Genomic DNA, 57,671 nt, shown 5'->3' on the forward strand with positions numbered 1-57,671 from the left:
ATGGGAATTAAGGATACTCAAGCGGTTGATGTTCTTGTTAATGGAACGCCGGTTGATTTGGGAAAAACATATCACATTTTATCAATAGATTATTTGGTGAATGGTGGTGGCGGGCTGTCTGCATTTGAGACAAGGGAAACGTTCAGACATTTGCACCTTAAATTAAGATCGGAAATGATCAAATACATTAGGCGTGATTATGAAAATGGAAAACATATCTCAGCAGAACTAGACGGGAGGATTTACAATGTGGAATAGAAGGGATTTTTTGAAAAATATCGGTGTAGCGGGTTTGTTTTTGGGAACAGGAATTATTCCCAAAAGAGCTTCTGCTGCTAAAAAAGAATTACAGAAAATCACGGTTCTTCATACCAACGATTTGCACAGCCGTATTGAACCTTTTCCAAAGGGCGACCCTGAATTTGGTGGTTTGGGAGGTTTTGCAAGAATTCATGCACTGGTTCAAAAAATCAGAAAAGAAGAAGAATTGGTTTTGTTATTTGATGCAGGCGATGTGTTTCAAGGCACTCCTTATTTTAATTTTTTTAAAGGGGAAGCCGAATTTAAATTAATGTCGAAAATGCGATATGATGCCGGAACTATTGGGAACCATGAGTTTGATAATGGTATTGAGGGGATTGCAAGTCAATTGAAACACCTTAATTTCCCACTGCTGAATGCTAATTATGATTTTTCAGAAACAGAATTGGAAGGAAAGATACCTGAGTATAAAATATTTGATAAAGGAGATTTTAGGATTGGTGTTTTTGGTTTAGGTGTTGATTTAGATGGTTTTGTTGAACCGAAAAACAGAGGTTCTATTTCCTATGTTGATCCTGTTGATGTTACTGAGAAAATGGTGGGTATGTTAAAGGATGAAAATGCTTGTGATTTGGTTATTTGTCTTTCACATTTAGGATTTCAGAACGATTTTGGGTGTGATTGTGATGTGAATTTAGCCAGGAAAACCAGAGGTGTAGATTTAATTATTGGAGGACATACACATACCTTATTGGAAACTCCGGAACGGGTTCTGAATTTGGACGGTGAAGAAGTGTTAATTAATCAAGTTGGATGGGCAGGAATTGCTTTGGGAAGAATTGATTTTTACATCGATAAGAAAAATAAAACCAAATTAGCATCTTCAAAACTTCTTTCAGTTAATGAAGAATTAGTTTAATTGATACAATAATTGCAGCAAACTTAGGTTAATAACTTGTTGCTAAAGTTCGTTTACATTGAAAAATTCCAAGTTTAAATTAGATAAATCGAATTGGGCCTCGGTAGAAGGCTGGCTTTCAATAATTGGGAATATATTGCTTTTTGGATTAAAATACTGGGCTGGTTTGGCGACAGGTTCCATTGCAATTATTGCAGATGCTTGGCATACCTTGTCGGACAGCTTAAGTTCTGTAATTGTAATTGTTGGTGCTAAGATTTCGAAGAAGCCTGCCGATGAGGATCATCCTTTTGGGCACGGACGAGCCGATTTAATAAGTGCCTTTATTATTGGAATTTTACTTCTCTTGGTGGCGTTCGATTTTATCATTGAATCTTATCATACGCTGCAAAGCCGGGAGTCATCGCAATTTGGGAGCATTGCTATTGTTGTAATGATCGTGTCGGTTGTAACAAAGGAATTGTTGGCTCAATTTGCCTATTTCGGAGCAAAGAAAACCAATTCCAAAGTGTTAAAAGCTGATGCATGGCATCATAGAAGTGATGCAATATCTTCTTTGGTTATTTTGGTTGGAATATTTTTAGGTCCTTATTTTTGGTGGGTCGACGGAGCTTTAGGAATGATTGTTGCCATACTAATTGGTCATGCTGCGTATGAAATTATTAGTGATTCTATTCATTCCTTATTGGGAGAGAGTCCTTCCGATACAATCATTCAGGAACTAAAAATGACCATTGAGAAAGTGTCTTCGTACAAATTAGAACCTCATCATTTTCATCTTCATGTATATGGGGATCATACAGAACTAACTTTTCACATATTACTTCCGCAGGATATGCCAATAAAAAAGGCTCACGATATTGCAACAGAACTGGAAGAAGCCATTCTCGAAAAGTACGGTTATGTATCAACAATTCACATTGAGCCAAATATTGATTAGCACTTCAAGATCCATTTCTTTGTACAATGGTTTTATCTTCAGATTTTCATTACCATAGGTAGTGGATTTTTTTGTTCTTCCATAACTTAAATTGTGATGTCAGGCATATGGTAAATGCTTGCATTATTTGTTTTATTTCATCTGTTAGTTATTTTATCTCCGTTTTGTCCGACTGTGTGATTTTTGGCAAAATATAATTTTTTGTTTCTTCTCCTATGGATTGTTAGCTAATAAATTGACAATCTAATCCACTATTGTTTCAGTAAAGTTTCAAAAGAATTTTAGTTCATCTTAAATTAACCTTTAGTTGTTCTGTCAATTGATGGTTATGTATTGGAATTGGAAATATTTAATTCCTAATAATTAAATGGAACGCATGTAAATCTCACTTAATAAGTGTGTTGTGTTGGTTCTTCTGTAGGGGTTATCCACGAAATATACTATTTACTTCTCTCCGGTTTTTTACATAGATACATTTTAATATTTAAAATAAAGTTTACTCTAAGCTTATCATTAGGTGATATGTGTTCGTGTACTTTGAGCCAGATAAAAAGCTTGAATATTCACAAATACATATGACGATATGGAAATTAGAACCACCTTAATTTTAGCCTTAGTGTTAGTTGTGTCAGGATTACGTGCACAAGAAGTTGCCAGTTTAAATTCTGATGATGTGACGGTATGGCCGGCATCAAATAAACACGGGAATGATTTTATAGAAACAACACCCGACGAACAATTAACTTTTACTTACTACAGTCCGGATGAGGAAAAACTTTCCTTGCCGGTAAGGGCATCTGTGGAAAGTACCTGGGGGAAGGAAATTGCTCAGTATTATGCACTGTTCGAGAGTGTTTACATGTATGAAGAACAACCGGTAGCGGGAGACCCTAATGTGGTTTTGAGGATAAGAAAACCCCGCATTTATAAAAGTATAAAGGGAATTGAAAATTACCTGAGAAAAGAATTAAAAAAGGAGACTTGCTCTATGTCGGGTGCAAGTCAGCAAATAAAACAGATACTGAAAATCGGCATCGCGGTTATAAGCGAAGATAGTGAATGGTTTGAGAAACAACTAAAAAAACAGAAAAGCAAAAATGAAGAGATTGCTCTTTATAATAAAATTGTATTAATCAATATCTAATTTGACATTTAATCGAAATGAAAAAAATTACTTTACTACTTCTGATTTTTACGAATGTACTGATCGTAAATGCTCAGATAAAATTGTCGGGTCGGGTTAACGATCAGCAAGGCAATTCGTTGCCGGGCGTTAATGTTGTGCTGAAAGGGACATCAAAGGGAACGGTTACTTCTCTTGATGGTAATTACAGTATCGAAGCAAAATCTGATGATGTTCTGGTATTTTCGTTTATGGGATTTGCTTCGAAAGAAGAGCCTGTTAACGGACGTACGCTGATTAATGTAGTGCTTGGCGAAGATGTGCAGCAGCTTAATGAGGTTGTAGCTACAGCAATAGGTATTAAACAGCAAAAGAAAAAAATTGGATATGCAACAGAAAAAATTGTTGATGACGTAATTGTTCAGGCGAAAAGTTTGAATTTGGGAGGTGCTTTAACCGGGCAGGTTGCAGGATTAACGGTAACCAACCCAACAGGTATTTTTCAATCTCCTGATTTTCAGCTTCGGGGTAAAAAGCCTCTGATTGTATTGGATGGAATTCCGGTTGAGACCGATTTTTTTGACATCCCCACTGAAAATATTGAAAGCATAAACGTATTGAAAGGAACTTCAGCTTCTGCACTTTATGGGAGTAGAGGAAAAAATGGAGCAATACTTTTGACTTCTAAAAAAGGGACATCAAAAGAATTGCAAACAACAGTTTCAACAACTTTGATGGTGTCAGCCGGGTATGCTGCTTTCCCTGATCCGCAACATGAGTATGGTAGTGGCTCTAACGGACAATATGAATTTTGGGATGGAGCTGATGGTGGTATCTCTGATGGAGACATGACCTGGGGACCTAAATTTGAATCTGGAAAAATGATTGCGCAATGGAACAGTCCGATACGCGATAAAGTAACCGGTGAAACAATTGAATGGTATGGTGGTGTTAAAAACACCAAATACGATGATCGGTCACGTTATGAGAGAGTCCCAACTCCATGGATTCAGCACAACAATTTAAAGAACTTTTTGAGTACCGGAATTATTTCGAATACCGATATGTCAATCAGTATGAAAACAGACCGTGGACAATTTATGATGACCGGTAAGTATGCTTATCAGAAAGGTCAGGTGCCCAGTTCCCGTGTTAACAGCGGCGGTTTAAATTTTAATGGAAGTTATAAATTGACAGAAGATCTTACGCTGGAAGGTGGTTTGTCTTACTCGAAGGTATATTCTCCAAACTATCCGCGATACGGATACGGACCTAAAAATCACATGTACACAGTTTTAGTCTGGATGAGTGACGATGTGGATGGTGAGGCTTTAAAAAATCACTTTTGGATACCGGGACAAGAAGGATATCAGCAGGCAAATTACAATTATGCGTGGTACAATAATCCATATTTTGCTTCCAGCGAATTAAAGCAGGCTCACGATAGAAATGTGATATCGGGTCAGGTGAAACTGCGTTGGGATATTCTTCCAAATCTTTCAATACAAGGGCGGGGCGCTGTTCGAATGAAGGATTTGTTTGAGAACATGCAAAGTCCTAAATCGTATATGAATTACGGCGATTCCCGTGAGGGTGATTACAAGACCTGGAATAGCGAGCAGACTAATTTCGATACCGATGTATTGCTTACTTATACAGCCAATATTTCTGATGATCTTAATTTAACAGTGAATGGAGGAGCATCTTATTTTTACAGAAAATATCAGCAGGAATATGCGGCTACCGATGGATTAATTGTGCCGGGAATTTACAATATGGGAAATTCTCAGGGGCCCATTATGGCTACTAACTATTTAGAGGAAAAAGCGACATCGAGTGTGTATGCTACGGCAACTCTGGATGTTTTTAAATCGTGGTTTTTAACACTAACCGGTCGTAACGATAAGTCGTCAACCATGCCTACTCAAAACAACTCTTATTTTTATCCATCAGTTGCTTTGAGTACTATGGTTTCCGATTATATCACTATGCCAAAACAGGTCGATTATCTTAAAGTATATGGTTCATGGGCACAGGTATCCAGTGATTTGGATCCTTATCAGATAGAGTCAACTTATTCCAATAACGGGACATTTGGGATGAGTCCAAAAATTAGCTATCCGGCAGGAATTGTGAATTCGAATATTAAACCTGAAAAATCAACTTCAACAGAGTTTGGTTTGTCAACTTCTTTTTTTAAGAATCGTTTGGGACTTGAAGGAACTTATTATAAAGTTGTTGATGAAAATCAGATTATACAACTGCCTTTATCCAAAGCTTCCGGATTTTCCAGTCGTTATGTGAATGGCAATGAGTATGAAACAAAAGGTTTGGAGCTTGGGCTTTCTGCTAAATTAATTAACAAGGCTTTTAAATGGAATGTAAGAACCAATTGGAGCTTTAATAAAAAAACGCTTACAAAAATATACGGAGGAGAAGAAAAATATAACGATCTGCGGGTTGGTGACAGAGCCGATGATATGTGGGGAACGCAATGGCAAAAAACTGATGACGGACGATTAATTATTGATCCCAACACCGGATTGACTATAAAAGACAGTGAAAAAGGATATTTGGGGCATACAGATCCTAACGCCCGCTTCGGATTTCAGAATACGTTTAACTACAAAAAATTCACTCTTAATGTCGATTTTGATGGAGTAATTGGTGGTGTAATGTCATCCAAAACCATTCAGAAATTATGGTGGGGAGGACGTCATCCCGAATCTACAACCGGCAGAGATGCCGAGTATGCAGCAGGAAAAGCAGTGTATATTCCTAAAGGTGTTAATGTTTTAGCAAATGGGGATATCGTAGAAAACACCACTGCAGTCAGCTGGCAAACATGGAGTCAGAATTATCCATACCGTGCAAATGTAACCGAAGATGAAAACAAGAAATTTGCCAATGTTTTCGATCGTTCTTATGTGAAACTTCGCAAGGTTGCTCTTACCTATAATTTTGATAATAACAATAAGGTGAGGTTGTTGAATGGGGCTACTATTACTCTGTTTGCAAATAATGTGGCGGTTCTGAAAAATATTCCGCTTGTCGATCCTGATTTTACAACTGGGAATGATGATGATTTGCAGGATCCATCAGCACGTTACATTGGTGTAACAACAAAATTCACTTTTTAATAAACATCCAAAGTGTCCAAAAAGATAATAAAAATGAAAATGATTGTTAGAATATGTACTTGTATATTGTTAGCTGCAGCAGCTGTTTCATGTACTGATTTTGAGGAACTTAATAAGGATCCGAATAAGCCAACCCAAACCTCACCTCAGCTTTTGCTAACTACAGCATGTTGGGATGTTTTTAGCGAATTTGACAATTTTCAATACGAATCGCGAATGCTTGTAGCTACTGATGGAGAGAGCTCTGAACAGTTTTACAACTGGACAAGAGGAGACTTTGGTTCTTTTGATAATTTGAGAAATATACAGAAACTGGAAGAGGAATCCGTACGTGTAAGCTCCGATGCTAACTTGGCTCTTGCAAAATTTTTTAAGGCATGGTATTTCTATAACTTGACCATTAAGTATGGAGATATCCCTTTTTCTGAGGCTTTGCAAGGGGAGACCAACGAAATATATACCGCAAAATACGATACGCAGGAAGATGTTTTTGTTGGGATCTTAAATCTATTGAAAGAAGCTGATACTTTGTTGGAAGGAAATACTGAGATTATTACCGGTGATATTCTGAATGATGGTTCGTTGTCAAAATGGCAAAAACTAGTAAATGCCTTTCGTTTAAAGGTTTTGCTTACCTTATCTCACAAACCGACTATTGGAGGAGAAGCTGTTGCATCACGTTTTGCAGATATTTATTCCGGTAAAGCTTTAATGAATGATGTAAGTGAAAGTACACAGATAAACTTTTTGGATCAATCAGGAAGCAGATACCTGAATTTTAATTCAAGTAGCTTTGGATCTGGATTGTATATGGATTCAACTTTTGTTCAAAAATTAATTGACCGGGAAGATCCCCGTTTGTTTGTGTATTGTACCCAAACACCAAATGCTCTTAAAGCAGGTAAAGCTGTCACTGATTTTACATCTTACGAAGGAGGAAATCCAACAGTACAATATAGTCTTGTAAATGCAAAAGCAGTGGCTGGAAATATTTCCAAGCCCAATTCCCGATATTACGACGATCCGGTATGCGAATCAATGATGTTGTTAGGATATCCTGAGCAACAGTTTATTATTGCAGAAGCGATTTTAAGAGGTTGGATTAGCGGCGATGCTGTGGCTGAGTACAACAAAGGAATTAAAGCATCTTTTTCATTTTTTGCGGGTCAGGCATCAACAAAAGGCTATAGTTCGTATTTAAGTGCCGAAGCTTGTGATCAATATCTGTTAAATTCTTTTGTTGATTTGGATCAGGCTCCAACGGTAGATATGAAGATATCGTATGTTATCACACAAAAGTATCTTCAGACTTATTTTCAGGCTGGTAAAACGCCGTTTTTTGAGCAGCGCCGAACAGGTTATCCAATTTTTGAAACAGCACCGGGAGTAACAATACCTAACCGTTGGATGTATCCTCAAACGGAATATGATTACAACAAAACAAATGTAACCGAAGCGGTAACCCGCCAATTTTCCGGTAAGGATGATATCCGCGAAACTCCCTGGTATTTAAAATAGGGTAGTTTCGTTTGTAATTAATTTTTCCTCACTTCTCATCTGTAAGGATCAGGAGTGGGGAAATGCTTTTATTAAGTTTAAAAATATAGTAAGTAATGAAAAAAATAAGTCTGATATTATTCAGTTTTTTAATCGCTCAAATGTCTTTCTCTCAATCTGTTGATTTTAAGTTTAACCCGAATGGGGAATTTAAAATTTTACAACTGACTGATACGCATGTCGCTGTAGGTAAAAACAACCAGCAGCACGTTATGGATTTGCTCGCAACTTTGGTTCAGGAAGAAAACCCTGATTTGGTTGTGTTTACCGGCGATGTAGTAACAGATAGTGATAATCCTAAACCTTGTTATGAAATATTCGCGGAATTCTTTAAGAGGCACAAGCTGCATTGGGCTGTAACACTTGGAAATCATGATTCAGAGAATAAAATGCCTAGAAATAATGTTGTGTCTATTTTGGATGGTCTTGATTTTTGCATTAACCGATCTACAGATAACTTAAAGGGTACAAATTTTTTGTGTGAAGTAAAAAGCAGTACCAACTCTGATAGCAAGGCGATACTTTATTTTTTAGATTCTCAGGATTACAGCACAATAAAACCAAGAGTGGATGGTTATGGTTGGTTTTCAACCGGGCAGGTGGTTTGGTACAAAGAGCAAAGCCAGAAGTTTATTGATGAAAATAAGGATACGATTCCTGCTTTAGCATTTTTTCATATACCCTTGCCGGAGTATACTGATGCCTGGTGCAATGGTAAAGCATTTGGAACAAGAAAAGAAGTAGAGTGCTGTTCGAAAATTAATAGTGGAATGTTTGGTGCAATGGTAGAGCAAGGCGATGTTATGGGAACTTTTGTTGGGCACGATCACGTGAACGATTATGTGGCGTCATATTATAATATGGCTCTTGCATACGGCCGGGCTTCAGGTGCGAAAAATTCCTATGGTGACTTAAAGCAGGGGGGCCGGGTTATTGTGTTGAAAGAAGGTAAACGAACATTTGATACATGGATTCGTGAAAAAGACGGAGAAATAAAGCAGGTTTGTAATTTTCCTGATTCGTTCCAATAATATCCTGTTAAAATCTATATCGTGCTGATGCAGATATGGGTGAGTTTAATACCAATTTAATTTCAAAACAGACTTTAAATAAAATGAATTAATTTTTAGCTGTATCGAGGCAAAAAAGTAAAGCACAGCCATGTTACGATGCATCTTTTTTAACGAAGATATAGTTGAAAAGAAACATTTTATAAGGCTTGTTTTGATGTTAATTTGGTATAAATACCAAACGAGATATTATTTAAGACATGATTGAATACATCGTTTTTAGCAATTGGTATTTTGTTGAAAACGATGTATTTGCTTATCTGTTAAATTTTATTTTTCCTTGAGAAAAGAACTGCCGTAATTGCACCTCCAATTACAAATACAGCGCCAAGCATTGAGTAGATGCTTAAACTATCTGTTTTTATCCATTCTACATTCATAGAGGATAAAACAGCCATGCTTGTTAATGTGATAATTGGGTTAACGGTCACAATTATACTTACTTTGTAGGCTTCGGTATACTTGAAAGCCAATGCCAGACAACCATAGGCCACGAGAGTATTCATGCCCAGAAAAATCACGATTACCCACGAGGAAAAATCAAGATTTGAGAAGGCTGCAAAATCAACAAAAGGAGCGTAGAGAATAGCCGGTATTCCGTAAAGAACCATATTTAACAGTTGCGCCGGGTGTTTTTGCACCAGTTTTTTTTGCAGTGAAGCATACAAAACCCACATTACCGCTCCTAATTCGATCCAGAAAAAACCCGTGTTGAATGCTTCGGTATCTTGTATAAAGGCTTGCAGCTGATTTCTGTAAAAGAGAAATAAACCCAATCCTGCAATGCCAAATCCAAGTAATTGTTTGCTGTTTAATTTTTCTTTAAAAAAGAAAACTCCGACCAAGGCTAACAAAATAGGAGCTGTTTGCATCGTAATTTGCGCATTACTCGGACTGGTATAGTTAATTCCCTGCATAAAACCCAGATAATTTACACCCAAAGCAAGTGCAGCAATTACCAAGATGAAAGGAGGTCGTTTTATAATATTTAATTGCTTTTTGTCAGTTATTAAATAGTAGAGAAACAGAATAGAAAAGGCAAACGTAAAACGAAACCATACTATGGAAACAGAATCCAGATCTTTCAGGCTGACTTTTAAGAAAATTGGGAGAAAACCCCATAAAAGTGCTGTGATCATGGCGTACAAAACACCTTTGTAATTGTTTGAAATCCCCTTTAGACTCATGTTTTTGTTGGATTAAACTAATTTATTTAGAATGATTTTACAGAGCTAAAAGTAGGAAAAAAAAGGATGAAGCAATTCGCTGTCAGGATTTAAATTTGAAGATTTTTATAGTCTTTTATTTTTTATTATTTCCAGCCGGTTCAGGCAATGTAAAGCTTACAAATCCCAAGGATTTCCATACCTCCAATACTTGATTCAGGCTTACCTCAAAAGATAAATATTCCGGGTTGTCAGAATTGAGCAGCAATTGATTGTTTTGAAAATCTTTTTTTACTCTTTTATATACTATTCCATCGTCGTCAGTCAATACAATACAGCAGCTGTTATCTTTTATTAGTTCCCAATCCTGAACATATTCACAAATTATGTATGCGCCGGAAGGAATTGGCAGCATGCTGTCTCCTTCAATTTGAAAAGCCCGGTAGGTTTTGTTTTCCGATAGCTCGGCAAATGGCATTCTGAAATTGGGCAATTCGCTGATAAATTCAGCATCAGAATATCCGTTAAGGTAACCTGCAGCAGCTTTTACTGGCACCAGACTGATCATTTCTTCATTTTGTACATCCACTAAAATGGGCAAAACTCTTAGTTTGTCTCCTTTGGTGTCCTGTGTTTTTTCCTGATCCAATTTGCTGATATCCTCGTTAACCAATTCGTCTAAATTACGTTTGAAGAATTTCGAATATTTCATCAATGTGGTAATTTTTGGGACACTTCTTTTTTTCTCGTACGCACTGATTGATGAGGCTCCTATGCCAATTCGGTTCGATAATCTGCCTTGAGACAATCTTTTGCGCAGGCGTAAATGTTTAAGATTTTTATTTAAGTTTTCCATGATGAGGCTTTGTACAGGTGAAATTTTTTGAGTTGCAAATGTACATGTTTGGAGCTTCTTTCGGAGAATAGGAAAGAACAATTTACCGGATTTTCTGTCTGTTCCGATATAGTTTATTGAAGATTAAGGAATTATAATGTGCAGATATCAACTCTTTGAATTTAGTCCGTTCAATTATTGATGAAAATCAAAAGGGTTTGAATGAAGATCTTTACGTGAAAACCTGTATTTTGTAGTATCAAAATAAATAAGTTGATACAATGAACACAATAAAAGTAAATTCCCCGTTCGATGGCAGTTTAATTCAGGAAATTCCTTTGCTCGATGAGCATCAGGTGGAAGAAAAATTGGCCAAAGCCTACGCCTTGTTTCAGGATCAGTCCCGCTGGCTGAAACCCTACGAGCGCATTGCCATACTTGAAAAAACAAAAGCCATTATGCAGACGCGGGTCGAAGAACTCACAAAAATTGCAGCTTCTGAAGGAGGAAAACCTTATCAGGATAGTAAAGTGGAAGTGCTTCGTGCAATTAACGGCGTACAATTGGCCATTGAGCACATTGGTCAGTTAAAAGGAGAGCAAATTCCCATGGGAACCACAGTGGCTTCTATAAATCGATGGGCATTTACCCTGCGCGAACCAATTGGCGTGGTTCTCAGCATAAGTGCTTTTAATCATCCGCTAAATCTGGCAGTGCATCAAATAATTCCAGCTTTTGCCGTTGGCACACCCGTTATCATCAAGCCGGCAACATCAACGCCGCTGTCGGCAATCGAGTTGGTGAAAATTATGAAGGAAGCCGGATTGCCAGAGGATTGGGCACAGGTGGTTATTTGCAACCGCCAAAACGCCGAAAACATGGTGAAAGATTCACGGATCAACTACCTTTCATTCATAGGTTCGGCCGAGGTGGGATGGAATCTGCGGTCCAAGCTGTCGCCGGGAACCCGATGTGCATTGGAGCACGGAGGTTCTGCACCGGTAATTGTCGAGGCAGATGCTGATCTTTCGCAAACCGTTCCCGCATTGGCAAAAGGAGGATTCTATCATGCCGGTCAGGTCTGTGTATCCGTTCAGCGGGTATATGTTCACGAAAATATCATCGAAGAATTTACCGCTCAACTGGTCGAAAAAGCAAATTTATTGCATGTTGGAGATCCTATGGATCCTAAAACAGAAGTGGGACCGCTGATTCAGACTTACGAGGTCGATCGGGTAGAGCAATGGGTAAACGAAGCCGTTACCGAAGGCGCGAAAATAATGTGCGGGGGCAAACGGATTTCTGATACCTGCTATCAGCCAACAGTTCTTCTGAATCCTGATTCGGAATCGAAAGTTTCTCAGCACGAGGTGTTTGGTCCGGTGGTTTGTGTTTATGCTTATTCCAAATTGCAGGATGCCGTTAATCGCGCAAATTCATTGCCTTTGGCCTTTCAGTCAGCCATTTTCACTTCTAATTTAGATGTGGCTATGGATGCAGTCAATCAACTGAATGCATCGGCAGTAATGGTAAACGATCATACCGCTTTTCGTGTCGATTGGATGCCTTTTGGCGGACGCGATACATCAGGAATCGGCATGGGAGGCATTCCGTATTCCATGCACGAAATGACCCGCGAAAAACTCATGGTGATTAAATCGAAAGTATTGTAATAAAAATCAGGGCGGAATTCATTTTCCGCCTTTTTTCACGTTTTGGGCGTGTCCCTCCAGGTCAGGCTTTCCTTTACTACTCCTCGCTCATTCTTCGCTGTGGGGTAAACACTCCAATCCTTCACGCAGGCCGATATTAGCTTTCGCTTCAATAAATAGTACAAACCAAACGCAATTCTGTCCATTTACCAACAAGCACCTCTGTATTAACTTTGTAGTAAAGATTTATAACAGGAGGTAAATATGGATAAGGTATTTCACGAAGCAGGAACAAGAGGAAGTAGTCAATTGGATTGGTTGGATAGCAGGCATAGTTTTAGTTTTGCTGATTACTACTGTCCGGAGCGAATCCATTTTGGAGCATTAAGAGTGCTTAATGATGATGTTGTTAAAGCAGGAATGGGTTTTGGAACTCACTCGCATCAAAATATGGAAATCATTTCAATTCCATTAAAAGGGGCATTAAAGCATAAAGACAGTGCAGGACATTCCGAATTAATTAAAGTTAATGATGTTCAGGTAATGACAGCAGGAAAAGGTATTATGCATTCTGAATACAATGCCTCAGAAACGGAAGATGTACATTTTCTCCAGGTTTGGATCATTCCTGAAAAAGAAGGACTGGAACCAAGTTACGATCAACGATCATTTCCGGATGTAAATGAGAATGGTGAATTGCAACTGCTTGTTGCTCCAAAATCATCACAACATAATGCTTTAAAAATTAATCAGAATGCATATGTGTTCCGGGCAAAAGTGACTAGTGGAAATACACTCGAATATACAATAAACGGTAACGCAAACGGAGTTTATGTTTTTGTTCTTAACGGAGAGCTGACAGTTGATGGAGAAGTTCTTCGGCCGCGGGATGGTATAGGTGTGGATAGTGTTAATTCATTGTATATTATGGGTATTGTTAATTCAGAATTTTTGATTTTTGAAGTACCAATGCATTAATTAAATGTTAAGAATGGCTTAAGCTGGCATGTGATGTTGAAAATGGGTGTAATCAACCACTAAAAAGTAGATTTCACAGGATGGAAGCTGTCTAAATTATATTATCTTTGTTTTTTGTCAGGAAAAGTGATATAAATCAGTATTTTTATTACAATTTCAGACAATCGAATGTAAGATTCTAAAATTATTACTATGGCAAACAGACCTGTAACCATTAAAGACATAGCTGAAAAACTAAGTATTTCAGTTTCCACTGTCTCACGTGCTCTTAAAAACAATCCCGAAATTAGCTTAACAACCAGAGAAGCAGTTCAGAAATTGGCAAAGGAATTAAAGTATCAGCCAAATCCATTGGCTGTTGCTTTAAAAACACAAAAGTCGAATACTATTGGTGTTGTTGTTCCGCAAATTGTTAGTTCTTTTTATGCTACTGTTGTAAAAGGAATTGAGCAGATTGCTGATGAGCACAACTATCAGGTATTTGTTAGTTCTTCAAATGAAAGAATCGAAAAGGAAGAGAAAAATGTAAATGGGTTCCTGAACATGAGAATGGATGGAATTATTCTATCACTTACCCGTGCAACAACTACATACGATCATATTCATAAAATACAGGATATGGGAGTGCCAATGGTACTTTTTGATAGAACATCTAAAGAATTGGAGGTTTCCAAAGTTGTTGCTGATGATGCTGCGGCTGCTCATACGGCAGTAACTCATTTGATTAATGGTGGTGCCAAAAGAGTCGCGTTCATGACCGGACCTGAGTTTATGCTATTCGGAACAAACAGACTAAGAGGATATAAAAAAGCCCTGGAAGACAAAAATATCCCTCTGGATGAAACATTAATTTCCCGATGTGATTTTACTGTGGAAGATGCGAAAAGCCTGGCATTGGATTTATTGTCCAGAGCCAATCGTCCGGATGCTATTTTTGCAATAAATGATGATATGGCAATTGGAGCAATTGCAGCAGCAAAAGAGTTAGGCCTTAAAATTCCTAATGATCTCGCAGTAGTAGGATTCTCAAATAGTCGCAGATCACGTTATATGGAACCTTCAGTTTCTACAATGGATCAAAATCCAAAAGAGGTTGGTCGGGAAGCGGCAAGATTACTGTTCGAACAAATGGAAAAAACTCCTGATGCCAAAGCGATAAAAGAGGTTGTTGTTCATGCCGATTTGATTGTTAGAACATCAAGTGACAAATAAAAATATAGATAAAAAAAATCCTGCTTAATTTAAGCAGGATTTTTTTTAGAAATCTTCTTCTTGTCTTTTCACCAGTTCTTTTGTAGAAAGCAAACCGCAGGCAGCAAAAATATCAAGTCCTCTCGATCTTCTGATCGTTGTGGTAATTCCTTTTTTCGTTAGCTGCTCTTTAAAATCTTCCATCGTTGCCTCATCAGATCCGTCAAGTGGAGTATCTGGAATTGGGTGAAAACGAATCAAATTGATTCTGCATTTAATCCCATCCAAAATCCTGCAAAGCTCTTTTACATGACGGGGCGTATCGTTAATTCCTTTAAACATGATGTATTCGAAAGAAATTCTGCGCTGAAGACCAAAATCAAAATCACGAATTATTTTCAATACATCCTTTATTGGATATACATTTTGAACCGGCATCAATCTTTTTCTTTCATCTTCTAAAGGAGTATGCAGACTAACAGCCAAATGACATTCGCTATGGTTAAGAAATTCAATCATTCCAGGAATTATCCCAATTGTAGATACGGTGATCCTTCTTGGGCTCATAGCCATTCCATAATCCGAGGTTAGAATCTCCAGAGATTTCATGAGTTCAGGAACATTATCCAATGGTTCTCCCATTCCCATGTAAACAATATTGCTTAGATTTTCTCTTTCGGGCAAACTTCTTATTTGATTGATAATTTCGCCGCTTGATAATTGTCCCTGAAAACCTTGTTTACCGGTCATGCAAAACAAACAACCCATTTTACAGCCAACCTGAGAAGAAACACAAAGTGTATTTCGTTTCTGATCCGGAATGTAAGCGGTTTCTATGAATTTGTGAGGATGAGCAGTCGGGTAAAGGTATTTTTTTGTTCCATCAACCGAAACCTGTACTTTGGTTGATGCAGTAATACCAAGATCGTAATTTTCCAGCAAAGCAGTTCTTGCTTTCAACGAAAGGTTAGACATTTCTTCAATACTGGTAATGTCTTTTTTGTACAACCAGTCGGCAATTTGCTTAGCTGTAAATTTGGGAAGATTTAATTCAGTAACAATTTGAATCAGTTCTTCAAGTGTTTTTCCTAAAAGGGTATCTTTGGCCATTATTCTATTTTATAATTACAGATAAACAGCGATTTTTATCCAGTCTGTTTTCATGTAAATTAATTGCATTAAAAGTAAATTTCAGCTACAATTCTTTCGTATTCAACTCCACGTTTAATCAAAAGGTCGCGAACTTCAACTACCATTTCAGGACTGCCGCATAAAAAGAAGCGGCAATTTTCCGGTAGTTCCTTTACATCCTGCAAATATCGTGTTAATCTTCCATGATACAAACCCTCAGCTTCATCTTGTGAGCAGCAACGAATGTAATTCTCTTTTAAAACAGGAATAAATTCTTTTTCAAAATAGAAAGAATGATGATATCTGCCTCCATGAATAAGGGTTTTATTCTTAAGCAAACCTGAGCGAAACATGGCAGCATAAGGTGCAATTCCTGTTCCCGATGCAATCCACCACGCCGGCGATTCATCATCAATAAAATCTCCGTCAGGATTTGTCACATAAAGTTCTGATCCAGGTTTAATTTCACTAAGTCTTGGTGTTAACCAGCCATCATCCTTCAAATTGTATAACACCTGAACTTCAGCGTCGTTTTCACCACTGGCTATGGTGTACAATCGTGGTGTTACGCTTAAATCTGTGGTTAATCCAATGTACTGTCCGGCAGTAAAACTCTTTACTTTTTTATATTTTAAAACAAACACTCCTGGAGCTATTGCTTTATTCTCAATTACTATGGTGGTTGAAAGTTTGTTTTTTTGTTCTGTTATTGATTCCATATATTATTTCATTTTAATGGTGCAAAGATAATAAATTATTTATAAAGATTCTAAATTGCGATCAAATCAAATTTCTTTCCTTTTTGTAACTTCTATTGCAGGTTAAGCGTCTCATAATACATGAGGAATAGACTGAGAATCTGTTCTTGATTATTAATTTACTAATTCAATTTTTAAAACCTGTATAAAATGAAAACTCAAAATTTAATTAAAAGGAATCTATTGCTTCTAGTTTTGTTCCTGTTTTCTCTTAATTCCTTTTCTCAAACGGTATTTGCCGATGAAAAGGCAAATTATGATGGTGTGAAAAAAATAGTTGTAGAAGGAAGATTTTGTGATGTTACCTTGTTGGGTGAAAATCGTGAGGATGTAAAATTTGTGGGGATTATTAAAGGTGTATCCAGAAATGGGAGTTCTTATAAAATCAATCACCGGTTGGAAGGGAGCACTTTGAGAGTATGGATAGAATCGCCAAGAACGTCTTGGGGAAATATTGATGCATCATTACAATTTTTAGTCCCAACACAAATGGAGATTGACGTGAAAAATTCTTCAGGGGATGTTTATTGTGAGAATATTTCTTCGGATTACACCAAAATACACGCTTCTTCGGGCGATGTGAATGTGAAAAATATAATCTCTGATCTTGAGGTGATAACAAGTTCAGGAGAGATTAGTTTGTACGAAATCAAAGGGGATCTAAACTCACAATCAAGTTCGGGGAATCATGAATATAATAAAGTGGCAGGAAATGTAAAATGTAAAGCAACCTCAGGCGATATAGAAATGGTAAATGTGATTGGAAATATTTCTTCCCGAACTTCGTCCGGAAATCAGGAGTTTGATAAAGTGGAAGGGCAAATTAAAAGTATTTCTTCTTCGGGAAATGTTGGGATTCTTAATTCAAAAACAATTCTAAATTTAACCAGTAGTTCTGGTAATTTGAGAGGACAAGGATTGGTTTTGTTGGGAGAATCCTATTTTAAAGCCACCTCGGGAGATGTTAGCATGAACTTGTTAAATGATTTTGAGCAGTTGAGTTTTGATCTTTCAGCATCTTCAGGATCGCTTAGGGCGGGTAACCGTAAAGGAGATGATAACCTGTATCTCAAGCGTGGTGAAATATGGGTTCATGGAAAAACAAGCTCTGGAAATCAAACTTTTAAATAAGTAGTTGTTAGGCCTGTTCGAAAACGTACATCGTGTGTGATGTATACGTACACTTTTAAAGGTGTAAATATTTTCACATTGCATGTAATTATTTGAAAGACAGAATTGTATGTATTTTGGCCTGTGGATTGTAATTATATATTCGAAATCATTTGTTAAATGATTTCCCAAATATTGGGAGTGGTGTCCCGGGATTTTGGTTTTAATAGCATAATTAATTGGTTTTCTTTAATATGCCGTAACATTCAATTAGTTACGGCATATTATTTACTCTTAAGACTTCAATTAGGTTGCAAAACCATTATGTTGCGTATTTGTTGTTTCGTAACATTTTAGAAAATGGGAAAAAAATTAAATTTAACTTTTGATTAAATATAGCTTTTCCAGGTAATAAACAGTTAGCGTGTTTATATTCGGTTCAAGATTTTATTGTTAGACAATGATGCCAATAATTGTCTAACAGAGGTTTGGGAATATCTATAGGGGAAACTCCCGGACATTTTTAGTTGGTAATTGTTGGATGCAATGTGGTAATTCTAGACAACAATTCTAAAGGCTCCAAAATATAAGGGGTAACAAAGGATGTTCAAATTTGGGCATCCTTTCTTTACTTGGAAAAAGTTGCGTACTCATTATGGATCAATTCAAATATAAGGTGGAGTAAGTTTTTTTATGCATATATTTTAGCTACCCTAAAAAGGAAGAAGTTAATATCTCTCACCCCTCTAAGTGATGCCCTGAATGCTTTCAGTTTTGCATTGAAAGATTCCGCCGAAGCATTCGTACTGCGATTATCAAAGTAGTTTAAAATACCTTGATAATGATCTTGGATAGTGTTTTTAATACTTCTGAATGATTTAAATCCAGTCTCTTCAACCTTTCTAAACCAATGAGCTAATTTTGTATAAGCAATACCCTTTTCTTTGGTTTGTGTAAATATCAATCTCAGGTTATGAGTTAACATGTATGCTTCTTTCATATCAGGATATTGGGCAAATAAAATTTTTGCACGTTTTTTCTGACTTCTTGTCCAATTGTTTGCAGATTTAAAAAGTAAATACCTGCTTCTTGCCAAAAGTTGCTTTTTAGAATCCCCATTATCAAATACGGCCGGCTGATATTTCTCTTCCCTGTAATTAGCTTCTCTGATCGCTTTAGATTCTTCATTTAGAGCATCCCAACGATGAGCTATCCGCATTTGCTGTAAACCGTCATAAGCCAATTTCTGAACATGAAAACGATCAATTACCCTGCTTGCTTTGGGAAAACTGCTTTGTACGATTTTATTCATGCTTCCCGCCATATCCAGAGTTACTTCTTCGACTAAACCTCTAATACTCTTAGGAGTCTTCTTTAAGATGGAGATGATATTTTCAGATTGAGTCCCTTGAATCATGGCAACCAATGCTCCTTTTCGGCCTTTTGCTGCCTTATTGGTAATTATTGTATAAAGCTCTCCATTGGTTAAGGCTGTTTCATCAATACTTAGCTTAGTACCAATATTTTCAGGAAAAACCATCCACTTGTGAGCATGAGATTTCTGATCCCATTGATTAAAATCACTTAAGTGTTCTTTGTATTGCTGAGAAAATTGATTCCCATTGATATGATAATGTTTTTCAAGGCTTTTACTGCTGATCGGGTATTTGTCCAAATAATTCTTTTAAAAAAGAAGCGAACCCTTTTGTATATCGAGCTCCCTTTGCTATCAAATCCCAATCTCTGCTTACAATCTGACCCGTAGAACAAACGAGCCACTTCCTTTTGCGAACATGCAGGTAAACCATGCGTTCCCGAATAGGGTAATCTTGAATCACCACTGCTGACTGAAAACCTTTTGAAGTCAGCTTTTCTGATGAAAATTCTTCTGGGAATTGATGTAATTCATCCAGATGAACATCCAATCGATTTTCATCAATAATAACTTGAGTGATCTCAAAATAGGAAAATATCTCTTCTGGTAAAATTGCTTGAAGTAAGAGGGTGTAGTGATCTTTTGTTGAATCCATCGTCTAAATTTTAGACAACAAAATTAAATTATTCCTTTTGATCCACCTACTTTTTGAATTGATCCCTCATTATATATCACAAAATGGTAAAGGTGTATTGTCCCCTATAAAAACCAACGGGGGTTCAGGTTACAGTTCTGACAGAATCCTATTTTAAGTTTTCAAACCGCTAATACCCTTATTTGTCACTTGTGTAAACCGTACTGAAAATCACATTACAAAAAAAGTTGTTATCATGATTACTGGATTAGCCTGTCCCGATTAGATAGATCACCTAAGAGGATACTAAAAAAAACCGTCCAAAGGACGGCTTTTAATATGTAAGTGGTTTTATAAAATCACCAGTTTAGCTGGGTAATTCCAAACCATAGTTTTGTTTTCTGTCAGCCTTTTTAAGTAAGAATGATAAGAAAATGGAAATTACACCACAGCCTACCAATACCAAAATCGGGATTGTATAATCTTTAGGTTGTCCTTCAGGTATTCCTTGATTTACAAAATCAAGCAGTGCTCCGATTCCCCAAAAGAATAAGAATAATCCCCAGTTTTGAAGGGTAAACATGGTAGCGTAAGCAGTTCCTAATCTGTTTTCTGCAACAATTTTAGCAACCGAAGGCCACATGGCAGCAGGTACTAAAGAGAATGCAACTCCCAGACTTAATAGTCCCAAATAAGCTATATACACATTATCTAGTATCGATAGAGAGATATGAGCAAAAATCAGAAGTAACGATCCAAGAATCATTAAGGATGCTGCTTTTCCTTTTTTATCTACATAATTACCGAAAATAGGAGTGAATATAATTGTTCCAAGAGGAATTAAACTCGCTGTTTTTGCTCCATTTCCTAACCAAATTGCTAGAATATCTTTCATTACAAACAGATAGAAACAGAAAGCAATCAACGCGCCGGTTTTAAACAAAAATCTGGTTTGTTTATTTTCAAAGTTATTAGGCACAACAGCAAAAAGAATTGCAAATAGGAAGAAAACAAGATAAATACTTGAGGCTCCAATTGCTTTGCTTCCCCATAAAATAACTTCTCCTGCCTGAGGAAGGGACTGAGTGAATCCAAATTTATTAATCAATAAATCGGGAGCATATTGCATGAATGGAAAAATGGCAGCATAAAAAGTTACACAAAGAAGAGCAATGTATAAAAACGATTTGTTCTTGATTAATGCAATTAAATCAGAGAATTTAAAATCTTCTTCAGGATCACAGACTTCACCGCTATTATCACTTATCGTTTTTTCTTGTTTATCCAACTTGATATCAAATACGGTATAAATCAGGAACATGATAAGGGCTAAGCCAATAAGCGAGGCTGCAAAAGTAACAGCAGGAGAAACATGTCCTCCTCCAATATCTAATGAAAGTGCAGTACCCATCGCACTACCCAATCGGCCAAATCCCATATTGATAGCCATCGCCAAGGCAAGATCGTAACCTTTAAACCATTTTACGATGGTTCTGGTTGCTACAACACAAACAACTTCAAGTCCGGATCCAAATAGAACCCGACCTACGATGATCATGTTTAACATGGTGCCGTGTTCAGTTCCGAAAAATCCGGAAGCAGCTAAAGCGGAAATAGATCCTCCCAGAACTGCAAGACCACCGAATACAATACCTGCAACTCGAATTCCCCATTTGTCGAGCATGATACCTCCAATGATAATCATACCAAACATATTGGCAATGGTGGTTAGAGCAAGAATCCGACCAAATTCTTCACTGGAAAATCCCATTTCCGATTCCATCAGCCCTTTTAAGCCGGAAAAGAAATCCTGAAACCAGTAGGTACTAAAAGTTAGTCCCGAGAGAAGGATCAACATTGCCCAACGCATTGCAGATGAGTCGCGCAACGTTCTTTTTAATGTTTCTGTCATTTTCGTTGTATTTTTTAAATTAAACTCAGGTTTAAGAGGTTACTAAATTAAGATAAATGAATAAAAAAACAAATCAGAAACTATATTGGGACTTATATGAAAAAAGCCGTCCCGAAGGACAGCTTTTTTATATGATATTTACCATTTAGGCTATTTTTGAATATTCGGTAATTCTAAGCCGTAACCTTTTTTCTTATCTTCCATTTTTAATAACATACCAACTATGATTGCCAGTAAGCCTAGTCCTGCAAAAATAAGCATTGGGTTTGTGTAATCGTATAATGGTACTGCTGTGCCGTTAGCTTTTGCTAATGCAACTTCTGGATTCGATTGATCCAATACATATCCAATTAATAATGGAATTCCCATTAATCCCCAGTTTTGAATCCAAAAGATCAATGAAAAAGCGGTTCCCAATTGATTTTCAGGAATGATTTTTGGAACTGAAGGCCACATAGCAGAAGGTACTAAAGACAATGCGATTCCTAAAATAATTACCAAAACAACTGCAACAAACCAGTAATTTAATATTGGTAATGAGAATACAGAATGTACTAATAATATTAAGACGGCTCCAATGATCATCATGGTAGCTCCTTTGCCTTTTTTATCGTAAACCCCCCCAAACAGAGGTGTTAGGAATAGTGTTCCTAATGGCAGTAAACTTGGTATAATACCTGCAAGATTTTGGTCTAAACCATACTTGTTCACCATTAAATCGGATGCATATTTAATGAATGGAAAAACTGAAGAGTAGAACAATACACACAAAACAGCAATTAACCAAAAGCCTTTGTTGGTCACAATGCGACCTATGTCGCTGAATTTAAATGGCTCTTCGCTATCAGTTCCGTTCGACTCAGCAAGTGATGCATCCAGTTTTTTATCCATCGATACATAGATAAAGAAAGTGATGAATCCAATAACCAGCAATATAAATGCAAAAGCAATAGGTGCGGAAACGCTTGGTCCCATTTTTTCAACTAGTTCACCGTTTACAACTTGGGTGTGTACACTTGAAAAATACGTAGCCAATGGAACCGGAGCTGCAATTGCCAGCATAGTTCCCAATCGGGCAACAGCCATTTGCATTCCCATAGCCAGAGCCATTTCGTTTCCTTTGAACCATTTTACAATGATTTTAGAAACAGTAATTCCTGCAATTTCTACACCAACACCGAAAATGGCAAATCCTACAGCAGCCATAAACACATGAGTATGGATACCAAAAGTTGTGTCAGTAACTAAGGTTGGATTAGTGATAGCCCAATACTTAATGCCGGCTCCTAAAACCATAATTCCGGATGACATAATTCCGGTAAAGCGAACCCCCATTTTATCAAGGATAATACCCCCGAAAATAAGCATTCCAAAAAATACATTTAACCAGCCATATGCACTGGTGAATATTCCGTAGTTTGTACTTGACCATGCAAACTCGGATTCCAGCATTGGTTTTAAAGGAGACATTACATCGGTTAAAAAATAACCTGCAAACATCGTGATAGAAATTATCCCCAATGCTCCCCATCGTGCTGCTTTCGAATCTCGAAGAGTCAGTCTTAGTGCTTCAGTCATATTCTTTTATTTTATCTGTTAATGTTGAGTAATTGTTTAAGGGGTGCTAAAGTAAGATTAATCCTTAAAGAAACAAAAAGCAGATATCATGTTTTATCTAAACATATCGATTCCAGATTTCTGGGCATAGTAGCATATATTACTTATCTTTAGCAAGATTTTTATTTAAGTTAATCCAATGGACACATTAACAGAAAATACCGGGTTGTATACAGATTATTATGAGCTGACCATGGCTCAGGGATATTTTTTAAGTAGTAAAGAAAATGAACAAACCGTCTTTGATTACTATTACAGAACTAATCCGTACGAAGGTGGTTACCTTATTTTTGCAGGATTGCAGGACCTGCTTCAAATATTAAAAAACTTTAGTTACAGTAAAGAAAATATTGAATTTCTGAAGAAAACAGGATTGAAAGATGAGTTTCTGGAGTATTTAAAGGATTTTAAATTTACTGCCACTGTTTACAGTATGAAAGAAGGGGAAATTGTATTCCCAAATGAACCTTTGGTAAGGGTCGAAGGAAATATAATCGAAGCTCAGTTAATTGAGACCTTACTTCTGAATTATCTGAATTTCCAGTCGTTAATTGCGACAAAAGCTTGTCGGATAAGAAATGTAATTGGTGATAAGGATTTTGCTGATTTTGGATTGCGAAGGGCTCAGGGCTTGGGTGGAATACATGCCAGCCGTGCGGCTGTGATAGGAGGAGCAAATACAACATCGAATGTTTACAGTGCATTTAATTACGAAATTCCGCTTACGGGAACACAGGCTCATGCCTGGATTCAGAGTTTTGATTACGAGCTGGAAGCATTTCGTCGTTATGCTGAAATCAATCCGGATAGTACTGTTTTGCTGGTTGATACTTACAATACACTTAAATCGGGTGTTCCTAATGCAATAATTGTTGCAAAGGAATTAGAAGCAAAAGGATACAAAATGATTGGCATTCGTTTGGATAGCGGCGATTTAGCATATTTAAGTAAAAAGGCCCGAAAAATGTTGAATGAGTCTGGTTTAGAATATGTGAAAATCATCGCATCAAACCAGTTAAATGAGTATGTAATTAAAAGTTTGAACGATCAGGGAGCACAAATTGATGGATATGGAATTGGCACTGAATTGGTTACAGGAAAAGATGCCGGAGCTTTAGATGGGGTTTATAAATTGGTTCAGAACAACGGAATTCCAAGATTGAAAATATCTGAGAATATTGAAAAAATCACCATGCCTGGAAAGAAAAAGGTGATTCGTTATTTTGATGAGGATGGAATGTTTTTTCGGGATGGTATTTTATTAGAGAATGAAGAATCGACGAATCGTCTGTTTCATCCTTTTCATAGTCATAAGCATACTTACGTTACGGATTATAAGTGTGAAGAGCTGATGAGTAAGGTGATGGAAAATGGAGAGATATTAATTGAAAATCAATCTCCTGTTGAAATAAATGCCTATGTAAGGAAACGCTTTGCTCAGTTGCCGGATGGACATAAACGATTTATTAGTCCACACATTTATAAAGTCGGTTTTTCTGAAAATATACTAAGTGTGAGAGATCATATTTTAATGGATTTACGATCAAAAATAAGAGAGTAGCACTGTTTTTTGATTGAGTACCATTTAAAATTAATTTCGATGCAAAATTTAGATTCCAAAATAATTCGTCCTACTCTTTTGCTTGACAAAGCAAAATGCATTGCCAATATTGAAACAATGCAGGCCAAGGCAAAGCGTTCAAATACGCGTTTGCGGCCTCATTTTAAAACACATCAATCGGCAGAGATTGGTGAGAGGTTCAAAGAAAGAGGAGTGGAGGCCATTGCTGTTTCATCCATGCAAATGGCGGAATATTTTGCCAATAACGGATGGAAAGACATTACTGTTGCTATTGCGGTAAATGTGCGTGAAATTGATTTGATTAACGAATTGGCTTCGAAAATTCAACTGAATTTGGTTGTTGAATCGCAGGAAGCTATATTGTTTTTGCAATCAGAATTAAAACACAGGGTAGAGGTATTTATTAAGGTAGATACAGGTTATCAACGCTCTGGTATTCCTGCTGAAGCAACTGGGTCAATTCGTTTGTTGGTGGATTTGATGAAGGAATCTGATAAGCTAAATTGCAAGGGTTTTTTGGCTCATACAGGGCATAATTATCAGGCTTCAGATCAGAAGGAAATACACAAGAACCATAGTAAAACATTACTGGATTTAAATGAATTAAAGGATGTTTTTCGAAAAGAAATTCCTGGTCTTGAAGTATCCTTAGGGGATACACCAGCCTGCAGTATTAGTGATGAATTTTATGGGATTGATGAAATTCGTCCGGGGAATTTTGTCTTTTACGACATTATGCAATATGTGTTGGGATCGTGCGATGAGGATCAAATAGCTGTGGCGATGGCCTGTCCGGTAATTGCCAGAAATATTGATCGTAATGAATTGGTGATTCATGGTGGAGGTGTTCATTTTTCTAAAGAATATTTGGAAGCAGATGACGAGGGAACAAAGCTTTTTGGGAGTATTGTTCGCATTACCAAAAATGGATGGAGTGAAATTATAGGCGGAGGGTATTTAGCAAGCCTGTCTCAGGAACATGGAATTATCCGCTGCAGTGATGAGTTATTCGATGAATTCGTAATTGGTGATTTAATTGGAATTTTGCCGGTTCATTCGTGTATGACAGCTAACTTAATGGGCCGATTCATGACTACAGAGGGGGAATGGATTGAAACAATGAACAGTAAGCAGTAAAAAAGTAATTGGTGAACAATTACCAGTATGATTTGTTTGCTGCTGAAAGATGAAGAAGATGAATTATCAGAAGGTGTTGCGGCGATTCAATTTAGACAAAATAAAGAAATCCATTGTTACAGAGATTGCTTGTACCGATACTTCCAATGCGACAATAGCATTATCATTGACGTTGGGAATATTTCTTGCCTTTTCTCCGGCTTGGGGATTTCAAACGGTACTTGCAATAAGTTTAGCTTTGTTTCTGAAATTAAACAAAGTGCTGGCTTTAATAACCGTGAATATCAGTAGTATACCTCCATTAATTCCTTTAATTGTAATTGCTGGTTATCAGACCGGAGCGCTTGTTTTGCATGGTGAATTCCAGAAGGAAGTGCCCGATTTGATGGATTTAAGGAATCTGGGTGAAAATTACCTGCAATTTGCCTTGGGTTCGTTGGTGTTTGCAATAATGATTGGTGTAATTTTCTATTTGGTGATTTTTCTGATTTTAGGAAGATATCGGAAAGTTTAAAAGAAAACGATGGGGTTTTTTGTGATACACCCTTTCGCCTGTTGGTACTTTCTCTGCAAAATGAAAGATTCAACTCTTTTTTCTTTGTGTAGCTTAGTGGGTATCCTTCGAGTTTACTTTGTGGTTAAATTCTTATGCTATAAAAAAAAGGAACGCACAATTGTACGTTCCTTCCATATCGGTATTTGATAATATTATTTAACTGGAATGTTTTTCAAAGTTTCAACTAAGAAATCCCAGAATTTAGTAACTGTATCAATTTTAACTTTCTCATCCGGAGAGTGAGGGAAACGGATCGTTGGTCCGAAAGAAATCATATCCCAATGTGGGTAAACAGCTCCTAATAAACCACATTCCAAACCAGCGTGAATCGCTTTGATTTCAGGAACTTTCCCGTATTTTTTATTGTATACTTCCTGCATGGTTTTCAAGATTGGAGAATCCATGTTTGGTTTCCATCCCGGATATTCACCTTCTAATTTTACTTTACCGCCAGCCAATACAAAAGTTGAAACAATTGCTTGTCCTAAATCTTCTTTTGCAGAGTTTACAGATGAACGCAATAAAGCTTGAATGGTAACAACACCATCTTCACTTACCACACGTGCAAGGTTAGTTGATGTTTCAACCAATCCCGGCATAGCATCGCTCATGCGGATTACACCGTTTGGACATGCGTAAATGGCGTTGATTAAATTTTTCTGGCTCTTGTTTTTGAATACGTGCTTTGGGGCATCGGTTGGTTCAGCAAAAAATGCTAAATCTGGTTCTACAGCTGATAATTCCGATTTATAAATAGCTTCGTATTCTGCAACTCCGGCAAGGAATTTCTCAGTATATCTTTCAGGAACGGCAACAATTGCAAACGACTCACGTGGAATCGCATTACGCAAAGATCCTCCGTCAACAGAAGACATTCTTAATTTGTATTTTTTAGTTGCTGCTTTTAAAAATCGGAATAACAATTTGTTTGAGTTTCCACGGCCCAAAATGATCTCCATTCCTGAATGACCGCCTTTTAAGCCTTTCATGTATAGCTTGTAGCCAACATATCCTTTTTCAAGTTTGTCTTCTTTGTATTTGAAAGTAATATTGGCATCGATACCACCGGCACAACCAACATACAATTCGCCTTCATCTTCCGAATCCATATTTAGAAGGATATCACCATCTAAAACATCATTTTGTAGACCAAAAGCACCAGTCATACCAGTTTCTTCGTCGGCAGTGAATAAAGCCTCAACAGGACCATGCTCAATATCCGTAGCTTGAAGAACAGCCATTGCTGCAGCAACTCCCATTCCGTTATCAGCACCTAGAGTTGTTCCTTTTGCAGTTACCCAATCTCCATCAATAAGTGTTTCGATAGGATCTTTTTCAAAATCGTGAACGGTGTCAGCATTTTTTTGAGGCACCATATCCAGGTGACCCTGTAATACAACTCCTTTACGATTTTCAAAACCTAGTGTAGCTGGTTTTTTAATGATGATGTTTCCAACAGCATCTTTGATAGTTTCCAATCCCAAATCCTGTCCGAATTTCATCATGAAATCCTGAATTGCATTTTCGTGCTTCGATGGGCGTGGTATTTGAGTTAATGAATAAAAGTTTTCCCAAATAGCCTTAGGTTCAAGGCTTAAAATTTCTTTGCTCATTAGTATATTCCTCCGTTAAATTTTAGTGTTAATTATTCAAGAGCACTAAAGGTAGTATTTTTTAGTAAAGCCGAAAAGAGAATCGGGAAAAGTGATTGTGAATTAAGGATTTTTAAGAATACAGTAAAATTAATGCCGGGATATAATGGTTCTTTATAAAGCGATAATTATTTTTTTGTCCGCTTTGGGCCTTAATAAGGCCTAGTATTTACTAGGGACTTATTAATAATTCCATTTTAAAGAACCAACATCTTTTATAATATTTTTTAAAAGATGTTGGTTCTTTGTGAAAACTATATATATTTATCCTTTGAAAAAAATGATTAAAAGCGAGATTAAATTGGAATTAGAATTTCTATACGAAAAAACACTGGCAGGTACTGTTAATGCTAAAAAGAGGAAGCAGAACCAGTATCGTAAAATAATATCCCATTTGTATTACAATGGAGTTGCTTCAATTGCAGAAATCGTGAAAACGGCAAAAATGAGTCAGCCTTTGGTTGCTTCGCTTGTTGAAGATCTTTTGGGTTTTGGGGTGATTCTTGAAAATGGAATTGGAGAATCAATTGGAGGAAGACGTCCAAATTTATATTGTATGAATCCTGAATATCAATATGTAGTTGGTGTTGATATTAATCTGCATACACTCAATTTAGCTGTTTTCGACTTGAATAATCAGTTGATATACCGCGAAGAGTTTAAAGAATTTGAGTTGGAAAATAGCAGTGAGTATTGTCAGGCATTGATTGGAAAAATTAATGTTGCTCTTGAAACAATAAGTATTGAGCGGGAAAAGGTATTGGCTGTAGGAATTTCAATTCCTGGTTTGGTTGATGCTGAAAAAGGATTGACCCATACGCATTTGTCATTTGCAGAAGAAGGTTTAAGGACTTACCTGAACCGGAAACTGGAATTTCCAATTTTGCTCGACAATGATGCCCGTACCATGGCATTAGGCGAGAAAGCTTTTGGAAAGGCCAAAGATAAAAAGAATGTGTTGTGCTTGAATTTAAGTAATGGTATTGGTTTAGGAATGATTTTGAATGGTGAATTGCATAGTGGTAAAAATGGATTTGCCGGTGAGTTTGGTCATATTTTAATCGATCCGGAGGGGACACTTTGTAATTGCGGGAAAATTGGTTGTCTGGAAACGCTGACATCAGGGAAGATTTTGGTGCGGCAGATAAAAGAAGGAATTGAGAAAGGTCAGGAAAGTTTTTTAGCCAAATATAAGGATGAGGGGAAAAAGATTGATTTAAGAGCAGTTGTTGATGCAATTTTAGCTGGTGATCAGTTTGCTATTGACCAATTGAACAAGATGTGTGAATATCTGGGGAAAGGTTTGGTGACTTTGATTCATTTGCTGAATCCTGAAATGATAATTATTGGAGGAAGATTGGCTCAGGCAGGAAAATATATAATTAGTCCGGTAAGCATGTGGATGAATAAATATGCTATGGATAAAATTAGTTCGGAGACTGAGCTGGTAAATTCAGATTTGCTGGATGATGCCGCTCTTATGGGAACTATGGCAAACGTTATGAAGAAAATAGTTAGTGATTAGTTAAGAAGAGAATTGTCTCCCTGTTGTTTTCAACTTGCGTTGAAGATTTGTGTAGAAGTAGTGTTCTTACGGGGAGCAATTTTCATAAAGTATGGTGACCATCTGCCTTTTCTAAAAACCATTGGAACATTGTAGTAGTAGTGATGCACGGCAGGTGGTTGCTTTTTTTGAGAAAATCTTTACAGGAATGTATTGGTAAGGATAAAATTGAAGAGTAAAAATTGATTTAGAATTAAATAAGATATGAAACGTCCATGCCAAGACTGTTTTGACACACATGGGGATGATATTCCCAGCTTGGTAAGTTCCATATGGCAACTAAAAAACAAACTATAATAATATGAAACCTACGTTATTGGTATTAGCTGCAGGAATGGGAAGTCGGTATGGGGGATTGAAGCAGATCGATCCGATTGGGCCAACGAATGAAACTATTATTGATTATTCGATACATGATGCAATTGAGGCCGGTTTTGGTAAGATTGTTTTTGTGATTAGAGAGAGTTTTGAGGAAGAGTTTAAAGAACTTTTTAATACAAAACTAGCAGGGAAGATTGAAGTTGATTACGTAAATCAGGAAATAGGAAAGGTTCCTGAGGGATCAGTTTATAATCTGGAACGCGAAAAACCTTGGGGAACAGGTCATGCAATTTTAATGACTAAAGACTGTATTAATGAACCTTTTGCAGTAATTAATGCAGACGATTACTATGGCGTTGAGGCTTTTACAACTATTGCGGAGTATTTAAGCAACACTATTACTGATGAAGAAAACTGCATGGTTGGCTACCAGCTAGGTAATACCATTTCAGAAAACGGTTCGGTATCAAGAGGAGTTTGCGGAACAAATGAGAATGATCACCTGACTGCCGTTGTTGAGCGGACTCATATTGAGAAGTTGGAAAATGGAATCGCATACAAGGAGAATGAAGTGTGGGTTCAGCTGGTTCCGCAAACGACTGTGTCGATGAATTTTTGGGGTTTTACTCCTAAACTATTCGATTATTTGGAAGCTCAGTTTATCCTTTTTCTGAAAGAAGAAGGGGATCAGTTGAAATCTGAATTTTTTATTCCTTCTGTAGTTGCCAATATTATTAAAGATGGAAAAACACAGGTTAAAGTATTGAAGTCGGATGCTCAGTGGTTTGGAGTAACTTATCGGGAAGATAAAGAAAAAGCGGTTAAAGCGATTGGTAAATTGATAGAGAAGGGAACATATCCTTCAAAGTTGTGGGCATAATTTTATAGGAGAGAAAAATGACTTTAATAAAATCAATATCAGGTATTAGAGGTACTATTGGAGGAAGACCCGGGCAATGCTTAACACCAATGGATATCGTCAGCATATCAGGAGCTTTTGGCATGTGGCTCCGAAACAGCGGTGTCGCTAAAAAAGTAATCGTTGGCCGTGACGCCAGAATCAGTGGAGAGATGGTAAACCAACTGGTGGTTGGGGCATTGCTTTCAGTTGGTATCGAAGTGGTTGACCTTGGATTGGCAACAACTCCATCAGTGGAAATGGCTGTTACCGATTTAAAAGCCGGTGGAGGTATTATTATTACAGCAAGTCACAATCCTAAAAATTGGAATGCACTTAAATTATTAAATGCAAAAGGCGAATTTATTTCTGATCAGGATGGGAAGGATTTGCTGCATCTTGTTGAGAAACAGGATTTCAATTACAATGATGTTGATGATTTAGGAAAGTACTCTAAGAAAGATGATTATTTAGAGACTCATATTCAGCATATTCTTGATTTGACTTTGGTGGATAAAAAACTAATTGAAGAAGCTGATTTTTCTATTGCAGTTGATGCTGTAAATTCGGTGGGAGGAATTGCAATTCCTCAATTACTGAAAGCTTTAGGAGTGAAAAAGGTGAAGAAAATTAACTGCAGTCCTGATGGTAATTTTGCTCACAATCCGGAACCTCTTCCTGAAAATATTGTGGAAATATCGGAATGTGTTAAGAATGAAAAGTTAGATCTTGGTATTGTTGTAGATCCGGACGTTGATCGCTTGGCTTTGGTTTGTGAGAACGGGCAGGCATTTGGCGAAGAATACACTTTGGTGTCGGTGGCTGATTATGTACTTCAAAATACAAAAGGCAGTTTAGTTGCCAATTTATCATCAACCATGGCACTTCGCGAAATTGCTAAAAAGCATGGCGTTGAGTTCTATGAATCAGCAGTAGGCGAGGTAAATGTGGTGCGCGAAATGAAGAATCATTCGGCAGTAATAGGTGGTGAGGGCAACGGAGGTGTAATTTATCCTGAATTGCACAATGGAAGAGATGCGCTTGTTGGAGTGGCATTGTTTCTTACCTATTTGGCAAAATCAAAATTAACCTGTTCAGAACTACGGGCAGGTTATCCCGATTATAAAATCGTAAAACAAAAAATTGAACTGGAGGGTGTTTCCAATTTAGATGCCATAATGGATCAGGTTCGCAGAAAATTTATTGATTATCCCTGCAATACGATTGACGGATTGAAGATTAGTTTTCCGGAGGGATGGGTACACCTCAGAAAATCAAATACGGAGCCCATTATTCGAATTTACTCCGAAGCAACTACGGAAGAGTATGCTCGTAATTTAATGGATTGTGTAAAGCAGTTGATGAAAAACACAATTTGAGGAAGTGATTATTTTAGACTTTAGAATATAATATAGAAATAGTAATCTTATAAATTTTAAATTATGGTAAGTGCACAAGTAGTGGATACTAAAGTAAATAGGTACGTAGTTCCTCTTATTATAGTTGGAGTAATGTTTTTCGCAATTGGATTTGCACTGGGGATAAACAGTTATATTATTCCGCTTTTAAATAAAGCTTTGGATATTTCTTCTGCCGAATCATACTTAGTGATTGCAGCTACTTTCTCAGCCTTTCTGATTTTTGGATATCCAGCATCATTGGTGATTGGTAAAATTGGCTATAAAAAAACAATGGCATTATCTTTTATCATGTTTGCAGTTGGTTTTTATTTATTTATTCCTTCTGCAAGAATGGAAAGTCTGCCTCTGTTTTTGCTGGCTTCCTTCATTAGCGGTATGGGAAATACTTTTCTGCAGGCTTCTGTCAATCCGTACATTACCATATTAGGACCTATTGAAAGTGCCGCAAAACGGATGAGTTATATGGGGATCGCCAATAAATTGGCCTGGCCGATTGCGCCGTTATTTTTGGCATTGATTATTGGAAAAGAAGTGGACAGTGTGTCACTAACCGACATAAACATTCCTTTTTACATTATTATTGGTGTTTTTGTTCTTTTGGGAGTATTGGCTCTATTGGCTAAACTGCCTGAAGTAAAAGCAGTAGGTGAAGATGAAGATTCAGCACACGATTGTCCTTATGCAGCAAATAAAACATCTGTTTGGCAGTTTCCGCACCTTTTATTAGGCGTGCTTGCCCTTTTCCTGTATGTTGGAGTTGAAACCGTTTCGTTAGGAACCTTGGTTGATTATGCAACTGCTCTGGGTTTAGCCAATGCGGAATATTATGCATGGATTGCGCCGATAGGTATGGTTATTGGATACATCTGTGGAGCCGCTTTAATTCCTAAATATCTTAATCAGGCTACAGCCCTTCGAATTTGCGCGGTAACAGCCTTGTTTGGATCATTAATGGTTGTGCTTTCACCTCAAGATTTATCAATCTACTTTATTTCATTTATGGCTTTAGGATGTTCCTTAATGTGGCCTGCTTTATGGCCGCTTGCAATGACTGATTTGGGAAAATTCACTAAAGCAGGCTCATCCTTAATGGTTATCGCAATTGTTGGCGGCGCTTTAATTCCAACGATTTACGGTTTTATGAAGGATTTTGCCGGAGCACAAAATGCCTACTGGGTTTGTGTTCCTTGTTTTCTTTATATTCTTTATTACGGTTTAAAAGGACATAAAATAAGAACAAAATAATGAATCCAATTTGGGCATGAGTAATCATTTACTGTGCCCTCATTCAAAGATGAAATATGACGAATACTTTAAAAGAAATAGCTTCAAAATTCTCTGTTGAAGGGGAAATAGCAGATATTAAACCTCTTGGAGAAGGGTTTATTAACGATACATTTATTGTAACAACCCTTGCTGAAGAAGACCCAAGCTATTTATTTCAACGCAAAAATAAGAATATCTTTAAGGATGTGCCCGGAATGATGGGGAATATCTTAAAAGTGACAACTCACCTTAAGCAGAAAATAGCTGCAGCAGGTGGTGATATCATGCGCGAAGCAATGACAATTACACCTGCAAAGAATGGTGATTTGTTTTACAAAGATGAAGAGGGCGACTTTTGGGCAATGTGTCTTTTTATTAAAGACAACCTGACTTATGAAGCTGCGGACAGTCCGGAATTGGCTTATGCAGGAGGAAAGGGAATCGGTAAGTTTCAATCGATGTTATCGGATATGAAAGAGCCATTGGTAGATATTCTTCCAGGCTTTCATAACATCAGATTCCGTTTTAAGCAATGGGATGAAGTATTGAGTAAAGATACTGCAGGCCGTAAGGCTGGATTGACTGAAGAGATTGCCTGGGTTGAGAATCGCCGTGAGGAAATGCTTGAATTCTGGACTCTGGTTGAGAACGGAACCATTCCTACACGGGTAACTCATAACGACACAAAAATCAACAACATTCTTTTTGATAAAGAGGGAAATGATTTGTGTGTGATCGATTTGGATACCGTATTGAACAGCACCGTGCTGAATGATTATGGTGATGCTATGAGATCATACACCAATACTGGCCTGGAGGATGATGAGAATTTGGATCATGTGAGTATGGATATGGATATATTCGAAGTATATACCAAAGGATACCTGGAAGAAACAGTTTCGTTTTTAACAGCTCCGGAATTGGAATATCTTGCTTTTTCCGCCAGATACATCACTTTCGAACAAGTTCTTCGGTTTTTAATGGACTACATCGACGGAGATCAGTATTACAAAATAAAATCACCGCAGCACAATTTAATCAGAACTCATGCTCAATACAAATTATTAACAAGCATGGAAGAACAATATGAGCAAATGAAGCAAGTGGTATCAAAATACAGCAAAGAATTATTAGTGTAATAAAAGGAGTTTTATTTCTGATACCAAACCCGGTATTTAATCGTGTGGTAGCGTAATTTAAAACAAACAGTCATTTTCTCACGAAAGTGAAGTGTTTTAAACGAGTAAGGTTAAGAGATTATAGAAATAAAAAGAAAATGAAAACATTATTTACATCAAAAGTAGAGCAAGCATTCTATGAATTATCAGGAGTGCAGGAAATTACAGCCAAAATACCTTATGTAACGGTTGATAATTTTCCAAAATTAGGTTTGATGACTTCACTTCGTTTTTTGGAGTGGGCAGAACAAAATCCTCAGGGAGTAATTAGTTTGCCAACCGGTAAAACTCCGGAGTATTTTATCAAGTATACCCAGTTTCTTCTTGAGAATTGGAACAAGCCTAAAGGAATCGAAATCCGCAGTCAGTATGGACTTGGAAACATGGCTAAACCAGATTTGAGTGGTTTGCAGTTTGTTCAGATTGATGAGTTTTATCCAATTGATCCGCGTCAGCACAATAGTTTTTACAACTATGTGATGAAATACTATATTGATGGTTTTGGACTGGAGAAATCCAATTCATTACTAATTAATTCAGAGGAAATTCCATTGGTGGGTAATAAACATTTTCTGGAAGTTTTTCCCGATTACAATATTGATTTGTCGCTTCGTTACCGCGAGGCAACAAGTGTTGTGGAAGAGATGCAGCAGAAATCAATTTTCATGATTGATAACTGGTGTACTTCTTATGAGCAAAAAATCCGCGATAAAGGCGGCATCGGGTTTTTCCTGGGCGGAATTGGTCCTGATGGTCATATTGCTTTTAACACCCGTGGATCGGATCATTTTTCGACTACGCGATTAACAAAAACAAATTTCGAGACACAGGCGGTTGCTGCAGGCGATTTGGGTGGAATAGAAGTATCCAGAAACCGTTTGGTTATCACAATTGGTTTGGATACAATTACCCACAATCGAGATGCGGTTTCAATCATTTTTGCTGCCGGTGAAGCTAAAGCTGATATCGTAAAAGGATCACTGGAAAGCGAACCTGATGCAATTTATCCGGCTTCGGTACTGCAGCGTCAGAAAAACAGTCGTTTTTATTTAACAACAGGAGCGGCCTGTAAATTGACTGATAGTGTGAACCAATTCTACAAAACAGGAGATTGGACACATGCGAAAAGCGAAAGAGCGGTTATCGATCTGTGTCAGAAAATCAATAAATATGGTCACCATTTAACTTTGGAAGATTTAAAGGCTGATCCTTACACCAGTCAAATTCCTGATTTGAATGAAGGAACTGTTCAGACTGTTATTGATTCCATCAAAAAGAAGTTGGAAAAAGGGATGAAACCTGATACCAACGAGGTAATTTATCATACCGGCCCTCATCATGATGATATCATGCTGGGAATTATGCCGTACACCAACCGTCAGATGCGTTCAGCAACTAACGATGTTCATTTTTCTGTTCTTACATCTGGTTTTACCGCAGTAACGAATGGTTTTGTGATTGGTGTATTAAAAGAGTGTCAGGAATTTATCACCAAAGGTGAAATTCAAATGCTGGAATATTCTGATTTTTTCGAGGTAGGATTTAGTAAGAAATGGGATAAAGATGTGTATCATTTCCTGAATTCGGTTGCAGCCCGAAATCAGAACGGAAAGAGAAGAGGTTTGTGTCATCGTGTAATTCGTTCCATTGTTGAAACCTGGAAAGTAAACAGCAAGGAGCATCTGAATGAGACAATTGCTTTTATTATTGCAGATTTGGAAAGCAGTTACGATGGAGGTAAAAATACTTCTGAAGTTCAGAAAATGAAAGGGATGATTCGTGAGTTTGAAGAGGAGTTGGTTTGGGCTCATTTCGGTACTCCTGTTAAAAATGTTCACCACTTGCGTTTGGGTTTTTATAAAGGCGATGTGTTCACCGAAACCCCTGAAAAGAACAGGGATATGCTTCCGGTTTTGGAGGAATTCAGAAAATACAAACCAACAATTATTAGTTTGGCTATGGATCCGGAAGGAAGTGGACCGGATACCCATTATAAAGTATTGCAAGCCATTGCAGGAGCAGTTAAGGAGTGGAAAGAGGAAGAGGATTTATCGAAACTTCGAATTGTTGGTTACCGAAATGTTTGGTTTAAATACCATCCTTCCGAAGCCGATTCGATTGTTCCGGTTTCTTTGAATGCTCTTGATGTTATGGAGAATTCATTTACCGAAAGTTATTTAAGTCAGGTGAATGCATCTTTTCCAAGCTACGAGTACGATGGCAAATTCAACGAGCTGACACAAAAGGTTTGGGTGCAGCAGTTGAAGCAAATTCAATTGCTTTTAGGCAAGAACTTCTTTTACGAAAATAATCATCCGTTGGTAAGAGCTACTCATGGTTTGGTTTATATAAAGGAGATGAATGCTGAAGAGTTTGTGTCTATGGCACAGGATCTTGAGAAAGCAGTTGAAGAAAATCCGTTTTAAGTACCACACATAAATACCCCGGATCGGGAGACAATTGTCTCTCGGTCCACTTTTTTTAAGTATATGACCGAATATATCGTAAAACGAATAAAACAAGGCCTTTTAACAATTACAGGACAAGAAATGCATCCCGTATGGGAAATGGCTGATGTAAACTCTGACTTTACTTTTCCATGGGAAAATCAGAAAGCTCCAAAAACTAATTTTAGAGCTTTGCATGATGATGAGTATTTTTATTTCCGATTCGATGCGGAAGATGAAAATGTTCTCAGCTTTGTAGATAAGGATCATAAAATGGAAGTTGTTCATTCTGACCGAGTGGAGATCTTTTTCAGACAAGATGAAAAATTAAATCCGTATTATTGTTTGGAAATGGATGCCCGTGGTCGGGTTTTGGATTATGTAACCCGATATTACCGCGATTTCGATTATGAGTGGTCGTGGCCCGAATCTAAAGATCTGGATGTAAAAGCTTCGGTAAATACAAACGGTTATGTAGTGAAGGGAGCTGTAAAACTATCTTCACTGGAAGGTTTGGGTTTATTAAAAGATGGTGTATTGGAAGCAGGTTTGTATCGTGGATACTGTATGAAATTACCTGAAGGAAACAAAGAGGCTGACTTGAGATGGATCTCCTGGGTGAAACCGGATTCTAAGGAACCGGATTTTCATATTCCGTCATCATTTGGCAGGTTGAAGTTAGAGGCCTAATAAAAAGAAAGAATTAGCTTTGCTAAGTAATTTGTGTGTAAGTCTTACTTTTCACTAGCAAAACCGGAGGAGTACTAGTCCAACAATCGGAGCAGTACTAGTCCGACAACCGGAGCAGTACTAGTTCGATAACAGGAGTAGTATCAGGACTATTTTTATTGGAAAGCAAATTAGAATAAATTGGAATGACAGATATAGCAATAGGTATAGACATAGGAGGAACCAATACAGTTTTTTCATGTATTGATGCAAGCGGAAAATCATGGGGAAATGGAACCATTCCTACTCAGGAACAAGAACGGTTTGAGGATTTTCTGAATGACTTATGTGATTCAATTGATAAGACGATTGAGGATTCAGATGAAGATCTTAAATTAATTGGAATAGGTATTGGAGCTCCCAATGGAAATTTCCATACCGGGACGATTGAAAATGCTGCCAATTTACGGTGGAAAGGATTGCTGGAAATTTCCCGTTTGGTGAAGGAACGCATGAATGTACCTGTAAAATTGACCAATGATGCCAATGCTGCCGCTTTGGGTGAACGTATATTTGGAGGTGCCAAAAACATGGATGATTACATGGTGATTACTCTGGGTACCGGTTTGGGAAGCGGCATTGTTGTAAACGGCGATTTGCTTTACGGACATGATGGATTTGCCGGAGAAGTAGGACACATTATTATGCGTCCGGAAGGACGTGAGTGCGGGTGCGGACGAAGAGGTTGTTTAGAAACTTATGTATCGGCTACCGGAGTAAAACGGACTGCTTATAAAATGTTGGCAAAATATTTGGTTGATAGTTCTTTGCGGGCAATTCCGTTTAATGAATTGAATGCGAAAATGGTTGCTGATGCAGCCAATAACGGAGATCTGCTTGCAATGGAAGTGTTTGCCTATACCGGGAAAATGTTAGGGGAAGCTTTGGCGAATGTGGCATCGGTAACCAGTCCTAAAGCCATTTTCTTTTTTGGAGGATTGGCAAAAGCAGGTGAGCTTCTTTTTGAACCTGTTCGTGAGGCAATGGAAAAGAATTTACTGTTCCTGTATAAAAATAAGATTAGCCTGTTGCATTCTGAATTAGGCGAGGATGCGGCAGTTTTAGGCGCAGCCGCTTTAATATGGAACGATCAGGCTTAATGATTCCAATAAAATACTGATTGATAAGGCCGTTTCACAATGTGGTGAAACGGTTTTTTACTTCGGACTACTTCCTGGTTTGGGTATTTCTTTTGAAACAGCAACAGGCCCAATCACATAAGTTTTTGGTCCCAAATACAAATCAGAATTCATCATTTCATCCCAGCTTACTTCTTTTTCGGGATAATCGAAAGTCCACTTAACAGAACATCAGGATTATAAATCGTATTTTCACAATTTGTACTTCCTTTGCTGTCTTGAATAAGATCAGAAATTGAATTGCAGCTTTGTGTGATATCAGGCAAGCTGCCGTTGACGGAGGACAGAAAATACTTGCTGATGCCGGACTTCCTAAAGCAAAAGAATTTGTAGGTGGGGATTTGGGCTTTAAAGAAATGTGTGAAAGTGGATTGGTCGATTTGATCTATATTGCCATACCGTGGGAATGGCACGTACCTGTTGCAATTGCAGCCATGGAGAGATGGCCAAACAGGCTGGCGGTCATGGAGGTATGGATTTTGTGATGGATTGGCGATTGATTGATTGTTTGCGAAACGGACTTCCTGTGGATATGGATGTTTATGATGCTGTGGCCTGGAGTTGTATCACATCACTAAGTGAATGGTCCATTGCGAACAAATCCAATTCAATAGAAGTTCCTGATTTTACTCGTGGTGCTTGGGAAACCAATGCTCCAATTGACTTAACTTTAACTGGCGCAGGAACAACGCAGGTGAGGAATTTAATAAAAGCGAATTCTAAAGGACAATTAAACGTTCATTAAGAAAGTTACATAGTTAATTTAAGCAATAGTGAAGTTATGTCTTAATTGATTATTAAACTTCACTATTGTTGTTTTTGCAAAGCAACTAATGTAAATTTGTTTTTGATACTAAATTATATTAAATGAACAAACAAATTCTGGTAACCGGCGGAACTGGCTTTATCGGTTCACATACTGTTGTTGAGTTGCAAAACAGTGGTTACGATGTGGTGATCGTAGATAATCTTTCGAATTCGAAAGTTGAAGTGTTGGATAAAATTAAGGAGATATCCGGCATTCGTCCAAAATTTGAGCAGTTTGATTTAACCGACAGACAAAAAGTAAAGGATTTCTTTCAGAAATATTCGGATATAGAAGCAATTATTCATTTTGCGGCATCGAAGGCTGTTGGTGAATCGGTTGAAAAACCATTGATGTACTACAACAATAATCTGAATTCTTTGATGAATATCATGGAGTCGATGATGGAATTTAATGTATCCAATCTTGTATTCTCATCTTCGTGTACAGTATACGGACAACCTGATTGTTTGCCGGTAACTGAGCAAACTCCAAGAAAAGAAGCAGAATCTCCATACGGAAATACCAAAACTATTTGTGAGGATATAATTCGTGATACCATTAAAGCATGTCCATCGTTTAAGGGGATTGCACTTAGATATTTTAACCCGATTGGTGCACATGCTACGGCAAAAATTGGGGAGTTGCCTTTAGGCGTGCCAAATAATTTGATTCCTTTCCTTACACAAACTGTGGCTGGCATTCGCCCTGAGTTGAGTGTGTTTGGAGATGATTATGACACTGCCGACGGTTCAGCAATTCGGGATTATATTCATGTGGTGGATTTGGCCAAGGCTCATGTTGTTGCCATTGAAAGATTATTGAATAACAGAAATAAGGAAAACTACGAGTATTTTAATGTTGGTACAGGAAACGGCGTTTCTGTTCTTGAGATTATTAAATCATTTGAAAGAGCAACGGGAGAGAAAGTTCCTCATAAAATTGTAGCTCGTCGTACAGGTGATATCGAAAAAATATATGCCGATACGTCCTTTGCAAATGAGGAGTTAGGATGGAAAGCAGAGAGCACTCTTGACGAAACGCTTCTTTCTGCCTGGAAATGGCAAGTGAATATTGGTGAATTATAGCAAGTCACAAAAAGTTTTTTTTAACGCCTGTCATTTAATTGATAGGCGTTATTCTTTTTCGCGAATTGCAATTTTTAAAAATAATGTTGGGAATTAAGCTTCATACAGTTTAATACACTCCTGATTGATAATATCAACAGGCAGATACTCATCTTTTGTAATCTCGTGATTCAAAAGAACATATTCGAATAATTTTTTTACAGCTTTAAATCCTTGTTGATGAGGGTGCTGGCCAATTAAAAAATTGATGGTTCCCTGATTTAGATATTTGATGTTTTGTTCGATAGGATCAAAACCTACAAGTATAATATCACTGAGTTCGTTGGTAATCAGATATCTTGCTATTTTATAAACCTTGGATCCTGTGATGAATATGGCTTTTATGTTCTTGTTTTTCTTGATTACAGAATCCAATTTCTCTTTAATAATTTCAGCATCAGATGTAGGAATTTCAATACTTATTTTCAGACCTTGATTTTTTCCTTTATCCATAAAATAGCTTAAAAATCCTTGTGTTCTTTGATTTAAGTGATGAACATTTTCCAGATTTTTAGCCAGATTAATAATTAAAATATCTCCATTTTCGGGAATGCCAAAGTCTATTAAATTAGCGGCAACCCTTCCTCCATGAAAACCATCACTGCCAACATAAGCTAAATAGTTGCTTTTCGATAATTTTGATTCGATAAAAACATATGGAATTCCTTTTTCATCAAGTTTTTCGGTGAAATCAAGACTCTCTTTTGAGAAAATAGGAGAAAACACAACCCCTGAAGGATTAAGCTCTAAGATTGCTTCGGTTTGCTTTATAAAATCTTGTTCATTGTAATGCTCGAAAAAGAAATTTTTGACTTTTACTTGAAATTGTTCTAATTCCAAGGCGGCTTCAGTAATACCATTTAATGGTCTTTTCCAAAATATATCTTCCTCGGTTGGGCTTGGTAACAAAGATGCAAAAACACATTGCTTTTTAGAAGTAAGTGCTCTGGCAATAAGGTTAGGTTGATAGTTATTTACTTTTGCAATTTCCAGAATTTTATTCTTGGTTTCTTCCGCAACTTCTCCGCGATTGTGGAGTACACGATCTACCGTACCAACAGAAACACCTGCCTGTTCAGCTATGTCTTTTATTCGAATCTTCGCTTTGGTCATTTCTAGTAAATAAAAAAATCAGGAAGGAATTTATCCTTCCTGAAATTAACAAACTCTAACTACAATTATGAAACAAAAGTAATACATTTACTCATAAAAAATTTAGAATCCTAAGAGTAAAGTATTGAGGGGTTTATTAATTATTGAATTGGATTTAAATTTTCATCCAAAGGTTGCATTTTTGGCATTAATATATGTACCAAACCTAATAGGATTAGATAGGATGAACCAGCAACTAAAAATGCCCAGAAAAATCCTGTATTATTTGCATTATCAAGAACTGATCCTAGAATTACATTACTAATAATTCCAGCTACAGCACCTACCATACCACCAATACCAACAACAGATGCTACTGCTTTTTTAGGAAATACATCCGAAGCCAGAGTAAATAAATTAGCAGACCATGCTTGATGACCGGCAGCACCTAAACTAATTAAGATAATAGCAATCCATTTACTTTCTGTATAAGCAACAAAACAAACAGGTAGAATCACCATAGCACAAATTAGCAGGGTTAATTTACGGGCTTTATTTAGCGACCATCCTTTTTTTATAAACGCACCAGAAAGCCAACCGCCGAAAATACTACCACCATCTGCGATTAAATAAATAACCAAGAAAGGCAAGCCCATATCGTGAATTTTTACATCAAAATTATCTGCAAGGAATATGGCACCCCAGAAAAGATAAAACCACCAAACAGCATCGGTTACTTTAGCTAGTGAGAATGCCCAGGTTTGTTTCTTTAAAATAACATTTTTCCATGGAAGTTTTTCAATTGATTCAACCTCGGAATCACTTTGAATGAATACCAATTCTTCTTTTGAAATTTTTGGATGATCTTCTGGCTTTTTATAAGTTCTGTACCACATATAAACCCATATTGCACTAAGTGCACCAGTAATCAAAAATGGAATTTGCCAGTTAACTAATTCCCCTTGACCTCTGTCTCCGCCACTCCAATATACAATAGCTCCAACAACAAAAGGTGCTGCAATGGCTCCAACACTAGTAGCAGCGTTAAAAATACCAGTTGCAAAAGCTCTCTCTTTCTTAGGAAACCATTCCGCAACAGTTTTAATTGCAGCCGGGAAGTTACCCGATTCTCCAAATCCCAGACCGAATCGTGCACCCATGAATCCAATTAAACTGAAACCTCGACCTACAGCAGCATGTGCCATCCCAAAGAGACTCCAGACACCAATAGATAATATGTATCCTTTTTTGGTTCCTAATTTGTCAATGATTCCTCCCATTGAGATTAAACCGATTGCATAAGCAATTTGAAATACCACAAGAATATTTGAATAATCTTGTTTTGTCCAACCGAAATATTCGATTAGCTCGGGAGACATTACTCCCATAATACTTCTGTCGAAATAGTTGATACTGGTAGCCATAAAAAGCATCGCCAGTATTCTATATCGATAATTCTTAATTTTGAGCATTTATTTAGTTTTTAGTTTGATTTTAAACCTGCAGTTAATCCTTGTTCTAAACCGCGTAGTTCCGCCAATCCTTTCATTCTACCATATAAAGAATATCCTGGGTTTGTTTTCTTTGGAAGATCATCCAGCATTTTATTTCCATGATCGGGACGCATAGGAATTTGCCAGTCTTTTCGGCCTGATTCCTTACGTTCTTTTTCTTCTATCAGTAAAGCTTTCATTACAGCCGGAATATCAATATCTCCATCAAACAAGTAGTTTTCGAAGAAGTTTCCTTCCTCGTCTCTAGTCACATTTCTAAGATGAACAAAATTAATTCGGGGAGCTAATATCTTTGTCATTTCCGGCAGATCATTAAAATGACCAGCACCAAACGATCCTGTACACAATGTAATTCCATTTGAAACCGAGTCAACTACTTTAGTTAATTCCAAAGCGTCTTCGACGGTGCTGACAACTCTGGGTAAGCCAAGCAAAGCACGTGGCGGATCATCCGGGTGAATTGCCATTCTTACGCATGCTTGTTCGGCAACAGGAATAATTTCCTGCAAAAACTCATGCAAATGTTTTTTTAATTTTGGCGCATCAATTTCTTTGTAGCCATCCAATACTTTTTGGAAACTTTCCAAAGTGTATGATTCTTCGGCACCAGGAAGACCTGCAATTACATTTCGGGTAATTTTTTCGATTTCTTCTGCTGACATCAATTTGAATTTGGTCTCAGCTTTTTTCAAAATATCTTCAGAATAATCTTGTCTTGAATTTTCTCTCTTTAGAATGAAGACATCAAAAGCTGCGAATATTTCAATGTCAAATTTAAGAGCATTGGAGCCATCTCCCGATTCAAAGGCTAAATCGGTTCTAGACCAATCCAAAACAGGCATAAAATTGTAGCAAATGGTTTCAATACCACATTTACCTAAGTTTTTGATACTCTGCTTGTAATTTTCTATGTATACTTTATAATTGCCGGTCTGTTTTTTTATATCCTCATGAACTGGCACACTCTCAACCACCGACCAAGTTAGTCCGGCAGCTTCAATTTCGGATATTCTTTTTTTGATTTCGTCAATTGGCCAGACTTCTCCGTTTGGAATTTGATGAAGAGCTGATACAATACCGGTTGCTCCGGTTTGTCTTATTTCCTGAAGTGAGATTGGATCGTTTGGACCGTACCATCTCCATGTTTGTTCTAATGACATGCTGTTTGTTTTATAGTTAATGAACAAAACGGACAAGAGGTGATTGAATTCTTGTTCCGTTTTGTCACATAAACACGCTAACCTAAATAATATATAATTAAAACTAAAAGCCTGCTAAACTCCACTATACGCACTAAATCCTCCATCAACAGGAATAACAACCCCTGTAACAAAAGCAGACCAGTCCGATAACAGATAAAGTAGAGTACCCTGTAATTCTTCAGGAGTACCGTAACGTTCCATTGGTGTATTGTTAATAATTTTTACGCCTCGTGCAGTTGGTTCACCTGTTGCTTCATCGGTTAGTAAAAACCGATTCTGATTTGTCAACAAAAATCCAGGAGCTATTGCATTTACACGTACTCCCATTTTTGAAAAATGAACTGCTAACCATTGCGTAAAATTGTTCACAGAAGCTTTAGCTGCAGAATATGCTGCAATTCTGGTCAGTGGACGGTAAGAGTTCATCGAAGACACATTTACTATTGAACCTCCTTTTTTCTCAATCATATCCATGGCAAACACCATCGTTGGAAGAATCGTTCCTTTAAAGTTCAAATCAAAAACTCTATCAAAACCTTCCATTTTCATTCCAAAGAAAGTTTCTTCCAGATTTTCAAGGTCGGAATCTACCATTTGATCTACACCAGATGTAGCCAGAGGAGAATTCCCTCCGGCTCCATTGATAAGATAATCTACACTCCCCAGCTTATTATTGATTATCCTCTTTGCTTCCTGCAGTGATTCTTTATCAAGTACGCTTGCTGCAACCCCGATTGAAGAAACATTGTATTTGGTTTCAATTTCCTGAGCTAATTTTTCAACAGCATCAGCATTAATATCAATCAATGCCGTTTTTACACCCATTGCAGCCAATGATTTAGCCATGGCAGAGCAAATTATTCCTCCGGCACCGGTAACAACGGCTACTTTATTTCTTAAATTGGTTTCCATTTTGGTTTATTTTCTGATTTCTTTGATGATAGAGATAGCATTGGCAGTTGCAGCTTCAATTGCTTCGTAATTGAATGATCCATCTGCATTTTTCACCATCAGCTGAGATCCCATTCCTACACAATGAACACCTGCATTGAACCATTCTGTCAGGTTTCCGACTTCTGGTTTAACTCCTCCTGTTGGCATAATTGAAGACCATGAGAAAGGACCTTTTACGGCTTTTACAAACTCAGGACCACCCACTTGTTCTCCTGGGAATATTTTTACAACCTCAGCACCTAATTCTTCAGCGTAGGATATTTCTGTTAACGATCCACAACCCGGTGACCAGGCTATTTTCCGACGATTACAAACTTTAGCCATTTCCGCATTTAAGATTGGAGAAACAATAAAATTTGCACCCAACTGGATGTATAACGAAGTTGTACCGGCATCAATAATAGACCCGACGCCTAAAATCATTTCAGGACATTCTTTAGCAGTCCATTTAATTAGTTCTGCGAAAACTTCATGTGCAAAATCGCCGCGGTTAACGAATTCAAATACGCGGGCACCACCTTTGTAGCATGCTTTAACGATCTCTTTACAAACTTCTATATCTGAATGAAAGAATACAGGAATCATTCCCACTTCTTTCATTTTTAAAGCAACTTCTATTCTTGAATATTGAGCCATTTCGTTATTAATTATGAATTGAGAATTATGAATTATAAATGAAGAATACTTCAATCATATAATTCATAACTCATAATTTATCTAGCAACCCGTCCGGATGCATCACCTTCCATTAACTTCACAACTTCGTCAACAGTAACTTGATTGTAATCGCCATAGATTGTATGTTTCAAGCAAGATGCTGCAACCGCAAAATTGAGAGCTTTCTGATCATCTTTTGGCCATGTAATTAATCCGTAAATTAATCCACCCATAAATGAATCACCGCCACCAACACGATCAACGATGTGCGTTATTTGGTACGTATTATTTGCTTTGTACAATTCTGTTCCATCATATAAAACACCTGTCCACGAATTGTGGTTTGCGCTGATAGATCCACGTAAAGTGGTAATTACTTTTTTACAACGGGGAAATTGTTTCATGATTTGTTGAGAAACAGATAAGTAAGCTCCCGCTTCAACATGTCCGCCGGTAACATCAACACCTTCTGGTTTGATTCCTAAAACTTTTTCAGCATCTTCTTCGTTTCCTAATATTACGTCGCAACCGGCAACTAATTCCGGCATAACTTCGTTGGCAGTTTTACCATATTTCCAAAGATTTTTTCGGTAGTTTAAATCAGTTGAAACGGTAATACCTCTTTTGTTGGCTTCTTTAATAGCTTGTAAGCAAACATCAGCTGCACCTTGTGAAATTGCCGGAGTAATACCTGTCCAATGAAACCATGATGCACCTTCAAATACTTTTTCCCAGTCAATCATTCCGATTTCAAGTTCTGCAGCAGCAGAATTAGCTCTGTCGTAAACCACTTTACTGCCTCGGCTAATAGCTCCAGTCTCCAAAAAATAAATTCCCAAACGATCTCCACCCCAAACGATGTTGTCAACACCAACGCCGTATTTTCTTAAATCCATCATACAAGCGTGGCCAATATCATTCTTTGGAAGTCGGCTTACAAAATCAACCTCAATGCCATAATTTGCCAAAGAAACGGCAACATTAGCTTCTCCTCCGCCATAAGTAGCGTTAAAATTATCAACTTGAGAAAATCTAGCATAACCTGGTGTTGCAAGTCTTAGCATGATTTCACCGAAAGTAACTACTTTATTCATCTTTATTATTTTGTTTGAGTAAGATTAAAAATTGAAATAATTTTTAGCATTATAGTAACAGATTCCCTGTACTACTTCCTTCAATAGTTCTTCGTTATACGGAATTAATCCCTTTTCAACATCGTTACCAATTAGGTTGCAAAGAATTCTGCGGAAATATTCGTGACGACTGTAGCTTAAGAATGATCTTGAGTCAGTTAGCATTCCAACAAATCGGCTTAAAAGACCAAGATTAGAAAGAGCATTCATTTGTTTTTCCATGCCATCTTTTTGATCCAGAAACCACCATCCTGATCCCCACTGAATTTTACCTGCTATCTCACCATCCTGAAAATTCCCTAGCATAGTTGCATAAACTTCGTTATGAGCAGGGTTTAGATTGTAAAGAATGGTTTTTGTTAATTTTTCTTCAGTAGCCAGGCGATTTAGGAATTTCGACATATCTTCAGCCACCAATTTGTCAGCAATTGAATCGAATCCGGTATCAGCACCTAATTTGTTGAACATTCCGGTGTTATTGTTGCGAATAGCACCAATATGGAATTGTTGAACCCATCCTTTTGAATGATCCAAAACAGCAAATTCATACAACATTGCTGATTTGAATTTCAAAATTTCTTTTTCGTTCAATTCTTCTCCTTTTCGGATCTTTACAAAAATTTCAGTGGCTTCATCATTTGTATATTCAGCGGCAAAAAATTGCTCTAAACCATGATCGGAAGCTTTACAACCCATTTCAGCAAAGAAATCATGTCTTTTTTGAAGTGCCGAAAGTAAATCTTCAAATGTGTTGATTTCCATTTCGGATGCAATTGCCAGTTTGTTGATGTATGCGTTGTATTCTGATGCATCATCAACAGCCATTGCTTTATCTGGTCTCCAAGATGGAACCACTTTGGTTTCAAATCCGGAATCTTTAATTGCTTTATGATATTCCAACGAATCGGCAGGATCATCGGTTGTACCAATAACTTCAACATTGGCTTTGCGAATTAAGCTTCTGCATGAAAACTCAGGAGTCTTCAATTTTTCATTGCACTCGTTCCAGATTTCCTCTGATGTATCAGGACTTAATATTTTTTCAATGCCAAATGGCTTTTTTAGCTCCAAATGTGTCCAGTGGTAAAGAGGGTTGCGCAGTGTATATGGAACAGTACAAGCCCAATTTTCGAATTTCTCTCTGTCAGAGGAAGATTCTCCGGTGATACCTTCTTCTTTTATACCGTTGGTTCTCATAGCTCTCCACTTGTAGTGGTCACCATATAACCATATCTGAGTCATGTTTTCAAATTGCTTATCATCCGCTATTTCTTTTGGGGAAATATGGCAGTGATAGTCGATAATTGGAAGATCGGCTGCAAATTCATGATACAGTTTTTTCGCTGTATCGGTCTCAAGAATAAAATCCTTGTCTAAAAATTTCTTCATCGATATTGTATCAAATAAGTTTCGTTTTCGTACACGGGAGTTTGTAAAAAAAAGGTTTAAAACGATTGTTTAAATAATTAGAACCTTTTCAAAGTTTAAATCTAAAACATTTCCGTGTTCGAACACGAAGGTAGTGTTGTTTTCTAATTATTGCAAATTCAGATTTGTTTTTTTCACAGAATTAGTTTTGCCTGATGTAATTTATTAAAAGATTTCTTCAGTGCCTTTCAATTGTAATCTAGACTTACAGTGGTTTGTGCTGATATAGTAAAAAAAAGGAATGCAGTTTATTGATTAATCTGAAAGTTGTTATTTATTCGGATTCTAAAAAAGAGAAGTTCGTATCAATCACATCAAACCTTGTTACTTGTGCTGAGGTGATACAGTTTTATTCGTTTTGCTAAAGATTCAAAAATTAAAGAATAATCTAAGTTTTCCATTTCTATCATGATTTAGAATTACTATATAAGATGAATTTAAGGTTTTACAAGAGTTGTCACAATGAATCTTGGACTACAGAAGGGGGCACTTAATTCTAAATTTAATAAGGTTAAAATTTCATGTTGTGGTAAAAAAAAATGGTTTTGCGTGTAGTAATGTGCTGATTAATAATGTTTAATACATTGTTTTGGTTTGTTGTAAATTAACATCTGCGCCATTAATTTGTATCATAAATGACACATGAGTTATCATTTCAACTCTTATCATTAACAAATTTTAACATGTTGGAGTAAGACCCGCGATATATTTGTAACATGTTTAATAACCGAGTTTTATTTAAATCAGATTTCTATGATGATTAAAAAAGCGAAATTAAAAATTCCGGTGCAATCGTTATCAAGGCAGTTGCTAATTTTTACTGGAATTGCGCTGATGTTGCTTTCAGCAACTGTGGCATATGGGCAGACAGAGCGAACCATAACGGGTGTTGTTGTATCTGCGACAGACGGTACGCCAATACCGGGTACAAATGTAGTTATAAAAGGAACTACAATTGGTGGAATTACCGATATTGATGGAAACTACTCTATTCAGGTTAACGAAAACGATGTCGTTGTTTTTTCTTTTATTGGATTTAGATCTCAGGAAGTTCTTATCTCCAATCAGCAGGTAATAAATATTGTATTGGCTGAAGATGTATCCAGCCTTGATGAAGTTATTGTTGTAGGTTATGGTGTTCAGCAGAAAAAGCTAGTGACTGGTGCTACTTCTCAGATGAAAGGAGATGCAATTCAAAAGCAAAATGCGACTAACCCTTTACAAGCCATGCAAGGTCAAACGGCCGGTGTTAATATTGCGTCTACTTCAGGGCAGCCAGGGTCAGACATGAGAGTAACCATTCGTGGTATTGGTACAGTTGGAGATTCTCAACCACTCTATATTATTGATGGAGTTCAGGGAGATATCACAACGGTAAATGCTTCGGACATTGAAAGTCTGGATGTATTAAAAGATGCTGCTTCTGCTGCTATTTATGGTTCTCAGGCTGCTAATGGTGTTGTTTTGGTTACTACAAAACAGGGGAAAGCTGGAAAAGCACAAATTTCTTTTGATGCTTATTATGGTGTGCAAAATGTAGCAAGAACCACTGATATGCTGAACAGAGATCAATACATTACAATGATGCAGGAGCAAGCATTAAACTCAGGGTCAGCTTTGTATGATGGAAGTGTTTTTGATGGTGCTGCCGATACTGATTGGGTAGATCAAATGTTTACAGACAATGCTGTTACTGAGAATTATTCACTTGGAATTACCGGAGGAACAGATGCTTCTGTTTATGCTCTTTCCTTATCTTATATTGATCAGGAAGGTATTGTAGGTGGTGCAGATGTATCAAACTATGAACGATATGGCTTTCGTGTTAATACAGAGCACAAATTGTATGAAAATATTTTAAAGGTTGGCCAACATATGAATTTCAATTATATTAAGAATAATGGAGTTGCTGTTGGTAATCAATATAGTAATAGCTTAAGAGGTGCATTTGGTACGTCTCCTTTATCACCAGTATATAGTGATAACAATATTTACGGCAGTCCTTACAATGACACATCTAATTCTCCTTGGAATACCGGTGATGGTAATCCTTACGGATCATTAATGACAAACAATAAGAATGCCAGCGATCAGCAAAAAATGCTTGCTGATATTTATGCGGAGTTAGAGCCTGTTAAAAATTTAAAAATCAAATCATTGTTTGGTTTTAACTATTATGCTTCTGAATATCGAAGTTATTCACCATTGTATCAGTTCTCTATTTATTCATACAACAATGATCACACCACAGTGAATCAAAACATGAGTAAAGGACATACCATGACCTGGACGAATACAGCAAGTTATAGTTTTGATCTTAATGAAGTACATAAGTTTGATGTATTGGCTGGGATGGAAGTTATTCGTTTTCAGGGAACTAAATTAGAAGGTTCAAATTGGGATCTGCTCTCACAGTTCGACAATTTCGGAGGTGCTTATCTTGATAACACAAGTGGACAAGCAGAGTTGGATAAAGATCCGGAAACAGGTGAAGTAAAAGGAGTTATTGAGAAACGCACAGTTGGAGGTGGACCAGAGGTGAAATCACGTCGTCTGTCCTATTTCGGTCGTTTGGGATACAACTACAAAGAAAAATACATGCTGAATGCGACTTTACGTGCAGATGCATCATCGAAATTTACCAAAGGGAATCGCTGGGGATATTTTCCATCTGTTTCAGCAGGTTGGGTTGCAACAAATGAACCATTTTTAGAATCGGTTAATACCTGGATGGATTTCCTTAAAGTAAGAGCAAGTTGGGGACAGGTAGGTAACCAGTCTATTGATGATTTTCAGTATGCAGCACCTGTTAATACATCAACCAATTTTTCAGGAACTGATCCAGCTGCTAATTATGTGTTTGGTACAGCACTGGTAAATACACCTGGAGCATATCCAAGCAGATTATCCAACCCAATTGTAAAATGGGAGACCTCGGAACAAACCAATATTGGTTTCGATGCTTATTTTATGAATAGTCGATTGGGTGTTAATGCAGATTTTTATGTGAAAAAAACCAAAGACTGGCTGGTAACAGCACCAATTTTAGCAACTGCAGGTACATCTGCTCCTGTTATTAATGGAGGTAATGTGAAAAATACAGGAATTGAATTGGCCTTAACATGGTCTGATAATATTGGAGATTTGAATTATCATATTGGTGTTAACGGTGCTTATAATAAAAACGAGGTAGGACAAATCCCTACTGATGATGGAATTATTCATGGCTTATCAAATATGTTGTATGATAATTCACCGGAGTTTTACAGAGCTGAAAATGGACATGCCATCGGATATTTCTGGGGTTATGCAACAGCTGGAATATTCCAAAGTGAGGCAGATATACAAGCTTGGCGAAATGCGGGAAATGGAATTTTGCAGGACGATGTAAAACCAGGTGATGTAAAATATGTAGATCAGGATAAAGATGGAATCGTAAATTCTGACGATAAAGTAGATTTGGGTAGTGGTATTCCTGATTTGACTTATGGTTTTAATCTTAGTTTGGACTACAAAGGATTTGATTTGGCAATTTCTGCTAATGGTGTTGTGGGGAATGAAATTGTACAGTCGTACCGGAACCAGGGGAATAAGAAGGCTAATTACACAACAGCTGTATTGCAGCGCTGGACTGGCGAAGGAACATCCAATAACATGCCGCGTGTTACAGAAACCAATGTAAACTGGCAATTCTCAGACCTTTATATACAAAATGGAGACTTCTTACGCATTAGTAATATTGCTTTGGGATATGATTTTAGCAGATTGACTAAAAACAAATTATTCAGTCAGCTGCGATTATATGCTGCTGTTCAAAACGCATTTACTTTTACAAAGTATGATGGTATGGATCCGGAAATAGGATATGGAACACAAAGTTGGGTGTCAGGGGTCGATTTAGGATATTACCCACGTCCTCGTACTTTCCTGATTGGTGTTAATCTTAAGTTTTAATGTTGATAAAGATTTAGAATTATGAACAAAATAAAATTAAATATTCTAACATTTGGAATGCTGAGTCTGGGCTTATTCTCTTGCTCAGAATCATTTCTGGATGTAGAACCGGAAACCTCTATTTTTGATAGTAATTTTTACAAAACGGAGGCTGATTTTGAAATGGCTTTAGTTGGTTGTTACGATGGATATCAAAGAACAACATCTGATGGCGGAACTGCTTTCTATGTAGCTTCAGAGCTTCTGTCGGATGAATGTTTTGGTGGTGCAGGTGCAGGAGACGATAGAAATAATCAGCTTTTGGATCGGTTTGATCTAAGTCAGGCACCTTCTTACAACGATATCTTTAACGAGACATGGAAATCTTATTATGCAGGAATTTTTCGTTGCAATAAGTTGTTAGCGAAGCTGGATGATATTAGTTGGGAGGGCAAGGAAGATACTCGTAACAGAATTGAAGGTGAAACTCGTTATTTACGTGCGTTATTGTATTTCGATTTGGCACGATTGTTCAATAAAGTGCCCTTGTTGCTTGAACCAACTACCGATAATGTGCCTCAATCGGAACCTGCAGCTATTTATAAAATAATTGCTGAAGATTTAAAGTTTGCTGCTGAAAATATTAATCAGCCGGCTTATTCCCCTTCATGGGCGACAGCAAATGACGGACGGGCTACTCAATGGGCTGCAAAAGCTGTGTTGGGAAGAGTATTCTTATTTTACACCGGTTATTATGGTACTGCCGATTTAGAAGGAGTGGTTGATAAAGCTTATGTGTTGGCAGGACTCGATAATGTGATTGCCGAAGGAGGTTTTTCATTAGTTTCGGAATACAAAAATCTTTGGGAAGCAGCCTCGACTACACCAGTATCTGAAGATAATACTTTAGCAAGTACTTGGGCCGGAAGAGGAAACTCTGAAGCAGTATTTACACAAAAATTCAATTATACTTCCGATTATAATGGTAATGTTGATGGAAACAGATGGTTGGTGATGATGGGATTAAGAGAAACTACTTCTTCGCCTTATGGTTACGGATGGGGATTATGCACCGTAAATCCAAAAACCGCTCAGAGTTTTGATACTGATGATCAGCGGAAAACTGCATCGGTTATTGATATGGTTTCTGAAGGTGTGATAGAAGATGTTGATCTATCCAAGTGGAGGGAATATACCGGATATTGTAATAAAAAGTACATACCTCTTGCCCTTCCTGATGGAACTAATATTGTTGACGGTTTAGGTGAGGGTGATAACCAAATTTCACAATTTCAGGATTTTATCGTGATGCGTTATTCTGATGTTTTATTGATGGCTGCTGAATTGGGCAGTGCAAAGGCTCAAACATATTTTGATGAAGTGAGAGGACGGGCAGGTTTAGGTACTAAAACCGTAACGAAGGAAGCCATTATGGCAGAACGTAGGGTAGAGTTTGCTTTTGAAGGAATCAGATATTGGGATTTATTGCGTCAGGGAATTGATGTGGCTGCCGCTGCAATTGCAGAAAGTAATACAGAAGTATTAAGTGCTAATGTATCTGATTTTATTACAATCACAGAGGCAAACATCAAAAAAACAAATGGTTTTATGCAAATTCCAAATACACAAATTACTCTTTCGAATGGTGTTTTAAAGCAAAATGCAGGATGGTAGTAGTTTTAAAAATATAATATGATGAAAAAACTATATAATTTATTAACATTTCTGATTCTATCAGCTGTAGTGTATACGAGTTGTACACCTGATAAATACGATCTGGAAAAAATCGATATCAAATCAGAAGATTTGGTGGAGGGTATAGCCTATACGATAACACATGATACTGAAAATCCAAATATTGTTTATCTGACAAGTTTAATGGAATCAAACTATCAATCTTTATGGAGTCATCCTCAAGGTAGAAGTCAAACTCAAAAGGATACATTAAAGATTGCTTTTCCAGGTACTTATAAAGTTCTTTTTGGTGTGAATACAAGAGGCGGTGTTGTGTTTGCAGCCGATTCAGCAGAATTTGTAATTGATGAATTCTATTCTGGTTTCGTTGATCATATACTATGGACTAATTTAACTGGAGGTGTCGGACATGAAAAAACGTGGCGACTGGATTATGGTTCTTATGGCCTTGCGGCAGGACCTTTAACTTATTGTGAACCTCAAACAACCTGGGATGAATGGCAAGCTGGAACTGCTAAAATTGGATGGGCTCCTGCATGGGTTGGTAATGAATGGATTATAGAAGAAGCTGATAAAGACAGTAGAATGACTTTTAGCCTGATTGACGGTGCTGAGATAACTACACATAAAGTTACCGAAGGAGTTGATGAGATAGGAACTTTTTCACTGGATGTAGATAATCATACTATAACGACTACAGATGCTACCATTCTTCGTTCCAACAACTTTATTGCCAATGCAACTAACTGGAACCAGAATTTGGCTATTTTGGAGCTAACAGAAAATCAGTTGATGGTTGGGGTTAGAAGAACAAATGATGAAGGAGATTACCTGTACGTTTGGAATTTTGTTTCTGATGAATATGCTGAAAATTATGTGCCGGAAGATCTACCGGATCCTGAACCAACATTACCAGATGGTTGGCAGGAAGATATTTCTAAGGTAGTTACCTATGATATTAAATGGGTTTTATCTCCCGAAACTCCCTTTAATTGGGCTAATTTGGATGGTTCTTTAAAGAATACAGCTTGGGTATCTTCTGATACTTATGATGATTGGACGGGGTTTAACTCTTCAGTTCCAGCTATCTATTCGGATTTCTCGTTAAAAATGAATTCTCAGACAAATACTGTTGAATATACTGCACCAGATGGTATGGTTGAAAATGGCACTTATACATTAGATGAAAAAGGTATTTATACCTTCACAGATATCAAACCAGAATTTATTATATCTGGTGAGGTAACTTTAAAAACAAGCGACGATAATACTTGGAGAATAACTTCAATTGAAAAAGATCCTTCAGGTAATGTAACAGGAATGTGGGTAGGTGTGCGTGATGATGTTAAACCTGAATACAAGGTTTATAAGTTAGTTCCACAAATGGACGTTGAAGAGGTTGATCCATTGGTTGCTTGGAAATCAGCTTTGGCAGGTAAAACTTTTGTGCCTGATGTAAATTGGTTTGTTGATTGGGTTGGTGATTCTCCTGATTTTGCAGGCGGATGGACTAGTGCTTCTACATTTGGAGATGATTTGACCACGAATAGCTGGGTGTGGGATGCAAATGTTAAAGCTATTGCGGAAAGTGCAAGCATTTCCTTTTCTATGAATGGGGATGTTATGGAAATAGACTTGGCTCAAAAATTAACAAATGAACATAATGCAGGAGATGACACAACTCCTGATTGGGTTACCGATGATGTAAATTCAGATTTTACAAATTCAGGAACTGTTGTTATTGATACTGAAACTTCCATCTTAACAATCGATATTCCTTTAGTTAGTTATGCCGGATCATCAGCTCGATGGTTAAGTTCTGTTGGAAATACTGGTGGTGAATGGTTTTTTGTTTCTCACGGAGACTCAAGCTTATCAAATATTGATGAGAAAGGTTTGTGGTTAGGATACACTAGTAAAGCTGGTGAAACAACAATACTTCACTACGTAGTATCAAATTAAATTTGCAAATTTTTACAAATTATCCCGCCCCATTGCGGGCGGGATAATTCTATAATCAAAATTACAAACAATGAAATTGCACCATATATTAATCTCCTTTTTGATTGGGTTGATGGTTTTTGGAGGATGTTCAAATGACGAAACCAGCATAAATCCGGAATTGGTAGTTTCTGTTGATAAGCTGGATATCGCAAAAGCCGGGGAAACAAAAACCATTCATGTTAAAAGTAATGTGGATTGGACGATCGAAAGTTCAGAATTATGGTGTACTGTAACTCCAAATTCCGGAGAAACAGGAACTAACGCAATAGAAGTACTTGTTAGTGCAAATAACAACACCGATGAAAGAGCAGCAAGCCTTACTGTAAGAGCTGGTGATCTTACTAAGGAAATATCTGTTGTGCAAGCTCCCGAATATTTATTGTTACTGACAAAAAGTGCATTTGAACTTAATTCCGATGCTCAGGAAATAAGCATAGAATTTCAAACATCCGGAAAGGTAGAAATTGCTGTTGACGGAGATTGGATTGCAAAGAAAGAATTAAAAAGTATAGTTGATGGATCTCAGACCTTTATCATAAGTGCAAATGAATCTTTTATCGCACGGGAAGGTAGCATCAAATTTACTTTAGATGATATTACAGAAATTGCCACAATCAATCAGAATGGAATCGATGTGAACATTCCTGCTGACAAAACCGGTGTTGAAAGTGATGCTGTGACTTTAGCCGGTAAAATGATAGCCGGATGGAATATTGGGAACTCTATGGAAGTACCCGAAGGAGAAACCGGCTGGGGAAATCCGGTTGTTTCCAAACAATTAATAGACGGCGTTAAAGCTGCTGGGTTTAATGCGATTCGTATTCCATGTGCATGGGATGCTTATATTACAGATAGAGAAACTTATAGG

45 protein-coding genes (2 of these 45 only partly in view) are annotated in these 57,671 nt (G+C 37.2%); 29 read left to right on the top strand and 16 right to left on the bottom strand.

The features are described from left to right. The 7 genes from ACY0M5_RS06405 to ACY0M5_RS06435 form a co-directional block, all read left to right on the top strand. Positions 1-258, top strand: the end of a protein-coding gene (locus ACY0M5_RS06405; RefSeq protein ID WP_461631171.1) for a 5'-nucleotidase C-terminal domain-containing protein. Its footprint begins 525 nt before the window's first position; only the last 258 of its 783 coding nucleotides appear in the window; its start codon lies beyond the left edge, outside the window; its stop codon occupies positions 256-258. A gap of 10 nt (positions 259-268) precedes the next feature. Beyond that, complete coding sequence (locus ACY0M5_RS06410; RefSeq protein WP_461631172.1) at positions 269-1,180, top strand: bifunctional metallophosphatase/5'-nucleotidase; 912 nt, start codon at positions 269-271, stop codon at positions 1,178-1,180. A 58-nt stretch (positions 1,181-1,238) separates the two neighbouring features. Then, positions 1,239-2,120 (top strand): cation diffusion facilitator family transporter, encoded by an 882-nt coding sequence (locus ACY0M5_RS06415; RefSeq protein WP_124993146.1) that lies wholly within the window; start codon positions 1,239-1,241, stop codon positions 2,118-2,120. Between the two features lie 583 nt (positions 2,121-2,703). Next, complete coding sequence (locus ACY0M5_RS06420) at positions 2,704-3,264, top strand: hypothetical protein (protein WP_461631173.1); 561 nt, start codon at positions 2,704-2,706, stop codon at positions 3,262-3,264. 17 nt (positions 3,265-3,281) lie between these two features. Further along, positions 3,282-6,383 (top strand): SusC/RagA family TonB-linked outer membrane protein, encoded by a 3,102-nt coding sequence (locus tag ACY0M5_RS06425; RefSeq protein ID WP_461631174.1) that lies wholly within the window; start codon positions 3,282-3,284, stop codon positions 6,381-6,383. A gap of 33 nt (positions 6,384-6,416) precedes the next feature. Further along, the gene (locus ACY0M5_RS06430; RefSeq protein WP_461631175.1) at positions 6,417-7,901 is read left to right on the top strand and encodes a SusD/RagB family nutrient-binding outer membrane lipoprotein; all 1,485 of its coding nucleotides are present in this window, start codon (positions 6,417-6,419) and stop codon (positions 7,899-7,901) included. A gap of 95 nt (positions 7,902-7,996) precedes the next feature. After that, a complete protein-coding gene (locus tag ACY0M5_RS06435; protein WP_461631176.1) occupies positions 7,997-8,971 on the top strand; it encodes a metallophosphoesterase family protein in 975 nt (324 codons plus the stop codon). A 302-nt stretch (positions 8,972-9,273) separates the two neighbouring features. On the opposite strand, the gene ACY0M5_RS06440 is transcribed toward ACY0M5_RS06435, so the two are convergent. Further along, positions 9,274-10,197: a DMT family transporter gene (locus tag ACY0M5_RS06440; protein ID WP_156195084.1), complete on the bottom strand. Its 924-nt coding sequence runs from the start codon at positions 10,195-10,197 to the stop codon at positions 9,274-9,276. Positions 10,198-10,312: 115 nt separating this feature from the next. Then, the gene (locus ACY0M5_RS06445) at positions 10,313-11,032 is read right to left on the bottom strand and encodes an XRE family transcriptional regulator (RefSeq protein ID WP_461631177.1); all 720 of its coding nucleotides are present in this window, start codon (positions 11,030-11,032) and stop codon (positions 10,313-10,315) included. Between the two features lie 260 nt (positions 11,033-11,292). Here ACY0M5_RS06445 and ACY0M5_RS06450 point away from each other — a divergent pair, with 260 nt between their 5' ends. From ACY0M5_RS06450 to ACY0M5_RS06460, 3 genes are all read left to right on the top strand, one after another. Then, positions 11,293-12,684 carry an aldehyde dehydrogenase family protein gene (locus tag ACY0M5_RS06450; protein ID WP_461631178.1) on the top strand — a complete coding sequence of 464 codons (1,392 nt, stop codon included), beginning with the start codon at positions 11,293-11,295 and terminating at the stop codon, positions 12,682-12,684. 243 nt (positions 12,685-12,927) lie between these two features. Continuing rightward, on the top strand, positions 12,928-13,641 hold the full coding sequence (locus ACY0M5_RS06455) for a pirin family protein (protein ID WP_461631179.1): 714 nt from the start codon (positions 12,928-12,930) through the stop codon (positions 13,639-13,641). A 192-nt stretch (positions 13,642-13,833) separates the two neighbouring features. After that, positions 13,834-14,853 (top strand): LacI family DNA-binding transcriptional regulator, encoded by a 1,020-nt coding sequence (locus ACY0M5_RS06460; protein ID WP_124993137.1) that lies wholly within the window; start codon positions 13,834-13,836, stop codon positions 14,851-14,853. A 45-nt stretch (positions 14,854-14,898) separates the two neighbouring features. Here ACY0M5_RS06460 and rlmN read toward each other — a convergent pair whose 3' ends face one another. Both rlmN and ACY0M5_RS06470 read right to left on the bottom strand, forming a co-directional pair. Further along, entirely contained in the window at positions 14,899-15,942 is a 1,044-nt protein-coding gene (rlmN, locus tag ACY0M5_RS06465) for a dual-specificity RNA methyltransferase RlmN (protein ID WP_461631180.1), read from the bottom strand. 68 nt (positions 15,943-16,010) lie between these two features. Then, complete coding sequence (locus ACY0M5_RS06470; RefSeq protein ID WP_461631181.1) at positions 16,011-16,682, bottom strand: ferredoxin--NADP reductase; 672 nt, start codon at positions 16,680-16,682, stop codon at positions 16,011-16,013. A 189-nt stretch (positions 16,683-16,871) separates the two neighbouring features. Between ACY0M5_RS06470 and ACY0M5_RS06475 the strand changes: the two genes are divergently transcribed. Continuing rightward, on the top strand, positions 16,872-17,852 hold the full coding sequence (locus ACY0M5_RS06475; RefSeq protein WP_461631182.1) for a DUF4097 family beta strand repeat-containing protein: 981 nt from the start codon (positions 16,872-16,874) through the stop codon (positions 17,850-17,852). 670 nt (positions 17,853-18,522) lie between these two features. Here the strand turns inward: ACY0M5_RS06475 and ACY0M5_RS06480 are convergent. The 4 genes from ACY0M5_RS06480 to ACY0M5_RS06495 form a co-directional block, all read right to left on the bottom strand. Beyond that, positions 18,523-19,506: an ISAon1 family transposase gene (locus ACY0M5_RS06480; RefSeq protein ID WP_461631183.1), complete on the bottom strand. Its 984-nt coding sequence runs from the start codon at positions 19,504-19,506 to the stop codon at positions 18,523-18,525. Next, entirely contained in the window at positions 19,481-19,861 is a 381-nt protein-coding gene (locus ACY0M5_RS06485; RefSeq protein WP_156197417.1) for an ISAon1 family transposase N-terminal region protein, read from the bottom strand. Before ACY0M5_RS06485 ends, ACY0M5_RS06480 begins: the two co-directional genes overlap by 26 nt. A gap of 346 nt (positions 19,862-20,207) precedes the next feature. Beyond that, positions 20,208-21,752: an MFS transporter gene (locus ACY0M5_RS06490; protein ID WP_461631184.1), complete on the bottom strand. Its 1,545-nt coding sequence runs from the start codon at positions 21,750-21,752 to the stop codon at positions 20,208-20,210. Positions 21,753-21,902: 150 nt separating this feature from the next. Further along, positions 21,903-23,330, bottom strand: a complete 1,428-nt coding sequence (locus ACY0M5_RS06495) for an MFS transporter (RefSeq protein WP_124993132.1) — start codon at positions 23,328-23,330, stop codon at positions 21,903-21,905. A 178-nt stretch (positions 23,331-23,508) separates the two neighbouring features. Between ACY0M5_RS06495 and ACY0M5_RS06500 the strand changes: the two genes are divergently transcribed. The 3 genes from ACY0M5_RS06500 to ACY0M5_RS06510 are packed head-to-tail and all read left to right on the top strand — an operon-like array spanning position 23,509 to position 26,602. Continuing rightward, positions 23,509-24,930, top strand: a complete 1,422-nt coding sequence (locus ACY0M5_RS06500) for a nicotinate phosphoribosyltransferase (RefSeq protein WP_461631185.1) — start codon at positions 23,509-23,511, stop codon at positions 24,928-24,930. A 39-nt stretch (positions 24,931-24,969) separates the two neighbouring features. Continuing rightward, positions 24,970-26,088, top strand: coding sequence for an alanine racemase (locus ACY0M5_RS06505; protein WP_461631186.1), 1,119 nt, complete (start codon positions 24,970-24,972; stop codon positions 26,086-26,088). Positions 26,089-26,146: 58 nt separating this feature from the next. Beyond that, entirely contained in the window at positions 26,147-26,602 is a 456-nt protein-coding gene (locus tag ACY0M5_RS06510; RefSeq protein ID WP_461631187.1) for a DUF2062 domain-containing protein, read from the top strand. A 194-nt stretch (positions 26,603-26,796) separates the two neighbouring features. Here ACY0M5_RS06510 and ACY0M5_RS06515 read toward each other — a convergent pair whose 3' ends face one another. Beyond that, positions 26,797-28,257 carry an aminoacyl-histidine dipeptidase gene (locus tag ACY0M5_RS06515; protein WP_461631188.1) on the bottom strand — a complete coding sequence of 487 codons (1,461 nt, stop codon included), beginning with the start codon at positions 28,255-28,257 and terminating at the stop codon, positions 26,797-26,799. A 286-nt stretch (positions 28,258-28,543) separates the two neighbouring features. On the opposite strand from ACY0M5_RS06515, the gene ACY0M5_RS06520 reads away from it, so the two are divergent. The 11 genes from ACY0M5_RS06520 (at position 28,544) to galE (ending at position 41,152) form a co-directional block, all read left to right on the top strand. After that, a complete protein-coding gene (locus ACY0M5_RS06520; protein ID WP_461631189.1) occupies positions 28,544-29,821 on the top strand; it encodes an ROK family protein in 1,278 nt (425 codons plus the stop codon). A 340-nt stretch (positions 29,822-30,161) separates the two neighbouring features. Beyond that, positions 30,162-31,061, top strand: coding sequence for a nucleotidyltransferase family protein (locus tag ACY0M5_RS06525; protein ID WP_461631190.1), 900 nt, complete (start codon positions 30,162-30,164; stop codon positions 31,059-31,061). Between the two features lie 17 nt (positions 31,062-31,078). Continuing rightward, positions 31,079-32,458, top strand: a complete 1,380-nt coding sequence (glmM, locus tag ACY0M5_RS06530; RefSeq protein WP_461631191.1) for a phosphoglucosamine mutase — start codon at positions 31,079-31,081, stop codon at positions 32,456-32,458. Between the two features lie 63 nt (positions 32,459-32,521). Next, the gene (gene gluP, locus ACY0M5_RS06535) at positions 32,522-33,745 is read left to right on the top strand and encodes a glucose/galactose MFS transporter (protein ID WP_461631192.1); all 1,224 of its coding nucleotides are present in this window, start codon (positions 32,522-32,524) and stop codon (positions 33,743-33,745) included. Between the two features lie 56 nt (positions 33,746-33,801). Beyond that, positions 33,802-34,905 (top strand): phosphotransferase enzyme family protein, encoded by a 1,104-nt coding sequence (locus tag ACY0M5_RS06540; protein ID WP_461631193.1) that lies wholly within the window; start codon positions 33,802-33,804, stop codon positions 34,903-34,905. A gap of 137 nt (positions 34,906-35,042) precedes the next feature. Then, positions 35,043-37,370 (top strand): glucosamine-6-phosphate isomerase, encoded by a 2,328-nt coding sequence (locus ACY0M5_RS06545; RefSeq protein WP_461631194.1) that lies wholly within the window; start codon positions 35,043-35,045, stop codon positions 37,368-37,370. A gap of 63 nt (positions 37,371-37,433) precedes the next feature. Beyond that, positions 37,434-38,081, top strand: coding sequence for a carbohydrate-binding family 9-like protein (locus ACY0M5_RS06550; protein WP_461631195.1), 648 nt, complete (start codon positions 37,434-37,436; stop codon positions 38,079-38,081). Positions 38,082-38,266: 185 nt separating this feature from the next. After that, positions 38,267-39,220, top strand: a complete 954-nt coding sequence (locus ACY0M5_RS06555) for an ROK family protein (protein ID WP_461631196.1) — start codon at positions 38,267-38,269, stop codon at positions 39,218-39,220. 287 nt (positions 39,221-39,507) lie between these two features. Further along, entirely contained in the window at positions 39,508-39,744 is a 237-nt protein-coding gene (locus ACY0M5_RS06560; protein WP_461631197.1) for a hypothetical protein, read from the top strand. Then, a complete protein-coding gene (locus ACY0M5_RS06565; protein WP_461631198.1) occupies positions 39,702-40,004 on the top strand; it encodes a hypothetical protein in 303 nt (100 codons plus the stop codon). The genes ACY0M5_RS06560 and ACY0M5_RS06565 overlap by 43 nt, the downstream gene beginning before the upstream one ends. A gap of 122 nt (positions 40,005-40,126) precedes the next feature. After that, positions 40,127-41,152 (top strand): UDP-glucose 4-epimerase GalE, encoded by a 1,026-nt coding sequence (galE, locus tag ACY0M5_RS06570; protein WP_461631199.1) that lies wholly within the window; start codon positions 40,127-40,129, stop codon positions 41,150-41,152. Positions 41,153-41,245: 93 nt separating this feature from the next. On the opposite strand, the gene ACY0M5_RS06575 is transcribed toward galE, so the two are convergent. From ACY0M5_RS06575 to uxaC, 7 genes are all read right to left on the bottom strand, one after another. Continuing rightward, the gene (locus ACY0M5_RS06575; RefSeq protein ID WP_461631200.1) at positions 41,246-42,304 is read right to left on the bottom strand and encodes a LacI family DNA-binding transcriptional regulator; all 1,059 of its coding nucleotides are present in this window, start codon (positions 42,302-42,304) and stop codon (positions 41,246-41,248) included. A 140-nt stretch (positions 42,305-42,444) separates the two neighbouring features. Next, the gene (locus tag ACY0M5_RS06580; RefSeq protein ID WP_461631201.1) at positions 42,445-43,755 is read right to left on the bottom strand and encodes an MFS transporter; all 1,311 of its coding nucleotides are present in this window, start codon (positions 43,753-43,755) and stop codon (positions 42,445-42,447) included. Between the two features lie 11 nt (positions 43,756-43,766). Next, the gene (gene uxuA / locus ACY0M5_RS06585) at positions 43,767-44,957 is read right to left on the bottom strand and encodes a mannonate dehydratase (RefSeq protein ID WP_461631202.1); all 1,191 of its coding nucleotides are present in this window, start codon (positions 44,955-44,957) and stop codon (positions 43,767-43,769) included. A 114-nt stretch (positions 44,958-45,071) separates the two neighbouring features. After that, complete coding sequence (locus tag ACY0M5_RS06590) at positions 45,072-45,911, bottom strand: SDR family oxidoreductase (RefSeq protein ID WP_461631203.1); 840 nt, start codon at positions 45,909-45,911, stop codon at positions 45,072-45,074. Positions 45,912-45,917: 6 nt separating this feature from the next. Further along, positions 45,918-46,589 (bottom strand): bifunctional 4-hydroxy-2-oxoglutarate aldolase/2-dehydro-3-deoxy-phosphogluconate aldolase, encoded by a 672-nt coding sequence (locus tag ACY0M5_RS06595; protein WP_124993281.1) that lies wholly within the window; start codon positions 46,587-46,589, stop codon positions 45,918-45,920. A gap of 77 nt (positions 46,590-46,666) precedes the next feature. Continuing rightward, complete coding sequence (locus ACY0M5_RS06600; protein ID WP_124993114.1) at positions 46,667-47,704, bottom strand: sugar kinase; 1,038 nt, start codon at positions 47,702-47,704, stop codon at positions 46,667-46,669. Between the two features lie 24 nt (positions 47,705-47,728). Further along, positions 47,729-49,132, bottom strand: coding sequence for a glucuronate isomerase (uxaC, locus tag ACY0M5_RS06605; RefSeq protein ID WP_461631204.1), 1,404 nt, complete (start codon positions 49,130-49,132; stop codon positions 47,729-47,731). Positions 49,133-49,924: 792 nt separating this feature from the next. On the opposite strand from uxaC, the gene ACY0M5_RS06610 reads away from it, so the two are divergent. The 4 genes from ACY0M5_RS06610 to ACY0M5_RS06625 form a co-directional block, all read left to right on the top strand. Continuing rightward, positions 49,925-53,125, top strand: coding sequence for a SusC/RagA family TonB-linked outer membrane protein (locus tag ACY0M5_RS06610; protein ID WP_461631205.1), 3,201 nt, complete (start codon positions 49,925-49,927; stop codon positions 53,123-53,125). 21 nt (positions 53,126-53,146) lie between these two features. Then, positions 53,147-54,778 (top strand): RagB/SusD family nutrient uptake outer membrane protein, encoded by a 1,632-nt coding sequence (locus tag ACY0M5_RS06615; protein WP_461631206.1) that lies wholly within the window; start codon positions 53,147-53,149, stop codon positions 54,776-54,778. 21 nt (positions 54,779-54,799) lie between these two features. After that, on the top strand, positions 54,800-56,761 hold the full coding sequence (locus ACY0M5_RS06620) for a hypothetical protein (RefSeq protein WP_461631207.1): 1,962 nt from the start codon (positions 54,800-54,802) through the stop codon (positions 56,759-56,761). A 70-nt stretch (positions 56,762-56,831) separates the two neighbouring features. Then, positions 56,832-57,671, top strand: partial view of a cellulase family glycosylhydrolase gene (locus ACY0M5_RS06625; RefSeq protein WP_461631208.1) — the 5' end (the start) only. Its footprint extends 843 nt past the window's final position; only the first 840 of its 1,683 coding nucleotides appear in the window; its start codon is at positions 56,832-56,834; the stop codon falls past the right edge of the window.

Source organism: Labilibaculum euxinicum (genome assembly GCF_963678175.1).
In the GTDB taxonomy this organism is placed as follows: Bacteria; Bacteroidota; Bacteroidia; order Bacteroidales; family Marinifilaceae; genus Labilibaculum; species Labilibaculum euxinus.

Excerpts from the sequence above, each read along its gene's own strand:
- ACY0M5_RS06420 (WP_461631173.1), top strand. The coding sequence starts at position 2,704 with ATGGAAATTAGAACCACCTTAATTTTAGCCTTAGTGTTAGTTGTGTCA.
- ACY0M5_RS06425 (WP_461631174.1), top strand. The coding sequence starts at position 3,282 with ATGAAAAAAATTACTTTACTACTTCTGATTTTTACGAATGTACTGATC.
- ACY0M5_RS06430 (WP_461631175.1), top strand. The coding sequence starts at position 6,417 with ATGAAAATGATTGTTAGAATATGTACTTGTATATTGTTAGCTGCAGCA.
- ACY0M5_RS06435 (WP_461631176.1), top strand. The coding sequence starts at position 7,997 with ATGAAAAAAATAAGTCTGATATTATTCAGTTTTTTAATCGCTCAAATG.
- ACY0M5_RS06440 (WP_156195084.1), bottom strand. The coding sequence starts at position 10,197 with ATGAGTCTAAAGGGGATTTCAAACAATTACAAAGGTGTTTTGTACGCC.
- ACY0M5_RS06445 (WP_461631177.1), bottom strand. The coding sequence starts at position 11,032 with ATGGAAAACTTAAATAAAAATCTTAAACATTTACGCCTGCGCAAAAGA.
- ACY0M5_RS06450 (WP_461631178.1), top strand. The coding sequence starts at position 11,293 with ATGAACACAATAAAAGTAAATTCCCCGTTCGATGGCAGTTTAATTCAG.
- ACY0M5_RS06455 (WP_461631179.1), top strand. The coding sequence starts at position 12,928 with ATGGATAAGGTATTTCACGAAGCAGGAACAAGAGGAAGTAGTCAATTG.
- ACY0M5_RS06460 (WP_124993137.1), top strand. The coding sequence starts at position 13,834 with ATGGCAAACAGACCTGTAACCATTAAAGACATAGCTGAAAAACTAAGT.
- rlmN (WP_461631180.1), bottom strand. The coding sequence starts at position 15,942 with ATGGCCAAAGATACCCTTTTAGGAAAAACACTTGAAGAACTGATTCAA.
- ACY0M5_RS06470 (WP_461631181.1), bottom strand. The coding sequence starts at position 16,682 with ATGGAATCAATAACAGAACAAAAAAACAAACTTTCAACCACCATAGTA.
- ACY0M5_RS06475 (WP_461631182.1), top strand. The coding sequence starts at position 16,872 with ATGAAAACTCAAAATTTAATTAAAAGGAATCTATTGCTTCTAGTTTTG.
- ACY0M5_RS06485 (WP_156197417.1), bottom strand. The coding sequence starts at position 19,861 with ATGGATTCAACAAAAGATCACTACACCCTCTTACTTCAAGCAATTTTA.
- ACY0M5_RS06490 (WP_461631184.1), bottom strand. The coding sequence starts at position 21,752 with ATGACAGAAACATTAAAAAGAACGTTGCGCGACTCATCTGCAATGCGT.
- ACY0M5_RS06495 (WP_124993132.1), bottom strand. The coding sequence starts at position 23,330 with ATGACTGAAGCACTAAGACTGACTCTTCGAGATTCGAAAGCAGCACGA.
- ACY0M5_RS06500 (WP_461631185.1), top strand. The coding sequence starts at position 23,509 with ATGGACACATTAACAGAAAATACCGGGTTGTATACAGATTATTATGAG.
- ACY0M5_RS06505 (WP_461631186.1), top strand. The coding sequence starts at position 24,970 with ATGCAAAATTTAGATTCCAAAATAATTCGTCCTACTCTTTTGCTTGAC.
- ACY0M5_RS06510 (WP_461631187.1), top strand. The coding sequence starts at position 26,147 with ATGAATTATCAGAAGGTGTTGCGGCGATTCAATTTAGACAAAATAAAG.
- ACY0M5_RS06515 (WP_461631188.1), bottom strand. The coding sequence starts at position 28,257 with ATGAGCAAAGAAATTTTAAGCCTTGAACCTAAGGCTATTTGGGAAAAC.
- ACY0M5_RS06525 (WP_461631190.1), top strand. The coding sequence starts at position 30,162 with ATGAAACCTACGTTATTGGTATTAGCTGCAGGAATGGGAAGTCGGTAT.
- glmM (WP_461631191.1), top strand. The coding sequence starts at position 31,079 with ATGACTTTAATAAAATCAATATCAGGTATTAGAGGTACTATTGGAGGA.
- gluP (WP_461631192.1), top strand. The coding sequence starts at position 32,522 with ATGGTAAGTGCACAAGTAGTGGATACTAAAGTAAATAGGTACGTAGTT.
- ACY0M5_RS06540 (WP_461631193.1), top strand. The coding sequence starts at position 33,802 with ATGACGAATACTTTAAAAGAAATAGCTTCAAAATTCTCTGTTGAAGGG.
- ACY0M5_RS06545 (WP_461631194.1), top strand. The coding sequence starts at position 35,043 with ATGAAAACATTATTTACATCAAAAGTAGAGCAAGCATTCTATGAATTA.
- ACY0M5_RS06550 (WP_461631195.1), top strand. The coding sequence starts at position 37,434 with ATGACCGAATATATCGTAAAACGAATAAAACAAGGCCTTTTAACAATT.
- ACY0M5_RS06555 (WP_461631196.1), top strand. The coding sequence starts at position 38,267 with ATGACAGATATAGCAATAGGTATAGACATAGGAGGAACCAATACAGTT.
- ACY0M5_RS06565 (WP_461631198.1), top strand. The coding sequence starts at position 39,702 with ATGGCCAAACAGGCTGGCGGTCATGGAGGTATGGATTTTGTGATGGAT.
- galE (WP_461631199.1), top strand. The coding sequence starts at position 40,127 with ATGAACAAACAAATTCTGGTAACCGGCGGAACTGGCTTTATCGGTTCA.
- ACY0M5_RS06575 (WP_461631200.1), bottom strand. The coding sequence starts at position 42,304 with ATGACCAAAGCGAAGATTCGAATAAAAGACATAGCTGAACAGGCAGGT.
- ACY0M5_RS06580 (WP_461631201.1), bottom strand. The coding sequence starts at position 43,755 with ATGCTCAAAATTAAGAATTATCGATATAGAATACTGGCGATGCTTTTT.
- uxuA (WP_461631202.1), bottom strand. The coding sequence starts at position 44,957 with ATGTCATTAGAACAAACATGGAGATGGTACGGTCCAAACGATCCAATC.
- ACY0M5_RS06590 (WP_461631203.1), bottom strand. The coding sequence starts at position 45,911 with ATGGAAACCAATTTAAGAAATAAAGTAGCCGTTGTTACCGGTGCCGGA.
- ACY0M5_RS06595 (WP_124993281.1), bottom strand. The coding sequence starts at position 46,589 with ATGGCTCAATATTCAAGAATAGAAGTTGCTTTAAAAATGAAAGAAGTG.
- ACY0M5_RS06600 (WP_124993114.1), bottom strand. The coding sequence starts at position 47,704 with ATGAATAAAGTAGTTACTTTCGGTGAAATCATGCTAAGACTTGCAACA.
- uxaC (WP_461631204.1), bottom strand. The coding sequence starts at position 49,132 with ATGAAGAAATTTTTAGACAAGGATTTTATTCTTGAGACCGATACAGCG.
- ACY0M5_RS06610 (WP_461631205.1), top strand. The coding sequence starts at position 49,925 with ATGATGATTAAAAAAGCGAAATTAAAAATTCCGGTGCAATCGTTATCA.
- ACY0M5_RS06615 (WP_461631206.1), top strand. The coding sequence starts at position 53,147 with ATGAACAAAATAAAATTAAATATTCTAACATTTGGAATGCTGAGTCTG.
- ACY0M5_RS06620 (WP_461631207.1), top strand. The coding sequence starts at position 54,800 with ATGAAAAAACTATATAATTTATTAACATTTCTGATTCTATCAGCTGTA.